Origin of the sequence: Calothrix anomala FACHB-343 (genome assembly GCF_014696435.1) — a bacterium.
In the GTDB taxonomy this organism is placed as follows: Bacteria; Cyanobacteriota; Cyanobacteriia; order Cyanobacteriales; family Nostocaceae; genus Aulosira; species Aulosira anomala_A.
In genome coordinates this window covers 1-57671 of record NZ_JACJQG010000045.1, presented here as the reverse complement: position 1 = coordinate 57671, position 57671 = coordinate 1, and the positions used below count along the sequence as shown (strand labels likewise).

37 protein-coding genes and 2 pseudogenes (1 of these 39 running past the window's edge) are annotated in these 57671 nt (G+C 39.5%); 20 read left to right on the top strand and 19 right to left on the bottom strand.

The features are described from left to right. The 4 genes from H6G08_RS23365 to H6G08_RS23350 all read right to left on the bottom strand — a co-directional run. A protein-coding gene (locus H6G08_RS23365; RefSeq protein ID WP_190547244.1) for a DUF928 domain-containing protein crosses the window boundary here: on the bottom strand, positions 1-565 show its 5' portion. 236 nt of this gene lie to the left of the window's left edge; the window shows 565 of its 801 coding nt (coding positions 1-565); the start codon lies at positions 563-565; the stop codon falls past the left edge of the window. Positions 566-632: 67 nt separating this feature from the next. Further along, a complete protein-coding gene (locus H6G08_RS23360) occupies positions 633-3068 on the bottom strand; it encodes a CHASE2 domain-containing protein (RefSeq protein WP_190547242.1) in 2436 nt (811 codons plus the stop codon). 125 nt (positions 3069-3193) lie between these two features. Continuing rightward, the gene (locus H6G08_RS23355) at positions 3194-5812 is read right to left on the bottom strand and encodes an MASE1 domain-containing protein (RefSeq protein WP_190547240.1); all 2619 of its coding nucleotides are present in this window, start codon (positions 5810-5812) and stop codon (positions 3194-3196) included. A 27-nt stretch (positions 5813-5839) separates the two neighbouring features. After that, positions 5840-6961 (bottom strand): DNA polymerase III subunit delta, encoded by a 1122-nt coding sequence (locus H6G08_RS23350; RefSeq protein ID WP_190547238.1) that lies wholly within the window; start codon positions 6959-6961, stop codon positions 5840-5842. Between the two features lie 183 nt (positions 6962-7144). On the opposite strand from H6G08_RS23350, the gene H6G08_RS23345 reads away from it, so the two are divergent. Then, the gene (locus tag H6G08_RS23345; RefSeq protein ID WP_190547237.1) at positions 7145-9892 is read left to right on the top strand and encodes an HAD-IC family P-type ATPase; all 2748 of its coding nucleotides are present in this window, start codon (positions 7145-7147) and stop codon (positions 9890-9892) included. Positions 9893-10081: 189 nt separating this feature from the next. Here H6G08_RS23345 and H6G08_RS23340 read toward each other — a convergent pair whose 3' ends face one another. Next, positions 10082-10810, bottom strand: coding sequence for a hypothetical protein (locus H6G08_RS23340; protein ID WP_190547235.1), 729 nt, complete (start codon positions 10808-10810; stop codon positions 10082-10084). 1 nt (position 10811) lies between these two features. Then, the gene (locus tag H6G08_RS23335) at positions 10812-11987 is read right to left on the bottom strand and encodes an AAA family ATPase (RefSeq protein ID WP_242046250.1); all 1176 of its coding nucleotides are present in this window, start codon (positions 11985-11987) and stop codon (positions 10812-10814) included. A 240-nt stretch (positions 11988-12227) separates the two neighbouring features. On the opposite strand from H6G08_RS23335, the gene H6G08_RS23330 reads away from it, so the two are divergent. Beyond that, positions 12228-13160: a hypothetical protein gene (locus tag H6G08_RS23330; protein WP_190547231.1), complete on the top strand. Its 933-nt coding sequence runs from the start codon at positions 12228-12230 to the stop codon at positions 13158-13160. Positions 13161-13298: 138 nt separating this feature from the next. On the opposite strand, the gene H6G08_RS23325 is transcribed toward H6G08_RS23330, so the two are convergent. Beyond that, on the bottom strand, positions 13299-13703 hold the full coding sequence (locus H6G08_RS23325; protein ID WP_190547228.1) for a hypothetical protein: 405 nt from the start codon (positions 13701-13703) through the stop codon (positions 13299-13301). A gap of 313 nt (positions 13704-14016) precedes the next feature. Here H6G08_RS23325 and ppsA point away from each other — a divergent pair, with 313 nt between their 5' ends. From ppsA to H6G08_RS38265, 11 genes are all read left to right on the top strand, one after another. Beyond that, positions 14017-16470, top strand: coding sequence for a phosphoenolpyruvate synthase (gene ppsA / locus H6G08_RS23320; protein WP_190547226.1), 2454 nt, complete (start codon positions 14017-14019; stop codon positions 16468-16470). A gap of 363 nt (positions 16471-16833) precedes the next feature. Then, entirely contained in the window at positions 16834-20688 is a 3855-nt protein-coding gene (locus tag H6G08_RS23315) for an ATP-binding protein (protein ID WP_190547224.1), read from the top strand. A gap of 24 nt (positions 20689-20712) precedes the next feature. After that, on the top strand, positions 20713-22179 hold the full coding sequence (locus H6G08_RS23310) for a dolichyl-phosphate-mannose--protein mannosyltransferase (protein WP_190547222.1): 1467 nt from the start codon (positions 20713-20715) through the stop codon (positions 22177-22179). A gap of 524 nt (positions 22180-22703) precedes the next feature. After that, entirely contained in the window at positions 22704-23186 is a 483-nt protein-coding gene (locus H6G08_RS23305) for a DUF6803 family protein (protein ID WP_190547219.1), read from the top strand. 1155 nt (positions 23187-24341) lie between these two features. Next, positions 24342-26645: a sensor histidine kinase gene (locus H6G08_RS23300; RefSeq protein WP_190547217.1), complete on the top strand. Its 2304-nt coding sequence runs from the start codon at positions 24342-24344 to the stop codon at positions 26643-26645. Next, positions 26593-27039, top strand: coding sequence for a response regulator (locus H6G08_RS23295; RefSeq protein ID WP_190547215.1), 447 nt, complete (start codon positions 26593-26595; stop codon positions 27037-27039). The genes H6G08_RS23300 and H6G08_RS23295 overlap by 53 nt, the downstream gene beginning before the upstream one ends. Positions 27040-27140: 101 nt before the next feature. After that, a complete protein-coding gene (locus H6G08_RS38270; RefSeq protein ID WP_277877817.1) occupies positions 27141-27275 on the top strand; it encodes a hypothetical protein in 135 nt (44 codons plus the stop codon). Further along, the gene (locus H6G08_RS23290) at positions 27241-28413 is read left to right on the top strand and encodes a hybrid sensor histidine kinase/response regulator (RefSeq protein ID WP_190547270.1); all 1173 of its coding nucleotides are present in this window, start codon (positions 27241-27243) and stop codon (positions 28411-28413) included. Before H6G08_RS38270 ends, H6G08_RS23290 begins: the two co-directional genes overlap by 35 nt. Before the next feature lie 460 nt (positions 28414-28873). Next, complete coding sequence (locus H6G08_RS23285; RefSeq protein ID WP_190547213.1) at positions 28874-32254, top strand: GAF domain-containing protein; 3381 nt, start codon at positions 28874-28876, stop codon at positions 32252-32254. Positions 32255-32260: 6 nt separating this feature from the next. Beyond that, complete coding sequence (locus tag H6G08_RS23280; protein WP_190547211.1) at positions 32261-33409, top strand: hybrid sensor histidine kinase/response regulator; 1149 nt, start codon at positions 32261-32263, stop codon at positions 33407-33409. A gap of 187 nt (positions 33410-33596) precedes the next feature. Further along, entirely contained in the window at positions 33597-33719 is a 123-nt protein-coding gene (locus H6G08_RS38265; protein ID WP_277877816.1) for a hypothetical protein, read from the top strand. Here the strand turns inward: H6G08_RS38265 and H6G08_RS23275 are convergent. From H6G08_RS23275 to H6G08_RS23265, 3 genes are all read right to left on the bottom strand, one after another. After that, positions 33689-35899: a sensor histidine kinase gene (locus H6G08_RS23275; RefSeq protein ID WP_242046249.1), complete on the bottom strand. Its 2211-nt coding sequence runs from the start codon at positions 35897-35899 to the stop codon at positions 33689-33691. The two genes, H6G08_RS38265 and H6G08_RS23275, sit on opposite strands and share 31 nt — an antisense overlap. Positions 35900-35987: 88 nt before the next feature. Beyond that, complete coding sequence (locus H6G08_RS23270) at positions 35988-36938, bottom strand: methylated-DNA--[protein]-cysteine S-methyltransferase (protein ID WP_242046248.1); 951 nt, start codon at positions 36936-36938, stop codon at positions 35988-35990. Positions 36939-37261: 323 nt separating this feature from the next. Further along, a complete protein-coding gene (locus tag H6G08_RS23265; protein WP_190547207.1) occupies positions 37262-37414 on the bottom strand; it encodes a DUF6717 family protein in 153 nt (50 codons plus the stop codon). Positions 37415-37597: 183 nt separating this feature from the next. Here H6G08_RS23265 and H6G08_RS23260 point away from each other — a divergent pair. After that, positions 37598-38371, top strand: a pseudogene (locus H6G08_RS23260) (RNA-guided endonuclease InsQ/TnpB family protein); the annotation flags it as partial. A gap of 43 nt (positions 38372-38414) precedes the next feature. Then, positions 38415-39002: pseudogene (locus tag H6G08_RS23255) on the top strand (RNA-guided endonuclease InsQ/TnpB family protein); the annotation flags it as partial. Positions 39003-39016: 14 nt separating this feature from the next. Here the strand turns inward: H6G08_RS23255 and H6G08_RS23250 are convergent. Continuing rightward, the gene (locus tag H6G08_RS23250) at positions 39017-39700 is read right to left on the bottom strand and encodes a response regulator transcription factor (RefSeq protein ID WP_190547206.1); all 684 of its coding nucleotides are present in this window, start codon (positions 39698-39700) and stop codon (positions 39017-39019) included. A gap of 477 nt (positions 39701-40177) precedes the next feature. On the opposite strand from H6G08_RS23250, the gene smpB reads away from it, so the two are divergent. Further along, a complete protein-coding gene (smpB, locus tag H6G08_RS23245; RefSeq protein WP_096646403.1) occupies positions 40178-40645 on the top strand; it encodes an SsrA-binding protein SmpB in 468 nt (155 codons plus the stop codon). 22 nt (positions 40646-40667) lie between these two features. On the opposite strand, the gene H6G08_RS23240 is transcribed toward smpB, so the two are convergent. Then, positions 40668-40805, bottom strand: a complete 138-nt coding sequence (locus H6G08_RS23240; RefSeq protein ID WP_190547204.1) for a hypothetical protein — start codon at positions 40803-40805, stop codon at positions 40668-40670. Here H6G08_RS23240 and H6G08_RS23235 point away from each other — a divergent pair. Together H6G08_RS23235 and H6G08_RS23230 are read left to right on the top strand one after the other, a co-directional pair. Continuing rightward, on the top strand, positions 40804-41085 hold the full coding sequence (locus H6G08_RS23235; protein ID WP_190547202.1) for a WGxxGxxG family protein: 282 nt from the start codon (positions 40804-40806) through the stop codon (positions 41083-41085). The two genes, H6G08_RS23240 and H6G08_RS23235, sit on opposite strands and share 2 nt — an antisense overlap. Positions 41086-41369: 284 nt before the next feature. After that, entirely contained in the window at positions 41370-42671 is a 1302-nt protein-coding gene (locus H6G08_RS23230) for an RNA-guided endonuclease InsQ/TnpB family protein (protein ID WP_190547200.1), read from the top strand. A gap of 60 nt (positions 42672-42731) precedes the next feature. Here H6G08_RS23230 and H6G08_RS23225 read toward each other — a convergent pair whose 3' ends face one another. Together H6G08_RS23225 and H6G08_RS23220 are read right to left on the bottom strand one after the other, a co-directional pair. Beyond that, entirely contained in the window at positions 42732-44159 is a 1428-nt protein-coding gene (locus H6G08_RS23225; RefSeq protein ID WP_190547198.1) for an IctB family putative bicarbonate transporter, read from the bottom strand. 380 nt (positions 44160-44539) lie between these two features. After that, positions 44540-46093, bottom strand: a complete 1554-nt coding sequence (locus tag H6G08_RS23220) for a GAF domain-containing sensor histidine kinase (protein WP_190547196.1) — start codon at positions 46091-46093, stop codon at positions 44540-44542. A gap of 864 nt (positions 46094-46957) precedes the next feature. Here H6G08_RS23220 and H6G08_RS23215 point away from each other — a divergent pair. Together H6G08_RS23215 and crtB are read left to right on the top strand one after the other, a co-directional pair. After that, positions 46958-48121 carry a DegT/DnrJ/EryC1/StrS family aminotransferase gene (locus H6G08_RS23215; protein WP_190547194.1) on the top strand — a complete coding sequence of 388 codons (1164 nt, stop codon included), beginning with the start codon at positions 46958-46960 and terminating at the stop codon, positions 48119-48121. A gap of 178 nt (positions 48122-48299) precedes the next feature. Beyond that, entirely contained in the window at positions 48300-49205 is a 906-nt protein-coding gene (gene crtB / locus H6G08_RS23210; RefSeq protein WP_190547192.1) for a cyanoexosortase B, read from the top strand. A 600-nt stretch (positions 49206-49805) separates the two neighbouring features. Here the strand turns inward: crtB and H6G08_RS23205 are convergent. The 5 genes from H6G08_RS23205 to H6G08_RS23185 are packed head-to-tail and all read right to left on the bottom strand — an operon-like array spanning position 49806 to position 57563. Then, positions 49806-52190 (bottom strand): hypothetical protein, encoded by a 2385-nt coding sequence (locus H6G08_RS23205; protein WP_190547190.1) that lies wholly within the window; start codon positions 52188-52190, stop codon positions 49806-49808. A 3-nt stretch (positions 52191-52193) separates the two neighbouring features. Beyond that, positions 52194-53912, bottom strand: a complete 1719-nt coding sequence (locus H6G08_RS23200; RefSeq protein ID WP_190547187.1) for a phospholipase D-like domain-containing protein — start codon at positions 53910-53912, stop codon at positions 52194-52196. Continuing rightward, positions 53909-55489, bottom strand: a complete 1581-nt coding sequence (locus H6G08_RS23195) for a hypothetical protein (RefSeq protein WP_190547186.1) — start codon at positions 55487-55489, stop codon at positions 53909-53911. The genes H6G08_RS23200 and H6G08_RS23195 overlap by 4 nt, the downstream gene beginning before the upstream one ends. Further along, the gene (locus H6G08_RS23190; protein ID WP_190547184.1) at positions 55486-57060 is read right to left on the bottom strand and encodes a DUF2357 domain-containing protein; all 1575 of its coding nucleotides are present in this window, start codon (positions 57058-57060) and stop codon (positions 55486-55488) included. Before H6G08_RS23190 ends, H6G08_RS23195 begins: the two co-directional genes overlap by 4 nt. After that, on the bottom strand, positions 57057-57563 hold the full coding sequence (locus tag H6G08_RS23185; protein WP_190547181.1) for a DUF8727 domain-containing protein: 507 nt from the start codon (positions 57561-57563) through the stop codon (positions 57057-57059). Before H6G08_RS23185 ends, H6G08_RS23190 begins: the two co-directional genes overlap by 4 nt. Positions 57564-57671: the final 108 nt, after the last annotated feature.

Genomic DNA, 57671 nt, shown 5'->3' with positions numbered 1-57671 from the left:
CATAAACAGGTGGTTGTTGGCGATCGCAGTATACATCTAAATACCAATGATAACGCTTGCCAATTTCTAAGGAGAAATCTGTTGATGGCACAGACAGCTTGATAATTCCGGGTTTTCCTGAGAGTGACACTGGTTTTTTATATACAGTTTCTCCAGCTTCATTCTGCAAACTGAACTCTGCGTTAGCTGTGGTGACATAAGGAACGTAAAACCAGAAGGTAGGATGGGAAAGAGTTGTTAATCCAAAGACGACTTGGGGATTTGCAGAACCATAAACCGGAACTAAAGCTGTAAGCTGCTTTTCGTTACTTGTATCCCCCTGTTCTGTCATCACAGAACAACCACGTTTTCCGCCGGCTGTGCGATTACCGGGTGCGCCAAGCCCTGGTGGTGGTGGGGGTGCATTAAATATTTCTGTTGCGGGGATTTGCGAGTTTACGGGTAGGGTGCAGCACAGCGATAATAAAGCGATCGCACAAGCTAGTTTACCTGTTTTGGAAAGAGCGTTGACGGTTGACTGTTGACTGTTGACTGTTGACTGTTGATTCTTAAGAGAGATTTTCATGGCAAGATTTGTGTGATTTTCTCGTGAATCGCTGATTTGTCAAGATTCTTAATTAAGAGAGTCAGATTTAATCTGTGTTTTCTTTTAAATAATCAACATCATGAGATATATTTGTGCAATTATTTCTGTCTTCGTATTCGGCTAGTTTACGCATTACTACTAATACGCTAGTGCCTGTAAATACAAAATTTATAGCAGCAGGAATTAGGGGTATCCAAATTCCTTTTAATAGCAGAATCATGCTGGTTGCTGAGATGACGACAATTACAGCAACTCCGACTAATCCTAAAACTAGGTAATTACGAATACGCAACGCGATAATTGCGCCGAAAATAGACCAGAAAAATATCCATACAATTTCGCCCCAAATCGGCCAAACCCCTAACAAACTGCGCCCATCTAAGACTGCACTGAGAATTTGACTCGCCATTTGTGCATGAATAATTACACCAGGAATTTCTTGCTTTTGCTGTGTGGTGTAAGGTGTGGGGAAATAATCGCCAGCACTTTGAGCAGTAATACCGATAAGGATGATGCGATTTTTGACTTTATCGGGAGCGATCGCACCTTGAAGCGCATCTTTCAGGGTAATTTGCTCTATCGCCTTTAAGGGAGAGCCAGAGGAACGGTAATTGAGTAAGATTTGATAGCCTTGATCGTCTAATTGCTGATAACCACCCATGCGCGATCGCAAACGTTGAAATATCACTTTACCAATCTGCAATTCCTGATTTTTGGTGTACTGTGCAGATATACCCTCAGCTTTTAAGTAACGAAATACTAATTGCATACTAATACTGTAGGGTGTAGTACAAGGGGATGATTTGCTCGGTTGTATTACAATTAACTGGCGGCGGAGGATACTATCTGTGTCTTGGGTAAAATCGCTAAAGCCTTGACGTTGTACGGGAATTTCTGGCGCTGCTGCAATACCTGGTTCGTTAATTTCTGGTTCACTGGCTCGACAAATCGTAAAAAATTTATCGCTGCGTCGCATCCAATCGCCTAGCGGTGCTTGTTGGGAATTAACGGGGAAATCTCGGTAAATATCTAAACCAATGGCGCGTGGTTGCAATTTTTCGAGTTTTTCCACCAATAAAGCCAATGCGCGATCTGATAGAGAGCCTTTTCTATCTTGCTGTTCTGGTAGCTTAAAATCATTTTCTGCGATCGCTATGACTAACAATCGAGAATCTACCGGTTCTTGAGGACGCAAGCGCATAATTCTATCGAAAGCTTTTAATTCCGCACCTTGTAATAATCCTAGATGACGCACGCCTAATACTAAAGCGGTGACAATCGCAGGTAAAATTAACAAAGTTTGCAGTTGGCGCTTGCTGGATAAGGTTTGCAGTGGTTTATCGCCTAATTCTAGACTAAATAAAGCTTTATCCAGCCAATTTTGATGAAAAATAGCAGCATAAATCCGGTTATAAATCCTTAAACAACCTTGCTGCTTGACTACCAATCCTGATAACCTTAATTCCATTTGCTCAAGGCTGTTATTGGCTGCGATTTGTCCTCTGCGTAAAATTTGCTGATAAAGTTTGAGTAACTTGTGAATGCGCTGTTCGTTTCTCAAGCTATGATCGCTGCAACGATAAATTAAGCGATCGCGAATTGTTCTTAAATGCTGCGGTTCATCTTGAGATTCCCAGTTGTCAATGATTTGCGATCGCACAAGTTTCGCAACATAATCTGCTTCATTATCTGGGGGAATCATCCCAGAAGATGCAATCGCTAACTGACACAGCTTTTGCGTCAAAAAAGGTTGACCGCCAGTCCAAGCTAAAATTTCTTGTAAAATCCTCTCAGGACGAGCAAATTTACCCGCTAATCCCTTAACTAATGGTTGCGCTTCCGAAAATTGAAACCCGTTGAGTTCAATTGCGCGTCCAATATTAAACGGTGTGCGCTGTTTATCTTGAATTAAATCGTAGGGAGTAGTTACCCCTAACAAAGCAAAAGTCAGACGTTGGTAAGCGGGATTATCGGCGCGTTTGTTATAACAAGCGCGAATCAAAGCTAAAAAGTCATCTTTAAAGCTGATTTGGAGAATGCTATCGATTTCGTCTACAAAAATCACGATATTTTGCGAAACTTCTACCAATAGTACCGACTCAATAAATTCACTCAAACATTCTACAGGTGAAAGTCCAGTGCGATCGCTCCACCAATTTAATACTTTAAATTTAGGAATAAAACTCCGCGCCAGTCGCCGCAATACTCCCAAATACCACTCAGATTGAGTAATATCCTGACTGCCGATAGCTGTAATATCTATCACACCACAAGCCACATCTTCTGCTTGCAACTTGCGCATAGTTTGCACCCGCAGACTAGACTTACCCATCTGGCGCGAATTAAACACATAACAAAATTCCCCAGCCTTCAGCGCCGCATAAAAATCTCGATCCGCTTGACGCTGCACATAACTGGGAGCATCAATTTGTAAGCTCCCGCCAACTTGATATTTATAAGCTGAATGTTCTGGATTAGTCAATGGTCAATAGTCAATAGTCAATAGTCAATAGTCAATAGTCAATAGTCATTTGTCCCCCTTATCCTTCTCCCCTGCTCCCTGCTCCCTGCTCCCTGCTCCCTGCTCCCTGCTCCCTTCCCCCTTCCCTAACTCCTATCCTTTAATTCTAAAATTTTTGTGGTTGCTGTTAATAATTTTTCTAATTCAACTGGCTTAGATAGGTGCATTTGAAAGCCGGCTGCAATTGCTTGTTTTTGGTTCATTTCCCCGGCAAAAGCTGTCAGTGCGATCGCGGGAATTTTCCCTCCTTGTTCTGGTGGCATAGCGCGAATTAAACGGATTAACATATAGCCATCAATTCCCGGCATACTAATATCGCTTAACAGTAAATCTGGGCGAGATTTGGCAATGATTTCTAAAGCTTCGCCAGCAGAAGTGACAGCCGTGACTGATGCGCCTAAATTTTCCAGCATAATCGTGATAAATTCACCTGTATCGCGATCGTCATCTACTACTAAAATCCGTAAACCTGCCAAATTTTCATGATTATTTAATGTCCGCTCGTTGGCTGATATTTGTGATTGTTTGGGCATTAATGGTAAATTTACAGTAAATGTTGCCCCTGTACCTTCTCCTTGGCTTTCTACTTGCACTGTTCCGCCATGCAATTCTGTGAGATGGCGCACAATTGCTAGTCCTAATCCTAAGCCACCAAATTCTCTGGTAATTGTGCCATCAGCTTGACGGAAATATTCAAATACATGGGGGAGAAAATCTAAGCTAATGCCTTTACCATTATCTTTAACTTGAATTACAGCATGGCTATCTACTTGTTCTAGCCTTACTTCTATTTGTCCTCCTGATGGTGTAAATTTTACGGCGTTAGATAGGAGATTCCAAAATATTTGTTGCAAGCGAGCGATATCACCAGCTACTAAGCCAATATGACTATCTAAACTAGTTTTTATTTGAATATTTTTCGCTTCTAGTGCTAAGTGCATTGTCTCCAAAGCTGTTGTAATTGTCTTCGCTAAATTCACTGGCTGGATATTTAATACCATTTTGCCTTGTTGAATGCGAGAAACATCTAACAAGTCTTCAATTAGTTGAATTTGTAACTTAGCATTGCGCTCGATAATTTCTAAGCCGCGAAATAACTTTTCTCCCTCATATTTATACATTTTAATTAATGATACCCAACCTAAAATCGGGTTGAGGGGAGTACGTAATTCATGGGAAAGTACGGCTAAAAATTCATCTTTGAGGCGGTTGGCTTTTTCCGCTTCCGCCCTTGCAGCTTGCTCTCTAGTCAATAATTGTTCCCGTTCTACTTCTGCTTGCTTGCGTCTAGTAATATTTCTAAAAAAGATACCCAAACCATCTTCTCCAGGGTAAGCATGGGCTTCAAACCATTTACAATCACGTTCGCAAAAAGCCTCAAAATGTACGGGTATTCCTTCAGTTAATGCGTGACGATATTCGCGCTCAAATGGTGTACCATGACTGTCTGGCCATTGTTCCCAAAAGTTATTTCCTAATATTCTATCTGCGTCTACGCCGATAATGTTCACTGCTTGTTGATTAATATAAGTAATTTGCCAATCTTGATTGACTGCGATAAAAGCATCAGTCATGCTTTCAAGAATATTGGCTAGACGTTGCCGCAAAGATTTTTCGCGCTGGAGTAATTCATCTTTTTCTCGGTTAGATTCCTCTAGGCGAATATTAGTAGCAACTAAAGAATCATTCAGATAAATCAGTTTTTCAGAAAGTTTAGCACGGGCTTGATATTCACCAAGTTTGACTCTTTCTACGGCTAATGTTACTTGGGTTTTGGCTCTTTCTGTAATTGCCGTTCCTACCAGTAAACTTACAGCACATTGTACTAATAAACTTAGTTTATGAACGTGTAAAACTTCACCAGGAAGCGTAAACTTGTCTATGGAAATAGTATCAGGGTAGACAATGAGATAACAAAATAAAGTTACTAATACGCAGAATGTAGAGATTAACATTCCACTGGTAACACCAAAGCGACTGGCAGCCCATAAAACGGGAACAAAGCTTAAAAAAGATAATTGTTGGAAGCGAAAATGTGTTTGCTGAGTTTGGGTAACAGTTAAAATAGCGATCGCAATACACAAGAAAATAATCGTGCTAATTTCCAGAATATATCGCCGCGATCGCTGAAAGTTAACAGCATTTAAGCTAGAATCTGCGCCTTCGTCACGATCTATCCAGCCCATAGACTGAAAAAATGGCGTGAATACTAATAAAGCAGTTGGTGTAATTGCCATCACTCCCATAGCATTACCTAACCACCAATTAGGGATACTTTGCGTCAAGCTAGCCCAAGACATTTTTCCCACAGCTACCCAAGTTAAGCTACCAATCGCAGCTAAAGTAGCGGAGGCTGCTATGGGTACGGTTAAGGTAAAAATTGCGGCATCTCTGAGATTATTTAATCGCAGCGAACCTTGTTTGACACGACGATAGAGTAACCAAGCAATCAAAGGCTCTATACCATCAGTAAAACCAATGAGTTGTTCCCAACCTTGCAAGCCCCAAAACGGTGCCATCAAAAACGATGCCAATCCTGTCAGCAGGATACCATCAGTCCCTAACCAAAAAGTGAGCGCGATCGCTACTCCTGATGGCGGAAACCATAAAGAGATTCCTGGCTGAATTTGGTAGATGAGAGCCATTTGATGAGCCAGAACTAAGGCTAATAACCCTAAAACTGTAATTACAAGCCTTCTACGCATAGGCTTAAGCAGCAAATCTCCTAATTTTTAGCTCAAACGTTGTTGCAACCACAAACCTAATAATGGCAAAGCTAGTTTATAACCCTGCTCTGCATTGTAAATTAAACCCTTATGCTGTAATCCAGTCAATGCACCTTGTAGGCTGCCGCCTCTTGATAGTCCATGTTTTTGAATATACTCTTTACTTTGCGGTTTTGCTGTGGGATCTAAAGCTAAACATTCCAGCAAGTGTACCTGATTTGCAGGTAATAGCATCAGTAATGATTCAAAAGTAATCGATAAATCTTTGAGTAATCCGGCAATTGCTTGTTGTACATGTTCTTCTGTAATTAATTCATCAGCAGGACACAAAGTTTGCAAGCGGCGAATCAACGCCATTGCATCGCCTATATGTCCTTGTACTGCATCTAAGAAGAGTTGTAAAGCACAAGAACGAGAATCAAATTTTAAGCCTTGTGTATGTAACATCTCCCTTGCCCACAATCCTAAAACATCTTTAGCTAAGGGAGGTAACTGTATAGTTTCTAGAGGATAGTTAGCCTCATCTGTGTGCTGATTTGTCTCGGCAATAGTCGCAATTAAAACATAACTAACTTCCGTTTGCGCCTTAATTTCTCTGCGGAATGTTGCTTCCCACAAATTATTTCGATCCCAAGAGCGAATGTGGGGAAAACTATGTAAAATTAATACTACTCGTTGCTGTAAATCTACGGCGATAATTTGTGTCAATTGCAACAATAATTCAAATGCTTGCCATACCTGTTTTTGGTTAAGGGAAGGTAATATTTTTAGTTTTCCTTCAGAATTGTAGACAAAAAACTCCCTAGCATTCTCAGCCACCCAACTTTGGATTTTTTCTAGTTGCCAATTTTGGCTAATCGCCTCCGCCAACAATTGCACAAATCGCTGCCCATCGATAGCGCGGATACAATCGATTTCTAAAGCGATCGCACCTACTTCTTGAGCTGCACCTCGCACTAAAGTACGCCTCCCACTCCCCGGTACTCCCGTAATTAGCAAATCACCATCTCGCGCCAGCACTTCGACAACATGCTGAAATTCCACCGAGCGCCCAATTAGTTGTAAAGGAGTAGCCAAGTCCAAAATATACCCGCCTGCTGAATGCAGCCCTATCTGTAACGTCAGCATACTAAGTTGTGGGAGTAGTGGGCAACCGTGGAATAGGTTGATGGTTGACGGTTGACTGTTGACGGTTGTTCCATGCTGAATAACTATGATTATTATTTAAATATTTTAGTGTTCTTAAGTATTTGGCACTAAGGTTTCGTGTTATACAAAATATAACACTTTAAAAAAAGGGAATAAAGAGTTATGGCTCCAGCTGTATCTACCATCGCTCCAGAAGATAAGCAGCTGACTGTTTGGCATGGCTTGGATATTGGGGAAGCGATCGCGCGGTTGCAAAGTGATGCTGAATATGGGTTGAATGATGCAACAGCAGTTATGCTGTTGAATACATTGGGCGCAAATGAATTGGCGGCGAAGCCGGGTAAACCTTGGTGGTTGAAGTTTCTGCTGCAATTTAACCAACCGCTACTAATTATTTTGTTGTGTGCGGGGTTGGTGAAGGCGGTAACAGGTAGTTTTGTCAACGCTGGGGTGATTTGGGGTGTGACGACTACTAACGCCATCATTGGCTTTATTCAAGAGTCAAAAGCCGAAAGTGCGATCGCGGCTTTAGCCAAAGCAATTACTACGGAAGCCACAATTATCCGTGACGGTCAAAAAATTCGCATCCCTTCCCGCGAGTTAGTCCCTGGAGATATTGTATTACTCACTTCTGGCGATAAAGTCCCAGCAGATTTACGGTTAATTAAAGTAAAAAATTTGCAAATTGATGAATCTGCGTTAACTGGGGAATCAATAGCCATAGAAAAACATACCGCAACCTTAAACCCAGACACCGCCCTAGCCGAACGAAAAAACATGGCTTACGCAGGAGGTTTTGTTACCTTTGGACAAGGTACGGGAATTGTCGTAGCTACAGGGAATGAGACGGAAACCGGGCGCATTTCCCAGCTAATGGAGCAGCATACCAACCTTTCAACGCCTTTAACTAGAAAATTTGATAAATTCAGTCAAAATTGGTTGTACATGGTGCTAGGGCTAGCTACCCTGTGCTTTTTCGTCGGCTTAAGTTCCCGCAGTTTTCAAGATGCCTTAGAAGCGGCGGTAGCGTTAACAGTCAGCGCCATTCCCGAAGGTTTACCAGCAGTTGTCACAGTTACCCTCGCCATTGGCGTTTCCCGGATGGCTCGACGCAATGCAATTATCCGCAAATTACCGGCGGTAGAAACCTTGGGTAGTGCAACTGTGATTTGTTCCGATAAAACCGGAACTTTGACAGAAAACCAAATGACAGTACAAGCCATCTATGCAGGAGGACATCAATATACTGTTACAGGTGTAGGTTATGCACCAGACGGGGAAATTCTCAACGATGAGAAACCTGTAGATTTGAATAGCGATAAGGGTTTGCAAGAATGCTTAATCGCTGGCTTACTCTGCAATGATTCCCACCTAGAGACGAAAAATGGTAGATGGGTAGTCATGGGAGATCCCACCGAAGGCGCATTAATTACAGCTGCAAACAAAGCCGGTTTTAGCCAGCCGACTTTAATCAAGCAAATGCCTAAATTAGATGGGATACCCTTTGAATCAGACTATCAATACATGGCGACTTTGCACGCCACACCCAAAGGTAAAACCATCTATATCAAGGGTTCTGTCGAGGCGATTTTACAACGCTGCACCTTGATGTTAAATACAAATGGACAACCTCGTCCCCTTGATTGTGTGGAGACATTAAAACAAACTTCCATCGAACGGGAAGTGAATATTATGGCGCGACAAGGCTTGCGGGTGTTGGCGTTAGCGAAAAAGCCTGTGAGCGATGGGCAAAATACAGTAGATCGTGCAGATATTGAGGATGGCTTGATATTCTTAGGCTTACAGGGAATGATCGATCCGCCGCGCGAGAGTGCAATTAAAGCCGTTCAAGCCTGTCAATCAGCCGGAATTCAAGTCAAGATGATTACCGGAGATCATGCTATCACAGCTGGGGCGATCGCTCGTCGTATGGGCATTAACAAAAACGGTTCAGTTCTCGCCTTCACAGGTGCAGAATTAGCCAAGATGGAACCAGTAGAACTCGCCCAAGTAGCCGAAGAAGGCGTAGTCTTTGCCCGTGTCGCCCCCGAACAAAAGCTGCGTTTAGTCGAAGCCTTACAATCAAAAGGCGAAATCGTCGCCATGACAGGAGATGGTGTCAACGACGCACCCGCCTTAAAACAAGCAGATATCGGGATTGCGATGGGTGGCGCAGGTACAGAAGTCGCCAAAGAAGCTGCAGATATGCTGCTTACCGACGATAACTTTGCTTCTATAGAAGCAGCTGTAGAAGAAGGAAGGGCGGTTTATAAAAACCTGATCAAAGCGATTTGCTTTATTTTGCCTGTCAACGGTGGCGAATCAATGACAATTTTGATTAGCACCTTATTAGCCAGAGATTTACCGATTTTATCCTTACAAGTACTCTGGCTCAATATGCTCAACTCCATCACCATGACAGTACCCTTAGCTTTTGAACCCAAAGGACAAAACGTCATGGAACAAGCACCGCGCCATCCCAACGAACCCTTATTATCGGCAAGTCGGTTAAAGCGGATTTTAGCAATTTCATTGTTTAACTGGATTGTGATATTTGGCGTATTTGAATATATCCGCCAAACCACAGGCGATTTAAATTTAGCGCGAACAATGGCGATTAATTCCTTAATTGCTGGGCGAATATTTTACCTGTTGAGTATTAGCCAATTAATTCCCAATTTAATTGCCAAAATGGACGGCACAATTCAAGAGAATGTGGATATTCCTGCCATTGCTTTTGGGATTATAGGGGCGATTATTTTGCAGATTATCTTTGCCCATGTGCCGTTTATTAATTACGTGTTTGAAACAGCGCCTTTAAGTTGGCAACAGTGGTTATTCTGTTTAGGTGTTGGTTCACCGATGATTCTTTGGGCAGCCGTTGTCAATCGTATCGATCCGCCCAATTAATAGTAGGGTGGGCAATGCCCACCTGATTTTTTAATTGAACCACAGAGACGCAGAGAGCGCAGAGAAAAAGATTAAATTTTCAATTTATTATACCAATTGGAAAAAAGAATGCGACAGATTGTAGGGGCACTGGCACTGCCATGCCCTCTAGAATATTTTGATGTGTCGCAAAGATTATTTGAATTGGTATTAGTTACTATCTGCATTTACAGATTTATCTTCAGCTAATTGCTTTAAAGACTGGGCAAATTCTGCTAAAGAATCGTTTCTCCTAATTGTTTGATTTGTAATTTCTATCACTTTAGCGATTTCTGGAGATTGTTTTTCATCATATTGCAGTTCTTTTAAATTTCGGGGTTTATCTCTGAGGTTAGGATTTTTCTTAATTAATATCTCCTTAGACAGCTCTTCAAGATATTCTTTGGCATTTTTACCATCTGGTGTAGCTTCTGCTATTAAATTAGTTTTACCCAATTGTTTGCGATTAGCAAAATCTATCCATTGTCGGTTAGCTCTATTCTCAATATTTTTGGTAAAGTAGCAGCATATACCAAGGCAATCAACTAAAAGCCAAGCCTCGACTTCTTGCAGGATGAGAATTAATTTAGCTCTACCTCCAGATGACTGAACTACTTCTAAAATTCTGTTAAATAGAGAATTTCTTTCCTTCAACCTTTGCGTTTGAGATTGTATACCATCAGCATCTATGAGAAAAATGACTAAATCGTCTCTTTTCAGATAAATATCAACTGCTTTCTTCAAACCATTGGGTTTACGTGCTGCATCATTGTAGCCTTGCTTGGTTGCATATTCAATTTTTAATTCACATTCATAATATTCGACTATTTTTTTAGCAATACAGCAGACTGCATCTCTATCATAGTCAGACTCTGGAGTCCAAATCCGAACACTAGGCATATTAAGCAGCTAAAATTTCTTCAATTAAGTGACTATGATAAATTGCGCTACCTAGTCCAAAATCAGTCATCCAATCTAAAAGATCATCTCGATTTTCAGCTAGTTTATCTAATAAACAAGCTTTAGTTCCTAAATCTCCTTTTTTATTTAAAAGTATGACTGAAATATCCCCAGATATTTCCTCTGGTGAAAAGCAATCAAGTAGTTGCGAACTATGAGTAGTAAAAACAACTTGAGTTTTTTTAGATAGTCTTTTCATGATCGAAGCAACATCTTTAAGAATTCCTGGATGAAAATTGCGTTCGGGTTCTTCAATACCAATCAAGGTAGGCATATCTGAATCTGATTGATAAAGTAGGATTAAATAAGCAATTAATCTCAAAGTCCCATCTGACATACTAGACAAAGGCATTGTTTGACTATCGCCTTCTTGTACTTTGACAATAGGCTCTTTCGTGCCAACTACAGTTAAACTTATATTTAAACTAGCTTGAAGTTCTTTACTAATTGCATCCAGTTTTTCTTTTTCATATTTAGCCCAATAGTTTAAAACTTCCTGCACCTCACTAGCTTCATTATCCAAGCTTGGTGTAGTTTCTTCTTCTGGTGTTTTCACAAATTTGACTACTTCTAGAAGCACAACATTTTTCCTGATATCATCAGGATCTATATTGTAAAATTTCCAATTTCTGATATAGTTTGCTAATTTTTTAGTAAAGGGTTTATTCCCAAAGTTACCCGATGAACGTAATGCAAGATTTTCGATAATCTCTGGTTCTGATTTATATTTTTGAATATTTTGTCCATCTTCATCATAGACTTCGCCTTCACCATTGATAATATTAATTACTTCATTGCCATTAATTAACAGTCTTTCTTGAGTAATCTGCACATTTTTTTTGTTGGCAGCAATGGATACAGTATACTCAGATTTATGTTCATCATCTTCTACAGCAATATTTGTATAAATATTTTGATTGCCAAATCTTACCAATCTCTGCATAGATTCTACTGGTAACCCATCAGAAACTAACAGATTTTTGATAAAATTAAGTGACTCTAGGCAATTTGATTTACCGCTAGAATTTGAGCCTACTATGATAGTCAAATTTCTCAAGTTTAATTCAACATCTACTAAGCTTTTAAAGTTTTGAATTTTTGCTGTTGTGAGTTTCATTGTCATAAATTAACTCGCTTGGCTGATAGTTTCTCGTTTAAGATATCAATTAACTATAGGTAATAAAGCTATAATTTACATTATAAAGCTTAACTAATTTCTTACAGAACTTAATGAATAGGGTAATACAAAGCCGTTTCCCTAGCATGGCACGTTCGTCGAAGACGTTGCCGAAGGCATCGCGTGAATTTGATATGATTGAGCATCAATTAACACCTCTACTCTTATAGATGCTCAATTATGCGCCTGTCAGCAAGATTTAATCTATCTCGGTTCCTCAAGTTAATCATCAGTTTAGTAGTCTTATCAACACTGTTATTCCTCTGTCAGCGAGTTTGGGCGCAAGATTGGCTACCTGTGCGCGGTGGTATCCCGTTTGGTATAAGTGGAATAGCACTGATTGAACAACAAAGCGATTCCCTAAGTTTTCTCATTGTCCATGATAATAAAAAACCAAATCAAGGTCGTCTAGCAATTATTAATATTAAAGGTAAGCAGCAACCTGAATATTTAGAGTTAAACTGGCCAAGTAACGCAAAATTACCGGAAGATTTAGAAGCTTTAACATCTATTCCTGGGACAAATAATACTGCTTTTATAGGTTTAACTAGTTTAGGAAAAGCTTATTATTTAAAATTAAATTCTGATAAGAAAACTATTTCTTTAGTTAAAGAGTTTAATTTACCGACATATCCAAAAGGTAGTAATTTTGAAGCATTTGCTCTACAAGATATACATGAAAAATTAGTTGCAGTTTGGGCGCATCGCGGCGAAGCAGAACAACCAGCAACTCTTTATTGGGGATTGCTAGATTTGAATAAATATCAAATTGTTCCCGCAGGTTATAACAATTTAGTAGTACCCTTTCCCGCTGAGAATGTGCGCCATATTTCCGATTTAAAAATAGATTCAGCAGGAGTTGTATATATTAGCGCAGCTAGCGATCCTGGTGATAATGGGCCATTTCAATCGGCTGTATATGTTGCAGGTTCTTTGGGATATCGTAATAACAAAATAGTCTTCAAGCAAAGTTTTCATTTTGTACCAATTTACCGGACTAATTATCACAAAATTGAAGCTTTAGAGCTTGTTGCTGGTGCTAAAGGTGGTATTGTTGTTGGTACTGATGATGAGAATTTTGGTTCTGCTGTGTATATTGTGGGCGGAGAATGAAAAATATCCAAATTATTAACTTACCAAGCCGGCAACTCGTAGGGGCGGGGTTACCCCGCCCCTACAATTTGGAAAAATTTATTTTTGGAGTTCCCTTATTCTGAAGGGTACAACGTCCATTATTTGAGTAAATTCTGATTATTTATTCGGTTGAGCAATCCGGGCTTCGATATCTTCTAATGTTTGCAATAATAGACGCTTCGCTTGTAATTGCCAACCCCATTTTTGAACTCTAAAAGCAGCTACAGAACCAGCGATGGCTGCTAATAATCCGATGGGTTGATTTAGAGAAATTCCTAATAATAAACCTAAGCCGGCAATTCCCCAAAAGGGTAAGGCTACTACTTGTCTTTGTTCTTCGACAATTTGGGCTATTTGATTGGGTTGCATTATCGCTAATAATTCTGACTTGATTTGCCGTTGCTCGGCTAAAGATACTGATAAACCAATTTTGCGCCGCAGCTTTTCAATTTTACGAGCGTCAGTACTGTACTCTGTTAGCTCGTCTTCCGCCATTCTTAGGAGTTTTTCTAATTGCGCCATCTTCAATTATATCTTTAATTTCCAATTTGTCTCAATAAGGTGATTATCTCAAATTATTGTTAATCTTTCTTGACTATATCTTGGTATTTTCATTACACAATCCCAAATTTAATCTCTAAAATTGAACATAGGCAAAAGAAACTAGCACGCCAAGGCGCAAATAAAAGTTATCGACAAACTTAGGAGAATTTCTGTGATGCTTGTTGTTCTCCTTGATCCCTGATGATTGGTGCTTGACTCTTATCCCCGGATGCTTAGGAGTACTAGCAATTTTGCACTTATAACCAGAGCATTTACTTGTGAGGTAATTCTGATGGTAACAGTAGCGAAGAATACTTTATCTGTGGATACCAAAGAGCGATCGCTGATTCTTTGGTTTGATGAGGTGGGGATTGCGGATATTCCCTTAGTTGGTGGGAAAAATGCGTCACTAGGTGAGATGATTCGGCAGTTGACACCTAAAGGTGTGAATGTTCCTACAGGGTTTGCAACTACGGCTTATGCTTATCGTTATTTCATCGAGTCTGCAGGGTTAGACGCCGAGCTACGAGAACTGTTTGCAGACTTGGATGTGGAGGATATGAAAAATTTACAAGAACGGGGTAAAAAAGCACGCGCCCTATTAATGCATACGCCATTTCCCCCAGAACTACGTCAGGCGATCGCATCTGCTTACGAAACTCTCTGCGAACCTTACAATGCAGATACAGATGTCGCCGTCCGTTCTAGCGCTACAGCTGAAGATTTACCCGATGCTAGTTTTGCAGGACAACAAGAAACTTACCTGAATGTTGTTAGCGTTTCTGGGGTGTTAGCAGCTTGTCATCGTTGCTTTGCTTCTTTATTTACCGATCGCGCTATTTCTTACCGTCATACCAAAGGCTTTGACCATTTTAGCGTTGCTTTAGCTGTGGGCGTGCAAAAAATGGTGCGTTCTGATTTAGCCTCTGCTGGGGTGATGTTCTCTATTGAAACAGAAACGGGTTTTAAAGATGCAGCCTTAATTACCGCCGCCTATGGTTTAGGTGAAAATGTCGTGCAAGGTAATATTAATCCCGATGAATATTATGTATTTAAACCGACTTTAAAAGCTGGGTTTCGCCCAATTATTGATAAAAAATTGGGTAGTAAAGAACTAAAAATGGTTTATGATGATGGCTCTAAATTTACGAAAAATATTTTAGTTCCTCAAGGAGAAAGAGGCAAATTTGTTTTAAGCGATGACGAGATATTACAGTTAGCAAATTGGGCTTGTGTAATTGAAGATCATTATTCACGAGTCAATGGTTATTACACCCCAATGGACATTGAATGGGCAAAAGATGGGATTACTAATCAACTATTTATAGTCCAAGCTAGACCGGAAACAGTACAGTCGCAGAAGCGGGGAAATGTACTGCGGAATTATCGCCTTGTAAAAACAGATGAAGTTGCAAAATCGCCCCAGCCTCTTGTTACTGGACGCGCTATTGGCGAAGCTATTAGTCAGGGAAAAGTTCGTTTAATTTTAGATGTAAATAAAATTGACCAATTCCAACCAGGGGAAGTATTAGTTACAGATAGAACTGACCCCGATTGGGAACCAATTATGAAACGGGCGAGTGCAATTATTACTAACTCTGGCGGACGCACTTGTCATGCGGCGATTATTGCCAGAGAATTAGGCGTACCGGCAATTGTTGGTTGTAATAAAGCCACAGAAATTTTAACAACTGGTCAAGAGGTAACAGTCTCTTGTGCAGAAGGCGATGAAGGACTAGTTTACCCCGGTTTATTACCTTTTGAAGTCCAAGAAGTTCTGTTAGAAAATCTACCCCGCACCCGCACGCAGATTTTAATGAATGTGGGTAATCCTCAAGAAGCATTTAGTTTATCTGCTATCCCTAATGATGGCGTTGGTTTGGCGAGAACAGAATTTATTATCGCTAATCAAATTCAAATTCATCCAATGGCGTTAGTTCACTATGATGACTTAAAAGATGAATTTGTCAAAGAGAAAATTAACGAAATCACCGCACTTTATGACGATAAACCTCAATATTTTGTCGATAAATTAGCCCAAGGTATCGGCAGAATTGCCGCAGCATTTTATCCCAAACCTGTGATTGTGCGGATGTCTGATTTCAAAAGTAATGAATATGCCAATCTTTTAGGCGGTAAACAATTTGAACCTGATGAAGAAAACCCGATGCTAGGCTGGCGCGGTGCTGGACGTTACTACGATCCAGGTTATCGGGAAGCATTTGCTTTAGAATGTCATGCGATTAAGCGAGTGCGGGAAGAAATGGGTTTAACTAATGTAATTCCCATGATTCCTTTCTGTCGTACTCCCGATGAGGGACGGTTAGTATTAGCAGAAATGGCAAAGAATGGTTTACACCAAGGCGCGAACGGTTTACAAGTTTATGTGATGTGCGAATTGCCTAATAATGTGATTATGGCGGAGGAATTTGCAGAAGTATTTGATGGCTTTTCTATCGGTTCTAATGACCTGACACAGTTAACATTAGGACTAGATAGAGATTCTGCATTGGTGGCGCGATTATTTGATGAACGCAGCCAAGGCGTTAAACGTATGGTAAAAATGGCTATCCAGACGGCGAAAAAATGCGATCGCAAAATTGGTATTTGTGGACAAGCACCCAGCGATTACCCAGAATTCGCCCAATTTTTAGTAGAAGAGGGTATCGACTCCATTAGTTTAAATCCCGATTCCGTTCTCAAAACAATGTTAGAAATCGCCAAAGTTGAGGATAATCAGTTTTAAATAGGCAAGGAGACAAGGAAGACAACTTGTAGAGACGCGATTCATCGCGTCTCCCCCATGCCCCATGCCCATTTTCACCCTAGCCAATCATTGCATTCTTTCTGGAGATATATAGACACAATAAGTAATTTGACGCAAATATGATTATGGAAATTATTTTATTTGCACAATGACAAATAAAAATTAATATTCCCCGAAATTAACCTGGGGGGAAAATGTGCTGGCAACCAGTTCCCTGTTGCAATGAAGCAAATTGACGCGAACAAACACCCTGATTCATCGTCTGACTGTTCGGAAGTTCAGTCAAGATTACGGGTAATGAGCAAAAATTGATGAGCAGAGATTCTGGTGGGCGGAGGTGATATGAGACAGCTGATGCGATCGCTTGATTGGTCAACTACCCCAATTGGTGATGTGGATACTTGGCCTCAAAGCTTAAAAACGGCGGTTCAAATTATCTTAGGTTCCCGTTACCCGATGTTTGTTTGGTGGGGGCCGCAAATGATTAATTTTTATAACGATGCTTACGCCCCTATCCTTGGTCAGCGTCACCCAAAAGCTTTAGGTAAACCAGCTTATGAAGTCTGGGCGGATGTTTGGGATGTTGTCGGGCCGCAAGCTGAAGCCGTTTTGCATTCCGGACAGTCTTCTTGGAATGAAGATTTACTGTTAATTATGGAGCGGAACGGCTACCCAGAGGAAACCTACTTTACATTTTCTTACAGTCCAGTACCCGATGATGAAGGTCACCGGGGTGGTATATTTTGTGCGGTAACAGAAGAAACACAACGGGTAATTGGCGATCGCCGTTTGCGCGTTTTACGAGAACTAGCTGCCAATACCGCAGAGGCGAAAACCGTTGAAGATGCTTGCGAAATCGCTGCCCAAACTTTAGATAATAATCCCTATGATGTCCCCTTTGCCTTGCTGTATTTGTTAGATGACAGCCAAACTAAAGCAAAGCTAATGGGTACAGCCAGATTAGCCCCAGGAACCCCAGCCAGTCCCCCAGAAATTGAAATCGGATCGCCAATTTGCGATCGCTGGTTGCTGTCATCTGTTCTAAATGAGGGGAAAAGTCAGTTAATCCAGGATTTACAAGCTAAATTTGGCGATTTACCTGGTGGTGCTTGGCCGGAGTCGCCAAACACGGCTATAGTCTTACCTCTCAGCAACCCAGCACAAGACAGCAAAAGCGGATTTTTAATTGCAGGTATCAGCCCCCGTCGCCAGTTTGACGATGATTATCAAGGATTTTGGGATTTAGTCGCCGGACAAATTACTACTGCGATCGCTAATACCCGCGCCTACGAAGCCGAACGCCTCCGCGCCGAAGCACTTGCAGAAATAGATCGCGCCAAAACAGAGTTTTTTAGTAACGTTTCTCACGAATTTCGTACCCCGTTAACTTTAATGTTAGGGCCGATAGAAGATGCCTTAACCGATACCGTCACCCCGCTACCAGAAGTACAACGCCAACGTATTGAAATTGTCCAACGCAATGGACTGCGCTTATTAAAATTAGTCAACACCTTACTAGATTTTTCGCGTATTGAAGCCGGACGCATTCAAGCAGTATATGAGCCGACAGATTTAGCTGCCTTTACAGCTGAACTAGCTAGCGTATTTCGCTCCACCATTGAACAAGCGGGAATGCAGCTAATTGTTGATTGTCCCCCATTACCCACAGAAATTTATGTAGACCGGGAAATGTGGGAAAAAATCATATTTAATCTGTTATCTAATGCTTTTAAATTTACATTTTCTGGCACAATTACAGTTAAATTACAATATTTTCCCAATTACGTTGAGTTAATTATTCAAGATACAGGTATTGGCATTCCTACAGCAGAAATTCCCCATTTATTTCAACGATTTCATCGGGTAAAAGGTGCGAAAGGGCGGAGCTTTGAAGGTTCGGGTATCGGTTTATCGCTGGTGCAAGAATTTGTTAAACTGCATAGCGGTACAGTGAGCGTCAGCAGTGTTCTTGGTGCAGGCAGTTGCTTTACTGTCACCATTCCCACAGGTTACGAGCATTTACCACAGGCAGCTATAAATAAAAATAATACAGAAAAATCTATTATTTTACGTGTAAATACTTATATAGAAGAGTCTCAGCGATGGTTACCAACATCAGGAAACGAGGAAGAATCTGCACCTGTAAGTCATTATTTATTACCTCCCACTACTCGGATTCTCGTAGCTGATGATAACGCTGATATGCGCGATTATCTCCAGCGATTGTTGAGTGCGGCTTATCAGGTAGAAACCGTAGCAGATGGTAATGTAGCTTTAAATACAGCGCGACAAAATCCCCCAGATTTGCTGTTAACTGATGTAATGATGCCGGGAATGGATGGCTTTGAATTATTGCGATCGCTACGTAGCGATCCACAAACCCAAGATATCCCGATTATTTTATTATCAGCTAGGGCGGGGGAAGAATCGCGGATTGAAGGTTTAACAGCCGGAGCCGATGATTATGTCGTCAAGCCATTTTCTGCTAGAGAATTACTCGCCCGTATAGAAGCCAGTCTCAAATTAGCTCAACTGCGGCAAGCGGCACAAGTGCGGGAACAAAGCTTACGCCAGCAAGCAGAAGCCGCATTACGCGATCGCCAGAAAATTGAAGTATCTCTGCGTGCTAGCGAGGAACGCTTTCGGCAAATGGCGGAAACAATTGAAAGCGTTTTTTGGTTATATGACCCAATTTTACAAGAACTACTATATGTTAACCCTGCCTACGAGCAAATTTGGGGGCGTTCCTGCGATAGCCTTTATCAAGATTTTAGCAATTGGCTAGAGACGATTCACCCTGATGACCAAGATATCGTTAAAAATAATACTCAAGAATGCATAGATACAGGTAATAATACGGTAGAATATCGGATTATTCGCCCTGATGGCACTATACGCTGGATACGCGATCGCGGTTTTTTAGTTCGGGATGGTAACGGGCAACCATACCGCATTGCTGGCGTGGCTGAAGATATTAGCGATATTAAACAAGCCGAACAAGAGCGAGAACAATTACTCATGGGCGAACGTGCCGCCAGAGAAGCAGCAGAACGAGCCAGCCGCATCAAAGATGAATTTCTCGCCGTTCTTTCCCATGAATTACGCTCGCCCCTCAATCCGATTTTGGGTTGGTCAAAATTATTACAAAGTGGTAAGCTTAATCCCAGCAAAACAGCAGAAGGATTAGCAACCATCGAGCGTAACGCCAAGTTACAAGTACAGCTAATTGACGATTTGCTGGATATCTCCCGGATTATCAGGGGGAAATTAGTTTTAAATGCCGTACCTCTCGATTTAGGTAAGGTTGTGTTATCAGCCTTAGAGACAGTGCGATTAGCGGTTGAGGCTAAGTCATTAAAAATTCACACCCATATTACCCCAATGGTAAGCGTCATCGGTGACGCCACACGATTACAGCAAATAGTTTGGAATCTGTTAACCAACGCCGTCAAATTTACCCCATCCGGGGGAAAAATAACAGTTAATTTAACCTGTGTTGGTAATCAGGCGCAAATTCAAGTGCAAGATACAGGTAAAGGTATTAGTGCTGAGTTTCTACCCTTCGTCTTTGAACATTTTCAGCAACAAGACGGCTCAACCACTCGTCAATTTGGGGGATTAGGTTTAGGATTAGCGATCGCTCGTCAACTTGTAGAATTACATGGTGGTACTGTAGCAGTAGATAGTCCTGGTGAAGGACAAGGTGCAACATTTACCGTACAAATTCCCCTATGCTTGGATATGTTACCCCCACCAACTTTATCACCAACAGTTGAGCCAGCCTTAAATCTTCAGGGTATGCATATTTTTGTCGTCGATGACGCTCAAGACTCCCGCGACTTAATCGCCTTTATCCTCAAACAACACCAAGCAAAAGTTACCACCTTAGCATCAGCCAAAGCCGCACTAGAGGCTTTAGCACAAACAGTTCCAGACTTAATCATTAGTGATATTGGTATGCCAGAAATCGATGGCTACATGCTCATGGAACAAATTCGCCGCCTACCCCAAGCCAAATCTATTCCCGCGATCGCCTTAACTGCTTATGCTGGAGAAGTGAACCAGCAAAAAGCGATCGCAGTCGGTTTCCAAAGACATATCGTCAAACCCATCGATCCTCACGCTGTCGTCGCTTTAGTTATCGAATTAGTTCACCAAAACGAAAAATTGTACAGACGCGATTCATCGCGTCTCTGACAACTGACTAATGACAATTAACAAATGACTAAAAATTGGTTTCGTATTGGACTTTTAGCTATATTTATTTTCTCATTTACCTTGCGTTTTTGGGGTTTGGATCGATTCAACACCCTAGTATTTGATGAGGTTTACTTTGCTAAATTTGGGAATAACTATCTCACTAATACTCCCTTTTTTAACGCTCATCCTCCCTTAAGTCAATATATTATTGGTATTGGTATTTGGATAGGGAAACATGTTCCTTTTTGGCAACAACAAGTTAATGGTTTAGCAGGTTCTTTATTATCGCCCTGGAATTATCGCTGGGTAAATGCGCTCACTGGTTCATTTATTCCCGTAGTTGTAGCTGCAATTGCTTATCAAATTAGTCATCGTCGGAGTTTTGCTTTACTTGCAGGATTTTTTACCGCTTGTGATGGCTTATTCTTGGTTGAATCTCGCTATGCTTTGAATAATATTTATATTGTTATTTTTGGTTTATTAGGGCAGTGGTTTTTATTATTAGCTTTAGAAAACCAAAAACGACAGCGTGCTTTATGGTTAATTGCATCCGGTATTGGTTTTGGTGCTTCAATTGGCACAAAATGGAATGGTTTATGGTTTCTGTTAGGAACTTATTTAATATGGGTTACTGCTTGGTTATTGCGATTGTTACATGCTTATTTAAATAAGCAACCAATTAATAAACCAATTAATAAAATAGATACAAAACCACTCACACCCCTAGAAAAGTTAACAGAGATAAATATTTTGCAGATGGGGTTTTATTTAGGAATTATTCCCGCCTTAATCTATAGCTTAATTTGGATTCCCCACCTGCGATTAGATACAAGTTATGGTTTTATCGAAGTACATCGACAAATTTTAAACTTTCACCTACACATGGGTGGTAATACCCCCGATGTGCATCCTTATTGTGCAGCTTGGTACAAATGGCCGTTGATGACTCGACCAATGGCTTATTATTATCAAACCACTCGTCATTTTAGCGATCCTTTACCTGTAATGGGGCCGAATTTACCTGCTGCTGATGGTATGGTAATTTATGATGTTCATGCAATGGGTAATCCGTTTTTGTGGTGGTCGGGAATGGGTGCTATGTTATTTTTAGCAGGATGGCTATTATCTAAAATAGTCATACCTTTATGGAAAAATCAGCCCTTATCTGTACCTGCAACTCTTTCCATTGACACTTGGATTGCTATATTTATCGTCTTCAATTATGCCGCTAACTTATTACCTTGGGTAAAAGTAACTAGGTGCGTATTTATTTACCATTATATGTGTGCTGTCGTGTATGTCTTTTTAGCGATCGCTTGGTTTGTCGATCAATCTCTGCGCAGCTATCATCGAGAATTACGCGCTGTCGGCGTGACTGTAAGTTTTTTGATTTTAGTTGGCTTTATTTTCTGGATGCCAATTTATTTAGGTTTACCCCTCACTTCTGAAGGTTATAAATTGCGAATGTGGTTTAATACTTGGATTTAGGGAACTCCAAAAAATAAATTATGCCAAATTGTAGGGGCGGGGTTACCCATTGGTGTCAACTTAAAGCAAAACCTTTCTCTATCTCGTTTCCAGCCTCCGGCTGGAAATGCGTATTGCGAGGCTCTGCCTCGGAAGCTGATAAATTGAGGCGGAGCCTTACGATAATAGCTCCCACGCAGAGCATGGGAGCTAGATGGAATCGGGGTTTCACGTTAAGTTGCACCAATGGGGGTTACCCCGCCCCTACGAGTTGCGAATTTGGTAAGTTAATGATTGGAATATTTTTTTATTTGGAAGTCCCTTAAACTTAACACATATCCACAGTAGTAACAGATCCCCGACTTCTCGAAGAAGTCGGGGATATAAACATCTGTGTTGCGTTTAGAAATCAAATATGAATTTTATATTCCACTATTGCTCACAAGTTCCTCACAGTTGTCTCTTATCTTGGTACAAAATCCACCTCAACACTTAACTAAAGCAGACTGAGGTGCAAAATGTAGTATCCAATGACATGTAAATTTATGACACATTATATGGAACTTTTAGCCACCAATCAGCCCTGGAACCTGCTGATATTTATGGCTTTACCTGTAATTTTAGCCGAGACAATTGCCGTATCTGAACTTTATATTTTGTTTACTCGCGACTTACAAGGAAGAGTCAGAAAGATTAATAAATTTGCAGGTGTGATTGTCGGTTGTTATTTTTTAGGAATATTTTTCTATCTGTTTTTTAAAGCTGTGATTCCCATTACCATAGCTGGAGAGTGGCGAACCATTATTGATGTTATAGCCGTTGGTTTTTATTTACTGGGCGTAATTCCTTTATTTGGTATTAGCCTGTTAGAATTTGGGGCTATTGGCAAATATAAAGGCGAAGAATGGAAATTAAAACTTCATGCTAAATTTGTCGCCTTGTTTTTGATTGTGGCGCATATTGCTATGATATTTGGGATGCTGAGTCCTTCCCTTTTAGATGCAAGTATGCAAATGCATCAAATGTAAATATATTGGTATCTTAGCTTGACTTTATCTAGGGTGACAAAACCTTATATCTGAACTTGAAATTGCAATAATGGGAGCATCCCAAATGTGAAAAAACGCCCTCACCCTATAAGGGTGGGGCTAGAAATACGAAGCCTGCCTTCGCAGGCTAAAAGTTTGATAGCCTGCGAAGGCAGGCTTTGTTGGTATAGCAATACCCTTCTAGGGTATTGCGTCAAAATTGGGATGCTCCCGCAATAATCGTGACACATGCCCACCATATCTTAGTTTTGGCGGGCATTTTTGCGTTTAGATGTATTTCTACCTATATTTATTGGTAAATTGGTATTTATCGGATTTATTTTGCCGCAAAATCTTTACATAAATTATGCATGAATTTAGTTAGCGATCGCTCAATTCACAACTGTTGTTAAAAATCATGTACTTTTCCCTTACCTGAGCGCTTATCTGTTGAGCAATTAATCCAACGGACTCAGCAATTATTAGCCAGATTAGCTTTACATTGTTGCTGATTAAATTTGATTTAATTTACTAACTGGAAACTTAATTTAATACAACTACATATTTACCAATTGATTTAATCACTCGGTTTTGATATATCTTATCCCTCGATGATGTAGCTGCCTGTTAAACTGTAAATTGCCAAGCAGAAAAGGGAGATACTGCGTATTGCTACTGAAAATTGTTAATTTTCAACATCAGAAATCATCAAGCTAGCGCAGTCAATAGGGCAAGAATTAGCAACTAACCCTCGATAAATCGTAATTGCTAAATTTGTCACTTTCATCCCTTAAGTTAAGTCAAAATAACCCAAGCAATATGACGCAACTTTAGGAACTTTTGACAAATGACCAATGACAGCCCTAACTAGTTATCTGAAAACTCCCGCCAAGTACTTATACCAATTCAAAATTCAAAATTCAAAATTCAAAATTAAGAAATCTATATATAACAAGGGTTTGTGAGTTTGTTTCTGAATTTTAGCGAATTGGTATTAACTATCTTAAAATTAAGGAAAAAATTTCCACTCAGGTATTTATCTCACTCCCTGCAAATGAATTGTTAACATCATCAGTAATGTGGAAATTTTAGTAAGTAATCTACACTGATTGCTACTTTACTTTTGATGCTCCCGCCCTATAGAGGAGAAGTCTCATGGTAGCCGAATTTGAAGTTCAAGGTATTAATGTTAGCAGCTTGAAAGAAGCCGCAATACATAATTCTAGCCGCATTCAGCCTCATGGGGTGCTGTTTGTGCTGCAAGAACCAGAGTTAAAAATTATCCAAGTTAGTAATAATACATGGAGCGTTTTCGGCATTGCGGCTGAAGATGTTCTGCAAAAAAAATTAGAAGAATTACTCGACCCTTTCCAAATTGAAAGAATTAAATCAGGGCTATTACAAGGTAATCTCGATTATATCAACCCTACTAAAGTATGGGTGAGAAAAAAAGGCGATGATTATGTGGTATTTGACGCAGTTTTTCATCGCAACCCCGAAGGAATTTTAATTTTAGAATTAGAACCAGCTATTTCTCAAGAAAGTATTCCTTTTTTGAGTTTTTATCATTTAGCGAGAGCTTCTATTAACCAGTTAGAAAAAACCACAAATCTGCACGATTTCTGTCAAATCATTGTCCAAGAAGTCAGGAAAGTGACGGGATTTGACAGAGTCATGCTGTATAAATTTGATGATGACGGACATGGCTCTGTCATTGCAGAAGAAAAATTAGACAGCATGGAACCTTACTTAGGGTTACATTATCCAGAGTCAGATATTCCTAAACCAGCGCGAAAATTATTTGCTTCTAATTTTATCCGCTTAATTCCTGATGCTTATTCGGAACCTATCCAAATTATTCCGGGAGAAAACCCAGTTAGTAAACGTCCGATTGATTTAACTAATTCGATTCTCAGAAGTGCAGCCTCATGTCATTTAGAGTATTTACATAACATGGGTGTAGGTGCTTCTTTGACAATTTCTTTAATCAAAGACGGTAAACTCTGGGGTTTAATTGCTTGTCACCATCAATCGCCAAAATATGTTTCCTATGAATTGCGCAAAGCCTGCGAATTTTTAGGAAGAGTGATATTTACAGAAATTTCTGCAAGAGAAGAAACAGAAGATTACGATTACCGCATGAGTTTGGCATATATTCAATCAGTTTTGATGGAATATATGTCTCAAGAAGAAAACTTTATTGATGGATTAGTTAAACATCAACCAAATCTTTTAGACTTAACTAGCGCTCAAGGTGCAGCTGTATGTTTTGGCGAGCATTGCACAGTAATTGGCGAAACTCCCAATGAAGAAGACTTGAGTTTTTTAGTCCAATGGCTCAAGAATAATGTCCAGGAAGAAGTATTTTATACAGATTCCTTACCACAAATTTATCCAGATGCCGAAAAGTTTAAAAATGTAGCTAGCGGTTTATTAGCTATTCCCATTTCTAAACGCAATTATGTGTTGTGGTTTAGACCAGAAGTCATTCAAACTGTCAACTGGGGCGGTAACCCTAATGAAGCTTTTGCAGTCAACCAATCAGAAGGAAATTTGCGCTTAGTTCCCCGCAAATCTTTTGAATTGTGGAAAGAAACGGTGCAATTAACTTCTTTACCTTGGCAATTTGCAGAAATCAAAGCTGCATTAGAACTGCGCAAAGCGATTATTAATATTGTTTTACGCCAAGCCGATGAACTAGCGCAATTAGCCCATGATTTAGAACGTTCTAACGCGGAATTGAAAAAGTTTGCCTATGTTGCTTCCCATGATTTACAAGAACCGTTAAATCAAGTAGCAAACTATGTACAGCTATTAGAGATGCGCTACGAAGCCGAACTCGACGAAGACGCCAAGGAATTTATTAACTTTGCCGTTGAAGGCGTAAGTTTAATGCAAACGCTAATCGATGATGTATTAGCGTACTCCAAAGTAGACATGCAAGCGATCGCATTTGGGCTAACTGAGGTAGAAACCCCCCTAAATCGTGCCCTCAGTAATTTACGTGGACGCATCCATGAAACTGGAGCCATAATTAAACACGATCCTTTACCAACAGTGATGGCTGATAGTACACAACTAATGCAGCTATTTCAAAACCTCATCGGTAACGCCATCAAATTCCGCAGCAACAACACACCACAAATCCACATCGGCGCAGAACGTTTAGATGATGAGTGGTTGTTCTCTGTGCGGGATAACGGTATTGGTATCGATCCCAGATTTAGCGATCGCATTTTCGTCATCTTTCAACGCCTACACACCAGAGAAGAATATCCCGGTACAGGCATGGGCCTAGCAATCTGTAAGAAAATTATAGAATGTCATCGGGGACGAATCTGGGTAGAGTCGCAGCTAGGTGCGGGTGCAAGCTTCTACTTTACGATTCCAGTCGGAGGCCGCGAGCGTGAGCGTAGAAACGGAAGAAAAACACAAAACAATCTTTTTGGTCGAGGATAATAAAGCCGATATCCGCTTAATCCAAGAAGCGCTAAAAAATAGCACCGTACCACACCAAGTGGTAACCGTCAGGGATGGTATGGACGCAATGGCTTATTTACGCCAAGAAGGTGAATATGCTGATGCTCCCAGACCTGACTTGATTCTCTTGGATTTAAACCTACCCAAAAAAGACGGACGGGAGGTACTAGCAGAAATCAAAACCGATCCCATACTCAAACGGATACCAGTAGTCGTGCTGACGACATCCCACAACGAGGATGATATCTTTCATAGTTACGATTTGCATGTAAATTGCTACATCACTAAATCTCGTAACCTGAGCCAGCTATTTCAAATCGTCAAAGGTATTGAAGAGTTTTGGCTCTCTACTGCCACATTGCCGACGGAGTAAGCGTGAGGCAGGGGAGCAGGGAGCAGGGGGACAAGGAGGACAAGGAGGACAAGGAGGACAATTGTAGAGACGCGATTCATCGCGTCTTTGCCCAATGCCCCATGCCCAATGCCCCATGCCCCATGCCCAATGCCCCATGCCCAATGCCCCATGCCCAATGCCCAATGCCCATTTTCAAAGAGGAGGTAGAACCAGAAAATGATGGCGACAGACTCAGTAAAAATCTTGTTAATTGAAGATAACTTAGCAGAAGCGAGATTGTTACAAGAGTTTCTGAAGCAAGCTCAATCTCAAGACTTTATTGTAGTTCACGTACAACGCTTACAGAATGCGCTCCAGGAATTAACTCAAGACCACGGATTATACTCCTATAATGCCATTTTGTTAGATTTAACTCTCCCGGATAGCGAAGGATTATCATCTTTACCTAAGTTAATTGATTCTGCCCCTAGTGTACCGATTGTTGTCTTAACTAACACCAATGACGAAGCCCTGGCAATTGAAGCAGTAAGACAAGGGGCACAAGATTACTTAGTGAAACGACAGGTAAATGTTGATGTGTTGGTGCGCTCTCTACATTATGCGATCGCCCGCAAGCAAGTTTTAGAATCATTACGGACAACTAATAAAACTTTAGAAACTCGCGTTGAAGAACGCACGGCTGAACTGGTGAAAGCTAAAGAAATTAACCAGTTCAAATCAGAATTTGTTTCCATGATTTCCCATGATATCCGCAATCCTTTAAATACAATTCTCCTAGCGGCTGGGTTACTTCAAGATAGCGGTGATAAATTAACCAAAGAGAAAAAAAGCTCTCATTTTCAAATGATTCGCTCGGCAATTAAAAACATGGCACAGCTATTGGATGAAGTGTCGTTAATCGGTCAAGCAGATTCAGGTAAATTGCAATGCGAACTCATCTCCCTAGATTTACAGAGCTTTTGCCGACAACTTATTGATGAAGCACAACTGAATCTCAAAGATAAGCAAATCAATTTGGTGTTTACCAGTGTCGGAGAATTTAGAAATGCTCTGTGGGATGAAAGTTTACTGCGGCATATTTTAGGCAATTTGCTCACAAATGCCATTAAATATTCACAACCAGGTGGTACAGTTAAATTTGAACTTATTGGTCAAGAACAAGCGATCGCATTTCGGATTGCAGATGAAGGCATAGGTATACCCGCAGCAGACCAACAGCGCTTATTTCAACCATTTCAGCGTGCAGAAAATGTTGGTTCTATTCCTGGTACAGGTTTAGGTTTAGCAATTGTGAAAAAATGTGTTGACGCACATGGCGGTGAAATATTCGTCAATAGCCAAGTGGGAGTAGGTACAACCTTTACGGTGATTTTACCATTGCTGGAGTTGTAATTGCTGCGCGATCGCTTCCAGTTTAGGGATTTCCAAATAAAAAAATATTGCGATCGTTAACTTACTAAACCCGCAACTCGTAGGGGCGGGGTTACCCCGCCCCTACAATTTGGCATAATTTATTTTTTGGAGTTCGTTCATTGAATTGGGGTAGTCGTTCATTGAATTAGGGTAGGCGTTTATTGAATTAGGGTTGTCGTTTATTGAATTAGGGTTGTCGTTCATTGAATTAGGGTAGGCGTTTATTGAATTAGGGTAGGCGTTTATTGAATTAGGGTTGTCGTTTATTGAATTGGGGTTGTCGTTCATTGAAAGCGGCGGAAAATTTCATCCCCTCATAGGTAGAGAGAGACAGCCGCCCCGCCGCTTGGGGCATTGGGCAGTGATAGTATATTTTTTGGTTAGAAGTCCCTAACATCAAAACATATTTATTCGTTCAACCCAGTGGAAGCGGAAGTTCATGCGCCGAGAGCAGTTGTTACAAAAAATTCTGCTAATTGATGTTAACTCTGTCGATCGCGCTCTCACCATCCAAGCACTGACTCACGCCTTCCCAGAAGTTGATATTGCAGAAATTGTCAATGGTGATGAGTTAGCTCAGGCGATCGCATCTGCTAACTTTGATTTAGTAATTACCGATTATCAATTACCTTGGACAACCGGACTGGATATTTTGCGGACTCTCAAAGCTCAGATGAGCGATTGTCCGGTGATTATGTTCACAAATTCCGGTAGTGAAGAAATTGCTGTGACGGCGATGAAAGCAGGGTTAGATGATTATGTCATCAAGTCACCCGCAAATCTGAATAAATTAGTGCAAGCTGTTATTACTGTTTGGCAAACTACGCCAACTCATTATCAAACCGCTCAAGCTTTAAAAAAAAGCGAACGGCGTTTATCTACTTTAATTAGCAATCTTCCTGGTTATGTTTACCGGGTAGCCAACGATCGCAATTATACCCCAGAATTCATCAGCGAAGGAGTAGTGAAAGTTACTGGTTATTCCTGGGAAGAATACTTAATTGAACGCACAATTTACTGTGGTCGAGAAATTCACCCCGATGACCGCGATCGCGTCTGGAAATCGGTTCAAAAAGCCGTCGCCCGACAGCAACCCTATGAATTTGAGTTCCGCATTATCACCAAATCGGGAACGGAAAAATGGGTTTGGGAACGGGGAAGAGGTATATTTTCTGACCGTGGTGAACTGCTATATTTAGAAGGTTTTGTCACAGATATTTCGGCACGCAAAGCTGCGGAAACTGCGCTGCAAGAATCGCAACAGCTTTATCAAACCTTGGTGGAAAATTCCCCGGATATTATTGAACGCTTCGATACGCAATTGCGGCATCTTTATACTAGTCCAGCCTTGACAAAAATCACCGGCATTCCTGCAGAAGTGTTTTTAGGTCGCACCTGTCGCGAAATTGGAATGCCAGAAACAATGGTTAATACCTGGGAAGCTGCTGTACACATATTATTAACCACAGGGCAAAAGCAGATAATTGAATTTGCAACGCCCACACTTAATGGCATACGTTATTTTGAAATGGCGATCGCGCCGGAGCTAACTCACGAAAATGTCATTAAGTCAATACTGTGTATTTCGCGGGATGTTACGGAACGCAAAGCCGCTCAAATTGCCTTACAGCAAAAAGCACAGCAAGCGCAAACTTTAAATCGCGTAGTCCAAAGTATTCGCAGTTCTCTAGATTTAACTACAATCTTTTCCACGACCATCGCGGAAGTCACCGAATTATTGGGACTGAATCGGACTACAATTGTCCAGTACTTTCCAGAACGTGAATGTTGGCAAGTTCTGGCGACTCACCGCCAAGATACATCCCTTGTAGATACGACAGGTTTAGAAATTCCCGATATTGGGAATCCCTATGCTGCACAACTCAAACAACTCCAGGTAGTGCAGGTAAATACTGTTGAGAGCATTACAGATCCAATTAACCAGAAAATTTCCCAGTCTCTTCCCCCGGCTTGGTTGTTAACACCTATCGTTGTTAACGGAACAATTTGGGGTAGCTTATCGCTGTCAAAAGCCATTGCGGAAGCTCCTTGGAAGCAGGAAGAGATAGAATTAGCAACTAAAGTAGCCGATCAATTAGCGATCGCTATTCAGCAAGCACAACTTTATCAACAAGCACAGCAAGAACTACGCGATCGCCAACGCGCTGATGCAGCTTTACAACAACTCAACCAAGAACTAGAACAGCGCGTACAAGAACGCAGTTCCCAATTGCAAATGGCTCTCTCAGCCGCCAAAATGGGCACTTGGGAATTAAACCCACAAACAAAAGTCGTCCGTTGGTCGCCGGAAGAATATGAGCTATTTGGCTTTAAAAGCGATGCTCAAGGACGGGTTCTTGATGAAAATGGTAGCGAAATCAGTCCTTATCCTAACTTTGAGTTGTTTTTAAGTTGCGTCCATCCCGACGATCGCGACTATGTAGTACAAAAAACCCAGCAAGCGATTCAACAAGGTGCGACCTTTGAAGTAGAATATCGACTGCTACGGCGAGCAGGCTGTTGGTTATACGCCAGAGGTGCTTGTGTTCTCAACGCCGAGGGAAAAGCGATCCGCTTAGTGGGAGTTGCGATGGATATCACTAATCGCAAACGCTCAGAAGAAATCTTCCGCCACCAAGCCAGACAAGAGCAGGTACTAAGGCTGATTACCCAAGAAATCCGCCAATCTTTAAATTTAGATGCTATCCTCACCACCGCAGTTACAGAAGTTAGGCAGACATTACAAGCTGACAGGGTAGCGGTTTATAAATTTAATCCCGATTGGAGTGGACATTTTATCGTTGAATCAGTTACCCCCGGTTGGCTGGAACTAGTGCAACCCAATGTCCAAAAAGTCTGGGTAGATACTTATCTGCAAGAAACTCAAGGAGGACGGTATAAAAATCACGAAAGCTTTGCGGTGGCAGATATTTATACAATTGGGCATCAAGATTGTCATATAGCCCTTTTAGAACAGTTTCAAGCCAGAGCTTACGCGATCGCGCCGATTTTTTCGGGAGACGATCTTTGGGGTTTGTTAGCAGTTTATCAAAATTCCGCGCCCCGCCATTGGCTACCTTGGGAGATGGAACTATTGCAACATATAGCCAACCAATTAGCGATCGCCATCCAGCAATCGGGGCTGTATCAACAACTACAAATTGAACTCCAAGAACGTCAGCAAATAGAAGAACAAATCCGCGCATCTCTCAAAGAAAAGGAAGTTTTATTGCGCGAGGTGTATCACCGGGTAAAAAACAATATGCAAATGGTTTCTAGTTTGTTAAACCTGCAAGCCAGTACCATTGACGATCCTACCGTCCTCAAATTATTAACTGAAAGCCAACGGCGAGTCAAAACAATGGCACTAATTCACGAACGGCTCTATCGTTCGGAAAACCTAGCCCGGCTTAACTTCGCTTCCTATGTGGAAAAACTCGTTCAAGATATAGTTCGTTCTTATACTTATAGTAAATCATCTATCCGTATTTTCCTAGATGTAGCCGATGTGGAACTTGACCTAGATACAGCTGTTACCTGCGGCTTAATCATCAATGAGTTAGTATCTAACGCCTTGAAATATGCCTTTCCCCAACAAGCCGGCGAAATCACTTTGCAATTTTGGCTCACCGATCCTGAGTATTATTGTCTAGTTGTCAAAGATAATGGAATTGGAGTACCTGCGCATATCGATCCAGCAAGTACAACTTCGCTAGGAATGCAACTTATATATGGGTTAACAGAACAGCTAGGAGGTAAAGTACAACTAGATAGACAAGGAGGTAGTCAGTTTAAAATTATCTTGCACAAAAGGGTTTAAGGTATCATGGCGCAAGTTTCTTCTTTGCCAACTATTTTGATTGTCGAAGATGAGTGGGTGATTGCTTTAGATATCAAACAACATCTTCACAAGTTAGGCTATAGCGTTTGTGGTACTGCTAATTCTGCCGCCCAAGCTTTAGAACTGGTTGCAACCACAAAACCCAATTTAGTGTTGATGGATATTTACCTGCAAGGCGATAAAAGCGGTATTGAAGCAGCAGATCAAATTCGCCAACAGTTTCACATACCCGTGATTTTTTTGACTGCCCATGCTGATGAAGCTACATTAACACAAGCGATCGCCACCCATCCCTATGGTTACATTGTTAAACCCTTTGAAGAACAAGATTTAATTATTGCAATTCAAGTAGCCTTAGCTAATCATCTCGCCGAACAAGCTACTAGACAAGCATTAAAGAAAGAAAAACAGCTTAACGAGCTAAAATCTCAATTTGTTTCCATCGTTTCCCATGAATTCCGCAATCCCTTAAGTTCTCTCCTCCTCACATTGGAACTCTTGGAACAACCAGATATACTCACCCCCGAAAAGCGACAAGCACATATCGAACGGGGAAAAATAACCATTAAGCACATGGCGCAACTGATTACAGATGTGTTAGTTCTCGGACAAGTAGAACAAGAACAATTTCACTGTCAACCAACACCACTGAATATTTATCATTTTTGCTCCTACTTGGTAGAAGATTTACAATCTCGTTCTCCAACCCAAGAGAGATTAGTGTTTACCGTTTCTGGATGCGACACCACAGCCAATCTTTTTTATGAGCTTGATGCCAGCTTATTGCAGCATATCCTGACAAATTTGTTAGAAAATGCCCTGAAATATTCTCCAGAAGCCAGCAAAGTCACCTTTACGTTACACTGTGAGCCAGATTGTATTGAATTCCAGATTCACGATCAAGGTATTGGACTGACAGAGCAAGATCAAGCTAAATTATTTACTCCCTTTCATCGCGGAGTCAACGTCAACAAAATTCCTGGAACGGGATTAGGGTTATCAATCACCAAAAAATGTGTTGATGCACATGGCGGACAAATTTCCGTTAATAGTACTGTGGGCGTCGGTACAACTTTTACCGTCATCATCCCCGCACAAAGAATTTTTACCTCTAACTCAGCCTCCACTGTGTAGGCAGAGGGGCAGGGGGCAGGGAGCAGGGGGAAAAAATAAGAATATCTTCTCTCGGAAATTGGATAATTTATTTTCTGGCAGTCCTTAAATAAAATTCCCCGTGTATAGTACAATTGTATTGTATATTGATCTCAATACGCGTTCCTGGTAAATCCCTCAGTCCTCCTCTGAGGGATTTTATTTGGCGATGAGTCGGTCAACAGTCAACCGTCAACCGTCAACAGTCAACCGTCAACAGTCAACAGTCAACCGTCAACCGTCAACCGTCAACAGCTATATCTACAGATCCATCTGTCGCAAAGGTATCTGAATCAGTAATTCTGTACCGACATTGGGGGTAGAATAACAGTCTAATTTACCGTGATGGGTTTGGGTGATGATTTGATAGCTGATTGACATCCCCATACCTGTACCTTTTCCTACTGGTTTGGTGGTAAAGAAAGGGTCAAAAATGCGTTGGCGGATGTCTTCTGTCATTCCTATGCCATTATCTGCGATCGCAATTTGCACAAACTGAGTATTAATAACTGTGGTGCGGATAGTGATTTGTCGGGAACGATGGTGAATATCTTCTAGTGCATCGATGGCGTTGGCAAAAATATTCAGTAAAGCTTGGTTGAGTTGTCCGGGATAGCACTCGACTATGGGTAAGTTACCATATTCGCGAATAATAGCGATCGCAGCAGCATCGGTTGTAGGGTTGAGACGATGTTGCAAAATTAACAAGGTACTCTCAATGCCTTCATGGATATCTACTTCCTTAATTTCGGCTTCGTCTAAGCGGGAGAAATTGCGCAGTGATTTGACAATTTCGCGAATGCGTTCGGTGCCGATTTGCATGGATGCGAGTAATTTCCGCAAATCTTCGCTGACAAAGTCTAAATCAATATCGCTAATTTTCTCTTGAATTGCGGCTGTAGCATCGGGATATTCTATTTGATATAGTTGCACTAACTCTAATAACTCTTGTGTATATTCACTGACAAAATTCACATTGCCATGAATAAAATTAACCGAATTATTGATTTCATGGGCAACTCCCGCCACCATTTGTCCCAAACTAGACATTTTTTCTGATTGAATCATCCGCGCTTGGGTTTGCTGCAATTCTTGGAGAGTATTTTTGAGTTCGGCGGTGCGTTCTTCTACTCGTTGTTCTAATTGTTCATTAGTTTGAGCTAATTTCAGAAATGATTCGTACAATTGCTGCGCCATGTGATTGAATGTCTGCGCCAAATTATTCAATTCTTGGACGTTGGAACCAGGGACAGCTTGATCGAGTTTACCATTGGCGATCGCTCTAGCGGCTTGACTCAAGCGTAAAATTGGCTGGGTAATCCACTGGGAAGTATACATTCCTAAAACAATGGCTAGCATCAAAGCCACAATACACAGCAACATAGTAGTGTGATTGTTAGCATTGATTTGTGACATAAAATCAGATTCCGGTACTACTACCACCACTAGCCAATCTAAACCGTACTTATCTCGCCAAGGTTTGATTTGCACAAACTGCTTTTGTTTATTGAAGAAGATATTAAAATCCTGCTCTTTCTGGATTGCTTGTAATGTGGGAAACTGTATTTGTAAATCTTTGCCGACAATTTGAATCAGGCGATCGGGAGCATCAAAAATACTATAGCGATCGATTTGCTCTTGTTTCCTATATAAGATGGGACGCTGACCAGAACTGCCGACTAATTTACCATTGCGTTCTATAATAAATACTTGCCCAGAAGGACTAACTTGGATTTGGCGGAGAAAATCGCTAATACTCGTCAATGTGAGATCGATACTCATCACGCCCAGTAACTTCCGGTTAGCGTCGTAAAATGGAGCCGCAGCCGAAACCGCAATGTAATATTCAATTCCCCCATCCAGAGGATTATCCGGCAATTTCAAAGTTTTTCCCTTGTCACTCACAGCAACTTTAGTAATGGGTGCGGCTTTGATTTGACTCCAGATTTGTTTTCCGGCGGCGATTGTCTCTTGATACCAAGGCTCGGTTAAGGGATTATAGTCATAGCTTTGTAAAAGTTGCGCGCGCTTACCTTGACGATCTGCAAGGTAGTCTGAGGCTCTACCTTTTCCCTGATTTTCATACAATAATAAATCAATGCCTTTCACCCAGTGCCCTGCACCGGCTTCTCTCCCATCCGTTAAAGCATAGCCAATATAGTTAAGATTTCTAAATTCTTTGGCTTGTCGCCAAAAATAACGCTCGCTACTGATGGCATCGTTGAGATTTATTTCTTGATTGGCGATCGCATCAATATTAATATTATTTAGTTGTACTGGTAAGGCTAAATAGGTATTCAACCGTTCATCAACTTGCTGTCCTGCTTTATCAATCAACTGATTTGCTAGCTCATTCACAGCTTTTTGACCATTTTTGAACGACAAATAGCCAACTAACCCCACCGCCGCAAAAATTTGTAGCACAAAGGGAACAACAAGAATCAAGCGGAGTGTTACTCGATCAGTTAACATGGGAAAGCGCAAAGGCATGGTTTCAGCAAGATGCGGGAGAATATGGCAACTTATAGTAGCTTTATAATTCCCAAATCCTCAATGGTTCTCAAATTCTCTGGCTAGCTTCCCAACCTAAAATTGCCGCTTTCCGCGCCAAACCCCAGTGATAACCGCCTAGTTCTCCCGATTCGCGAATTACACGATGACAGGGAATAATATAAGAGATGGGATTTTTCCCCACAGCATTACCCACGGCTCTCACAGCAGTTGGATGCTGGATTAATTGCGCAATATTTTGATAAGTTGTCATTCCCCCAAAGGGCACTTGTAATAATGCCCGCCAAACTTGAATCTGAAAATTAGTACCCTTGACTAATAGGGTTAATGGTTGACGCAGATTCACAGTTGAAGGATGAAAAATTTGTGCATGTAAAGGTTGAGTAGTTTGGGAATCGGGGATAATTTCGGCATTTTTCCAAGATGTGCGCAGTATTTCTGCGGGATTTTGCTCGTCTGTATCATCACAGAAAAATAGGTTACAAATCCCGCGAGGAGTTGTAGCTAATAGGGATTTACCAAATAATGTCTCATGAATGCCATAACGAATTTGTAAACCTGCTCGCCCAGTTTTAAATTCACCAGGAGACACGGCTTCTAATTTGACAAACAAATCGTGTAATCTTCCCGGACTGGATAGCCCTACATCTAAGGTTAAATCTAAAAGGCTTTTAGTTTCGCTAATTTTTGCCTTAGCATATTCCACAGTCAGATATTGTAAAAATCGTTTAGGGCTGATACCCGCCCATTGACTAAATAACCTTTGAAAATGAGATTCACTCAAACCGATTTGCTGGGCTACAGTTGCCAAATCTGGCTGCTTGAGGTGATTTTTTTGGATAAATGCGATCGCCTTAGCTATACGGCTGTAGTCTTTGCTGTCCTCAGCATTTACAATATTGGGATGTATCATATCGACTGCATCTATAAAATCTGGCGCATTTTTTACTTTACAGATGGAGTCACGGAAAAACCACCCGTTTCTTGCGCTGTCAAACATGTAACGCCGCTAGCCTATTGCAGTTAAGCGGCATTGCAAATTTTGCTGAAAACATTGATTAATCAAGTAAAATTAGCCTAAATATCGGAAAAATCTTTACAGCATCAAGTTATTTACTGAAAACATTGATTTACGAATTGTGAAGTTAATGCACGAATTGAAAACTTGATTTACAACTTGTATACTTGATTTACGAATTAGAAAACTTGATTTACAACTTGTATACTTGATTTACGAATTAGAAAACTTGATTTACAACTTGTATACTTGATTTACAAATTAGAAAACTTAATTTACAACTTGTATACTTGATTCACGAGTTTTTAAAGAGCGATCGCTTTACATTGAGCGTAAAATTCTTGTGGTGCTTCTGGAAAATATTTTAATAAAGCTGGACAAAGCCACCCTTCCATTTCCAAAGCTGCGTTATAGTACCAATTACCGCCATATTCCTCCCGTCGCCAATCAAATTTCACCTATTCCCGCAAGGAGGCTCACACTGAACCTGTACTCAGGTCAGTGTCGAGACGGCAGTTGCTACAAGTCGGGAAACCCGCCCAACGCACTGCCTCAGGAATTGCGGGTTAAAAACGAAACGTTAAGCGACTAATAACAACCGCTCTTTGTTGAGGGAGTGGGAACAGTTGAGTTTTAAACAAATAACGTCAGCACAGTTATGTAAACATCGTGATGGTAACTACTACATCCACATTCAAATTAAAGACGAAGCACCAGAACCAATCAAATCAACTAATGTAATTGGTGTTGACTTCGGAAGGCGAGACATTGCTGTAACTAGCAATGGTGATAAGTGGGATGGAAAACAAATTAACGATGTTAGAGATAAATTTTCTAGAGTAAGAAGTTCTCTCCAGCATATTGCCACGAAAGGCACAAGGTCTACTCGCCGCAGGGCAAGGCAGATTTTGAAACGGTTGTCGGGCAGGGAGAGAAGATTTCAACAGTGGCTAAACCACAACATTAGCAAGTCCATTATTCAGAACGCATTAAAAAATAATGCAGCAGTAGCAATTGAGGACTTAACAGGTATTCGTGAAAGGACTAATCAAAAACCAAGAAATCAGACAGAGCGTAGGCGTTCTAATTCTTGGTCTTTTTATCAGTTGCGTTCTTTCTTGGAATACAAAGCCATCCAATTTGGAGTAGAGATAATTGCTGTTCCTCCAGCTTGGACAAGTCAAACTTGCCATCAATGCCTGCACATTGGACTGCGTTCTGACAAGCGTTTCAAATGTACTAATGAAGCTTGTTCTTGGAGTGGTGACGCTGATTTAAACGGGGCAAAAAATATTGCTGCTATTGGGGTGAATTTTGTAAACTCGCCCAGAGGCTCGAACTGTTTGTGCTGTACTTTGTGTACGGATAGTTCAGGGCTACTAAAAGCCTACACTGACGCTTCGCGTACAGTGTAGGTAGTTTACTTGGTAACCGGGAAATGGGCGAGCGGAAAAAAGCAAGAAAGTAAAAGGTTCCAAGAATCGCGCCAAAGCTGTTAAGAAGCCGGCTAAACTACAGGCTAAAGTTGCAAACATCCGTAAGGACTCAATTCATAAATTGTCTCACTATCTAGCTAAAAACCACAGCGTTATTAAGATAGAAGATTTGCTTCTTTTAGCTTTCTTAAAGAACCATAAATTAGCTCTGGCAATTGCTGATTGCGGTATGCATGAATTTCAGCGTCAATTAGAGTACAAAACTAAGAAATTTTCCAGTAAATTGATTCTGGTTGCTCGGATGTTTCCTAGTTCTCAGATTTGCTCTAATTGCGGACAGCATCGCCATAAGATGCCATTAAAAAACCGCGTTTATGTCTGTCCTGACTGCGGTCACATTGAAGACAGAGATTTAAACGCAGCTAAAAACATAGACCGATGGTTTGAGAATATTTTTATTCCTGAAAGGTCAGAAACGGTAAGCTCTACCGGGATAGCCTGCGGAGTGGACAAACCTCTTAGGAGTCATCCTAAGATCACGATGAAACAGGAAGTTAACACCAAAATAACCAGTGTCCAGTTAAGTCTAGACTTGGGTAATTTTGGGTAGGTTTATCAAAGCGGCTATTCGACTAAACCATGCTTAATGGCAAAACGAACCAGTTCGGCTCGGTTACTGGTTGCGGTTTTTCTCAATAAGCTACTGACGTACTTTTCGACTGTACGGGCACTCAGGTGTAGCTGTTGACCCATATCGGCATTAGAAAGACCATGCGTCAACAGTTCTAGAACTTCTTGTTCTCTGGCAGTTAAAGCTGAGAGCATTTCCGATTTTTGAGTTTGAGTAATTTCTCCAGAATGAGCATCTACAGCTTTTATTTGCGGGGAATTGCTCAAATTTTCTGTATGAGAAAAGCGATACTCAGATTGAATGATTTGCGATCGCTCCAGTAAATTCCGAATAGCGGCTGCTAACTCTTCTAATTCAAAAGGTTTGGGTAAATAGAGATCGCAGCCTGACTGATAGCCCAGAATCCGTTCCTGAGTCTTGGTACGCGCTGTTAATAAAATTACAGGTAACAACCGGAACTCTGCTTTTTGCCGCACTCGCCGCACCAACTCATAACCATTCATTCTTGGCATGACAATATCGGTGACAATCAAATCAGGATGGTACTCCTCAACCATGAGTAAAGCCTCTTGACCATCATTAGCCGTAATCACTGAATAGCCAGACAGTTCAAGATAATCACTAATCGACAACCGAGTGCCCAAATCATCATCCACTACAAGGATCGTCAAGGGCATGGAAAGTACACCCCTAGCATTTTTTTTACTAACAAATTGGCTTGTTTGAGCACTATGAGCGAACACAGGCAAGAATGATGTGCTCTTATGTTTCATACTATGACAGGATTACCAGCTAATTACTGCTGTAGCACTGATTTATAAAGAAAATCTTAATTCTTTAGAAATTGTTAATAAATTTTAACGCAACTGACCATTCTACTGCTGGGCAAAGATAAATAATGTAGCACTTCATAACAAATAACCAATAAGATAGAGTAATCTTTTACCCTACTGTAAATTAAATTTACTAGATCAACAGTCTGGTGGAGAAAAAATTTGCCGGAAAATTTTTCATTGCGAGGTTGAAAAAGTTAAATTAGTAAGATAAGTCTTATCTCTAGACTAAGCATTTATATTGATTTAACACAGACTAAATCAATTTTTCTACCAACTCAAACAATTTTTTAGACACATTTTCAGTACGCACGATTTTCCATGAGCGATAAAAGTGACGGTTACAAAGTAGTTAGCGACAATCGACAAGCTCGTTATTTGTATGAAATCCTGGAGACCTACGAAGCCGGAATTCAGCTGACAGGCACAGAGGTCAAGTCAATTCGGGCTGGAAAAGTCAATCTTCAAGACGGGTACGCCTTGATTCGCAATGGCGAAGCCTGGTTAATCAACGCGCATATTTCACCGTACACTGCTAGCGGTCAATATTTTAATCACGAACCACGACGGACGCGGAAGCTTTTACTACACCGTCAGGAAATCCGCAAGCTAATTGGCAAAGTGGAACAGCAGGGTTTAACTTTAGTACCTTTAAAGATGTATTTCAAGCGCGGTCGAGTTAAGGTCAGTATTGCCCTTGGTAAAGGTAAAAAGCTCCACGATAAGCGCGAAGACCTGAAAAAACGTCAGGATAAGCGAGATATGGAACGAGCAATGAAAAATTATTAGCTGTACTTCACTATCCAAATTGTCAGTAGTAAAAAGCTACTTTTATATCTTCAGCCAGAGTGAAGTACAAGCTGAGTTTATCGCCAGAGATTGATTTTGTTCTTTCTCGAACTCGATAAAGTGGTGAGTAACTTTGGATGGGATGAGGAACTTTTACCATGACAAGCAAACTTACTAAACTGATGAGCGCTGGTGTTCTCTCGTTGAGTATGGCGGTTTTATCTTTAACTTTGCCCGTACAAGCCCAAACTACCACTACCGATCCCGGAACCGGCACTACTACCACCACTACAATTGACGATCGCAATGATTTTGATTGGGGTTGGTTGGGATTACTTGGTCTGTTAGGTCTAGCTGGTTTAACAGGTAAAAAACGTGACGATGAACCAACCCGTTATCGCGATCCCAGCACCCCAGGGACTTCAACCTACAGAGACTAAGCAATTAAGAATTTGTTGAGAGTTGATCGAGAGTTAGTTGTCAGTTTTTGATTAATAATGCTGATTTTGGATTGGCGATTCGGTAAAATTCACACATCTGTTTGGGGAAACCAATCCAAAATTATTTGACCAAAAGAGGCAAGGCTAAATTTTTTTATGGGGTTCTCCCCCGCCCCCTGCCCCTTTTCCTCTTCTTTGACCAAAAAAATGGGATACAAGCCCCGTCCTTATAGGACGGCTTGGTGTTATTATAGTATTTGATACCAGCCATTCCAGTATCAAACGTGTTGAGCTACGAGTTTAAAGTCAATCCAAAATCACAACAACTAACCGCCATTGATGAAGCAATTAGGACATCTCAGTTTGTCCGAAATAAAGTGCTGCGTTATTGGATGGATAATCGTGGTGTTGGGAAGACAGAAATGTTTAGATATAACACGTTGTTAAGGAAGGAATTTAAGTTTGTGGAGGACTTAAACTCTCATGCTTGTCAAACTGCTGTTGAGCGAGTTTTAAAAGCAGTTAACCGCTTTTACGATAACTGCAAGAAGCAAATTCCAGGCAAGAAAACGCCACTTGCTTCAAGCCGGGAAACCCGTCCAACGCAGTGGCTCGGCTATCCAAAGTTCAAGAAAAATACTCGCTCTGTTGAATATAAAGTCTCTGGATGGAAACTGTCAGAAAATAGGAAGCATATTACTTTCACAGACAACAAAGGAATAGGTACTCTGAAGCTGATAGGCACTAGAGACTTAAACTTTTATCAACTAGAGCAAATCAAGCGAGTCAGAATTGTACGCCGTGCCGATGGGTACTATGTGCAATTCTCGGTGCAATTAGACCCCAGAGATACGGTTAAGCCAATAACTCCTAGCCAAAAAGCGGTGGGTGTTGATGTGGGCATCAAGTATTTCTTGGCAGACAGTCAAGGCAATACTGAACCCAATCCACAATTCTACCGCAAGGGAGAAAAGCAACTTAATCGCTTAAATCGGCAAAAATCTAACAAGTGCAAAAAAGGCAATCCACAGTCCCGAAATTATTACAAAGCTAGGCAGCGATATGCCCGTAAACATTTAAGGGTAAGTAGGCAGCGAGAAGAGTTTGTCAAGAGAGTGGCACTCCGCTTAATCAAGTCTAACGACTTAGTAGCCTATGAAGATTTAAATGTTAAAAGCATGGTTAAAAATCGACATCTGGCTAAGTCGATAAGTGATGCAGGATGGTCAAAGTTTCGCTCTTGGCTAGATTATTTTGGTTATAAATACGGGAAGATAACCATTGCTGTTGCTCCCCATCATACCAGCCAAAATTGTTCTAACTGTGGTGAAAAAGTGCAGAAGTCTCTATCAACCAGAACTCATATTTGCAATCATTGTGGATTTGTTGCGGATAGGGACATTAATGCTGCTATCAATATCTTGCAAAAGGGATTAGGTGAGTCACTTGCGGTGGACGGGTTTCCCGGCATAAGCAAAGTGAAGAACCCGAAGGGTACCGTGGGGCACACGGGAGCTTATAAGCTTGGGGAGTTTGATCCTCTAGCTTCGTTGGAGCAATCCTGCGAAGGTAAGATTGGACTGTGAACCAAGAATCCCCGCCCTTATAGGGCGGTGGAGTGTTAAAACTAACCTATTTGAGTAATTTTAGTTTGCTGCGGCTTCGGGACTAGCTGAACTGCGGTCTAAACTCTGGTTTTGGCTTAAAGGTGTCCAATAACTAGCAATTATAGCCACTACTAACCACCAGAGACTATTTACCTCTGGACGAAACCAGACAGTATCAACAGTTCCATGGGCCAACATACCTACCATCGAAGCGATCGCACCAATTAACCATAATCCTTCTCTGTTTCCCAATTGGCGCAAGCGGCGTAATTGCATGTAACCAGTATTAAAAGTTACAACCAACAGCCATAGGAAACAGCCTAAACCAATAAAGCCAGTTTCTACAGCAATTTCTAGCAAAATCGAATAAGCACTTAAAGCACTGTAACGGGGACGCTGGTAAAGGGGATAGATTTTATTAAACGCATTGTGACCTGGCCCGATACCTAAAATCGGGCGATCGCGAATCATCTCAAATACCGCATCCCAAACATTGCGGCGAAAATTATTACTGCTGTCTTGGCGATCGGCAAAAATACTAAAAACTCGCAATCGCACAGGCTCAATAAAAATTACAGCTAGCACCAAGACCCCAATTAAACCTCCTAAAATAATTGGCAGCGACCAAGTACGCCAAAACGGAGGCATTTGCACGCTCCACCAATAAATGAGCAATGCCATTACCGTTAATATTGATACTACTAAGCCAATCCAGCCACCACGACTAAAAGTAAGGACGAGACAGGCACTATTAACTATCAATGCTGTTAATCCTAGTGCTTTCTTATACCAGCTTTGCCAAGCAACAATTGCTACTAAACTAAACACAACTGCTGGGATTAAATACCCTGCCAATAAATTGGGATTACCTAAATAACTGTAAACTCTTGTAGTTTTAGACAAAGGCGAAGTAGGGTCAACCCAAGTGGCTAAAGCATCTGCGCCAAAAAACCATTGTCGTAATCCATACACGCTGACAATGAGCGATACATGTAGATAGAGAACTATTAGCCAAGACCGCAAGCGGGAAGACCTCAACACCCTAGCACATAGAGCAAATAACAGCAAATATAGCGTTAAAGTCACTAAATCGTTCAACGCCGCCTTTTTTACAGGAGAGAATGCTGTAGCGATTGCAGCAATTGCCCAATAGGCTAATACCAGCAAGTGAATTGGGGTAAAAGATGAGCTATTGGTTGATGTGCCATCATCGGATAAAGTCAGCAACAACCAAAATCCAAAACAAGCTACCAGTAACAACCCTAATAAAGTGGTCGAAACAAACGGTGCTAGAAGATAAATTAAGCTGAGTAAAGCAGCCGCTATTGTATCTCCCCACTGGAGCAAGATACTACTTTGTCGCCAAGACGATAACAGCCCCACCAAAGCACGGTGGATGTAGCTGGTAGCAAAATAATCTTGGACTCGGAAATAAGATAACGTAAATCTTTGCCAGACTAAATTCATAAAACACGCTGTGACTGATTAGCAAGCCCTCAAAGAACTTGGACTCGATCATAATCTATGTCACCGTGTCTACAACTTTTGTTTTTTCTTGCAGATGTGAAGCAATTCTCTAGCAAAAATCACTGGGAATGGTGTAAACTAAACGATTATGGCAAATTTCGCCAACAACGAGCTAAATAGCGGGAATAACTATTTAGAGTTAATATTCTCCGCGTCTTTGCGTCTATTGATAGACGCGGAGCGATGAGTTCAAGTCTGCGAGTTGGACGATATACAAAACTTTGCGCAGATTGCGCTGCTTGTTAAAGGTGAAAGTTGGATTTACGGGAAGGTGAAAAGAAAAATTTTGGATAACTGTTTAGCAGGCTGGAATGTACTGCTTAAACATCACTAACTACTTCTGAAGAAGCTGCTATTTGCAATGGTAAAGACAACACATAACGATATCCTGATTCTGGAGAACCTTGAATAGCGATTTGTCCACCATGTAATTCAGCTAGCTGACAGCTAAGTAATAAACCTAAGCTTTCGCGAGACAAATTATTACGTGGTTGCGCCACATCCATTGCTGCATTCATCGTCATGACATCTGAGTGAGAATCGCTCAAGTGGTTGGCTGTTTCCACCACTAGAGGTAAATTGCTGACAGATTCGTGATTGTCTAAATGGAGATTATAATTTCCTGTCTCGCCGGTTAATTCCAGCAAAGACAAGGGACTGAGACGAAAATAAGGATCGACCTCAGTAATACCGTCTCCTAGCCAAGGATGTGAAACCCATACTGTAATATTGAGCATGTTTTCTTTGTAAGAAACATGAATTCGCACCACACTACCAGTAGCAGAGAGTTGAATCACGCTAAAAATTAGGTGATACAGCATTTGTCTGACTTTATCTTTATCTAAAGGACAAATGCGGCTGTGTCCTGGTTCAATAGATAGACGAATATCTTGCTCGCGACGATTGGCTGCTTCTTCTAGAGTATTGATCGCTTGTTGGCAAACCATTTCAATATCTACAGGAGCAATATTCAATTCGTTGGAACCATCATCCATTGCGCCTAGTTCAGTAATTTCATTGACTAAGGATAGTAAATATCGACCACTGTGTTGGATGATATCGAGATATTCTCTTTGCTTAGTTGTCAATGGCCCGTATATCTCTCTCCCTAAGACGCTAGCCATACCTAGTACAGAAGTTAAGGGTGTGCGTAACTCCTGAGTTAGCTGTGCTAATAGTTCCAGCTTGAGTTGTTTAGTAGAAACAGAATCTGGTTCTAAAGCAGGTGAAGTAATTTTGATTTCCGTGTTAGGGCGATCGCTAAATGGTAAACTCAGGGTGTTTTGCCCAACACTGACTTCTGACTTAGCTTTGAGCAATCGATTCCGCTCAAATTCGCTCATGCTCCAACGAGCGATGATTTGTAAAAATTCAATATCACGAGTAGTAAAATTACGGGGTACTAAATCCATTACCGCTAATGCACCTAGACAATGGCCAGAAGCATCAATTAATGGCGCTCCCAAGTAAGCACGGATGCCATAATCCTGAATTAACTTACTAGAGGCGAGTACGGGATCTGTAATTTTATGTGTATCATTTATGACTAAAACTTGAAAGCTGTCTACTACTTGGGTACAAAAAGATTCCCGGCGTAATAATTGACGGCTTTGTGCTAAATGATTCATTAGTCCCAGTCTCGATAAACCGACTGCGGACTTAAACCAATGACGTTCTTGATCGACAAATCCTAAAATGGAAATTGGTGCTTCCAAAAAATGAGCTGCAGTTTGAGTTGCTTCTTCAAAGACAGGAATTGTTTCTGATTGCCGCAAACCTAATTCGGATAAGGCTTCTAGGCGTTGTTTCTCTCTTGTTTCTTGGGAAGTCCAACCATCTTTTAGAGCAGATAATTTGTTTTCAGGCTCTACCATTGCCACCATGACCTTGATAATTGTTTGATACAGGAGTTTATATAACCACTTCTTGTGGGTTATTATTTGCTATTTTTAAGCATTCCCCAAATTCACCTCAGATAAACAAACTTCGAGCAAAATTTTTTATTTTCTTCTGTGAGTTTGTAAAGAGTATCAGTAAATATTCGAGTAAGCACTCAAAGAATCACTATTAATTTAGCTTTTACTACTAGACAGCGTTAGTTTTGGTTTTCACTTGGGTAACATAACAGCAAGGATGGAAAATAAAGTTTACCATGCTGATGTCTATTCAGACTTTTACTTTGTATATATTCAGCGCTCGTTACTGAAAATAGTTATCTATTGAGTTTCCGATGAGCATAATTGGAAATATGAATAATATTGTCGATAAAATTGTCCAAAAACTTTAAATTATTTATTTTGGCTGGGATTTTCTGCATATAAAACATAGTATTTGGCTAAAAAATTCTACAATAGCCTATCTAAAATTAGAGATTTAAGGATTTTGCACAACAAATTATCATTTCAGTACATATCTTAAATAAGAAAAATTTATTAATTTATTTCATCGTTTCTACTGAAGGAAAATCAATAGATTATGAATAAAGTAAATAAATATTTACAAGTATTTTTCTAAGGTGAGGACAAATATCCTGGCTAGAAGAATCATTATATAAATATTTAGTTAAATAGCATAATTAGTATGCTGTCAAATATAACTGATATCTCTAATGGGTAGTTTTGTCAAATAATTAAATATTTTTATAAAATATTTTAATTAATAAAAGTAAAAATTAACAATTCCTCCACAGCAGCAAGATTTTCCCGATTTAAAGATTGAAATTCCCCGGATATATAGTGATGAATAAAAGCAGTATTAAAATTCCTTTTGTTAATCTAAATTTGCAACACCAACCGATACAAATTCAGTTAGAGCAAGCAATCCAGGCTGTAGTATCTCAAGGAAATTTTATTTTAGGACAAGCAGTCGCAGATTTTGAGCGAGAATTTGCAGCTGCTTCTGGTGCAAAATATGGTATCGGCGTGGCGTCAGGAACCGATGCGATCGCACTCGGTTTACAGGCTTGTAATATTGGTAGTGGTGATGAGGTTTTATTACCCGTTAATACCTTTGTCGCCACCTTAATTGGCGTACTACAAGCTGGTGCTAAACCAATTTTTGTAGATTGCGATCGCCAAACAGCTTTAATTGATTTAGCAGCAGCAGCAAAATTAGTGACACCAAAGACTAAAGCAATTATTCCTGTACATCTATATGGTCAAATGGTATCACCCATAAAGTTGCTAGATTTTGCTCAGACATATAACCTACTAATTTTTGAAGATGCAGCACAAGCACATTTAGCAGCAAGAGAAGGATATTTTGTAGGTTCGGTGGGAATAGCAGCCGCTTTTAGTTTTTATCCCAGCAAAAATTTAGGAGGATTTGGCGATGGGGGAATGTTATTAACGCGAGATCCAGATGTAGCTCAAAAAATGGTGCGTTTGCGGAATTATGGCGCAGCGCAAAAGTATTTTCATGTTGAAGTGGGGACAAATAGTCGCTTAGATACTTTACAAGCAGCAGTATTACTAGAGAAACTACCATATTTAGCCAAATGGAATTGCGATCGCAATCATATTGCTCAACAATACGATCGAGAATTATTACCCTTAGCATCTTTTGGGATTACTCCTATAGAAAATCACAGCGATGTCGGGCATGTATATCATCTTTATGTGATTAAAATTGATGATTCTTGTACTTTCGCACGCCAGCAAATTCAAGACAAACTCGCAGAATTAGGAATTCAGACAGGAATTCATTACCCCATTCCCTGTCATCTCCAACCAGCATTTACTCATTTAGGCTATCAACCGGGAGATTTTCCCCAAGCAGAAGCATTAGCCAAGCAAATATTATCCTTACCCATGTATCCAGGTTTAAGCAGTAGTGAAATTACAGAAGTTGTAAGTGCGATCGCATCAATACTTAGTAATTCACAACAATTATTATGCCTTTAATTATTTCCTAGACACCTAAAAACCACCCACTCTTGGGTTCGGGTATTAGACTCCTTCCAAAAACAACTGTAAGGGCGGGTTCACAGATATCTTCGCTGCTTAAGGATGATTTCGCATCAACCCGCCCCTACTAACAACTGACACGCGAAGCGCAATAAATTTTGCATTGCTGAAAATTATGGCAATACAACAATATCTCAAAATTAGGAATACAGAGCAATTACTTAATCTAGCAATTTTAGGCGTTTTAATCTTACTTTATGCGCCGATATTACTACATTGGGTTGATGGTTGGTTGCATAAAAATATTAGTACAGAACACGAATATTTTAGCCACGGTTTAATCGGGCTACCTTTCGCTAGTTATCTAGTATGGCTACAACGCAAACAATGGCAAAGGCTACCAAATATCATTCATCCTCTTGGCGCTGTTTTACTATTAATTGGGGGAGTATTTTATTTAAGCGGTGTAACTGAGTGGGTTAACCTTTCCTTACCCGCTATTTTAGCCGGATTGTGTTTATGGTTCAAAGGTATCCCAGGTTTAAAATTGCAAAGATTTCCGCTATTACTAATATTTTTAGCAACCCCAACGTCATTACCTTATCTGATTGCGCCTTACACTTTACCATTGCAAAGTTTCATAGCTGGTACGGCTGGGTTTATACTCAATCAGTTTGGTATGGAAGTAAATGTTGAAGGCATAAATTTATTTGTAGGAGGAAGAATTGTAGAAGTTGCACCTTATTGTGCAGGGCTAAAAATGTTATTTACTACTCTATATGTCAGCTTAATGTTGCTTTATTGGACAGGTGCTTTATCTTCACGCCGCACAACCCAGTGGTTTTTAATCATTGCTGTTGTGATTAGTATTAGTGCCAATATTATTCGCAACACTGCATTGACATTTTTTCATGGTACAGGTCAAGAAGCCGCTTTTAAATGGTTACATGATAGTTGGGGTGGTGATTTATATTCTGCTTGTATGTTGGTTTTATTAGTGCCTTTGTTGAATAAAATTAATAGTTATTTTGCTACAGTTTCAGATATAGACTTAGAAGCAGAGACTGAAACAGAAATATAGATAAAATTTCCTCTTTTTTACTTAGTTAAGGAAATTTCAAAAAATAAATTATCCCAAATTGTAGGGGCGGGGTGATACCCATTGGTGTCAACTTAGCGTGAAATCCCCATTTCATCTAGCTCCCATGCTCTGCGTGGGAGCGAAAATCGTGAGGCTCTGCCTCAATTTATCAGCTTTCGAGGCAGAGTCTCACAATATGCATTTCCAGCCTCCGGCTGGAAACGAGATAGATAAAGGTTTTGAGCGTAAGTTAACACAGGTGGGTGATACCGCCCCTATGAGTTGCAGGGGACTTACAAAAAATAAATTATCCATATTTCGCAGTGCGAGCATCTTGCTCGCTGGTGTTCAAAAGCGAGCAAGATGCTCGCACTACAAATTTATTCGGTATTTAAAAAATTGTATGTCCCCAGGTTTAGTAAGTTAATGATTGGGATATTGTTTTTCTTTGGAAGTTACTAACTGATTTTGTAATTTTCAATTATTTCTAAGAGATACCCAACTTCTTAAAAAAGTAGGTTATCAGAGAACTATAAATTAAATAAATCAACTATAACTTATGTAAAATGACAGCCAGCGACCTACTTATTCATGCAAAATTTAAGCTTGCACAATATTATTTAAATCATCTTCAGTTGCAGTTCCCTGTATCATTTCATAGAAATATTGATTGAGTGGTTTTTCAGTGCTTACTTGTTTAAGGATAATTCTATCCTGTTTGAAATGTTCAATAACTCTTTTAGCTGTTAAATTCTCTATTGAACCATCTTGGCAAAATATTTTATCATGCTCACGGAATGATAATAAATACAACAAAGACAAAAATGCATTTTGTTTATAAGTATAATCAAAACCTGTATGTGGTTTACTAAGTAAATATTCCATAATTAAGCTAAAATGTTCTTGATAATTCAGAGAATTAACTGAAAAATCAAACTTATAATACCAAAGTAAAATACGACTATACCCCCATAAGTATTTATTTTTTTCTAGTTTATAAAAAGAATGAAACCAATTAAAATACTCATTTTGCTGTCTTAAATTTATTGCCACTTTAGCAAGCAATTGCAAATATTCATTGCCTGAAGTAAGATATTGAATTTTATTAATATTATTAAAGATTTTTATATCAAATAAATTTTCTTTTAAAATATTTTCTGAGAAATAATAAAATTTACCGATGAAAATAACTGCTGTATTTAGACAATTTTTTTGTATGGTATTCAATTGTGTATAATTGGACAAATTTATCAATTCAATTATTAAATCAACTATTCTATGAAGTTTAGTATTTTTTATATCTTCTTTCAGTTCACTAACAACTGACTGATTGGATACAGTATTAATTAATTGCAGTGCATATAATCCAGCACTATTCTTATTAATTATTCTAGATGCTTTGCTAAGTAGATCATTTAAATTTATAAAACTTGCTCTCTCAAAGCGTACTCTTGAAAGAGTATCTAACTCTTTTGAGAGATTTAGTAAAGCCATTTTAAATTCTATAAAATCTTGATATTTTTGTAATCTATCAATTTGATTTAAAGATTCTTGCTGACGAGTGCTAGTGATTTTTGCAAGTGGAATATAGCTATAGGATGTTTGTATTCTATCTGCCAGAAAAGTATTGATATTATTATATTTACCATCTATATCTGTAACTTTAAGTTCAGGAAAAGAACCAGGTTGCAGATGAAACTCTATACCTATGCGGACATCCTCAGTACCTTCATAGTCTTTAATTTCAATTTTATAGTCTTGTGGTATCCTATATTTACAGTAATCCTCACCATTTACCTTAATAGGTAAATTAGCTATTTTATTTTTGATGCGGAAAAAATTCTGATCTAAACTGGGAATATTACCGATTAAAACTTTGCGATCGCCTTCATAAGAAATAGCATCTTCTGGATTAGATAATTGAATCCATTGTCTTGATACTCTCCCTTGATCATCTGGAATACCGATGGCGAATTCTATTTGATCGAGATAAATCCCAAAAAGCGGGAAATTATACTGAATTTTTTCTTCCCATATTTGATGAAACTGTAGAGATAGGGGGTTAAGACAGATAAATTCTGGTAGTAGTTGCTGGATATGTGCAAAAATATTGTATTGTGTGACTAATGCAAATTGATATTGCGGATGCTGACTAGCAAGTTGTCTGAGATATTGAATATTGATTGTATTGGATACAATATTTGCGATCGCACCTATTGATAAAGTTACATTTTTATAAAAAATATGTTGATTATATAAAATCTCTGTAACAAAATTTATAGTTTTTTCATTTATATAAAGCTGGATAATCTTAAAAATAGAAATTTTCTGTAAATAATTATTTAGGTGATTAACCGTATCAATATTATCAGCTAATACAGGAAAGTTATCTTTTAGAATTTTTACTGCTAAACTTATACAAATGCTTTGATATGTTTCTTGACCATTGTAGGCTGAATCAAGAATTATGGCGTTTTGAGTTTGAAGAATTGGAACTTGATAAGGGCTATTATCGGGACAAAATAAATCAACGGGAATTAGTTTAAGGATACCAAAATTATCTAGCTCAACAAAAATTAAAGATTTATTTATTTGCTGATGGCTAATTTGAGAATAATAATTCCAGTAATGATAAGCGCTACTGTATAAATAACCGTCTCGATGTTCTAAAAAATTACTCATACTCAGCGTCATCAAATCCACTGTATCTCGGATAATGAATAAGCGCTGTTTTTCTGCTTGAGTTAGTTCTGTACCTACCAAGAAGTAATCTATGTTATTGCGGTTGATTGTCAACTCTTGGGGATAATTTGCATTGATTATTTCTTCTTGAATATAGGGATGATTGAAATATTTTTGTAATAATTTTTTGTATTCTCTGGGTAAATCTTCAGGTGAGGGAACTAATGGCTGAAGTGGCTCATCAAATAGTTGAGAATATTGGCAACATTCAATGTAAGATTCTAAATTTAATAATCTAGTCATAAATTAAATATTTAATGAGTTAAGATTTTTAATTAGTTGATCAATTTCTTGTTTATTATTAGTCTTATACATCAAATCATGTAGTGACAATGCCCTACTACTAAAATTAAAATTAACTCCGCCAATATAAGCGACTTGATTACCTAAAAGAGTAATTTTGGCATGAAGTCTATTGGTTCTGCGTACATTAAATCCTGGTTGATTAACGGGAATTTGCGAATCAACAAATATGTGTGTGTCTAATAAATTTAGATATGCTGCTATTTCTGGAGATGGTTGGAAGCTGCGACTGTAAATTTTTACCTTTCCCTGAAAATGGCTCAGTTGTTGTATTAAATCTTTTTGGTATTGGCGTGGTGTTAATAAATTAGGATCATGCTCATATCTGTCATCAGCATAACGATTTATAGAACGGAGACGAAAACCATCATAGCTCGTATCTGGTATGACTTCATCTCGGCTACGTTTGTACCAAAATTTGCGAAATAAATTAATTAATTGTTCGTGATTAGCATAATTACGAGTGACTACACCTGCTTCAATATTAAAATCTAAGCTTCCTCTCGTGATATTTGCAGAACCTAAATAAGCATATTGTTCAGAAATATAGGTTTTTAAATGAAACGCGCCACTACGAATGCGAACATTATCACGTAATAGTTTTCTTAAACACCTCTTTTTTAGCTCATCAGAATATTGATAAATTTCTGGTACAGATACATTAATTGATGTTTCAGTATCAATTCTATCAAGGACTTCATTCCTCAAGTCAGTTAAAATCCAAACTCCTAAAGGTAACTCGCGTGATTTTTTGCAAATTAATTCTGTTAAATTTTCATCTTCAATGATGTAACTGGAAATTAATAAGAATTGACGGGCGGTAGAAATAATTGTGTTTAACGCAGAACGACTATTATCTCTACCAATTATCAATCTAAATCCTGGAGATAAAGATGGATCGTGACTAATTTCATCGGATAGGTTGACAATTGGTACTTGATTATATTGATGTTGATAATTTTGAATAAGTAATTGGACAGGTTGTGATAAATCCGTGGATTCGCTTACATATAATCGCAGATATGTAATTGCTTCTCTTAACTCTAAAGATAAATCCTCTTGTGTAATCCATATTTTTAGCTCAGGATATTCAGGATGGAGAATAGAAAAGTTATTGAAATCTAGAGACTGTAAAGCTAAATGTATTTTATTAATATCTGGTAAATCATGCCAAAAATTTACAGCAGATTGCCAAATAGTTTCAATAAAAGTATCAGATAAGTCTGGATAATAAGGGTTTTCTAAGGTAAAAGTATAAATTCCTGTTTGCACTGAATTGTTACCTATCCAGACAGGAATTTGTGGATTGTCTGGGGTAAGATTTAATTTGGCTATGGGGGAAATAAATTGATAACGGTATGTGTTTGCAACCTGTGTTTCTAATTGAGATTTTATTGGGTGAAGAAGTTGCAAGGATGATACTTGATATAGTTGATTTTCTGTTGCTACTCCCTGCGCTTGTTTTAACAAGTTAATTAAAACAGGTTCTGGAATAAAATTTAATCCAAAAGATTGACGTAAGATTTGCGGGGTGCGCGTGCGGTTTTGTGTTGCTACTGCTTGTATTTCTCGGATGATATCGACTAGTGAAACAGGAATTGAGTCTGTACCAGTCAACTGAATGCGATGAAATTCACCTTGGAGTTGGTACTGAAGTTTCATGATAAAACCACTCCGCGTTCTTTGTATAGTTCTGGTTGCGATAATAAAGTTCTTAGTGGTGAACCGAGTTGTCTCCAGAAATCGAAATCACCAAATAAAATTAGATAGTCTTGTCCTCTGGATAAAGCTATATTGATATCAGATGAAGTCAAATTTTCGAGACTTTCTGGAAAATTTATAATCACGATCGCACGTTCTATTCCTGCCCATTCTCCTACTGTACCAATAAATAGTTCTGTAAAGTCTGTGGGAGAGTTAGCTGTTAGCCAATCTCGCGCTTGAGTGCAAAATGTAACGATACCAATTTGAGAACTGAGTTGCGAATTTAAGGTTTGGATAAATTGAATAATTTTCTCACCTGCTTTTTGATTGGGAACATCTTGCCAAATTAATCTATTTGTTAATTGTGGAATATGATAATATTGGCGGGAATATTTTGTGTGAATCCAGCGATCGCAGATGACTGGCTCAACAATTTTAAATATTTCTGGATGAATTCGATATTGTTCTGTTAACTGATAGCGGTAGCTTGGAAGCAAGTGCTGATTTAGGTAGTGAAAACTTTGGGTAAATCTGCTAAAAAATGATTTACCTGCATTAGATGAACGATGATTTTTGGTTTTTATATTGCCAAACAAAATGAGTTTATTAGCTAAACCAGATAGTAAAATTAATTCTATCCTACTTAGATATTCTGCTTCCTCCACAATTACTAAATCAAAGTTATTGTGCCATAAGGATTGATGTTGAATTTGCATAAATTCAGCAACAGTACCTACAATTGGTATCTGGGGACTTTCACTGATTTGTGAAACAAGTTCTGTAACTCCCTGTAAAGATAAATTTGCATAAAGTTGACTTAGTTTTAATTGCTGTTGTAATAATGGTTCTAATTGTTTGAGGCGATAAGCTAGCAGTTTAACTCTGTCATTTGTTAAATCAGGAAATTCTGGCTGTAACTGTTCAGTCAGTTGTGCTTGTGGAGTATTTTTAATAATGGGTAACCAATTTTCTAATTTTGCTGTTGTTCTGAGTTTTACTAATTCTCTATCTGGTAACAGATGTAATGGTAAGTAATCCATCTGTGGCTGAGATAAATGTTGAGAATATAGTTGTTCAATTACCCAACTCTGATAATCTTGCTGCTGATTTAGCCAGAAAGGATAACCTGGTAAATTGCGATAGGCGTTAAGAGTAGAATGGTGATGAGTTAAAAGTAAAATTCGTTTTGAAAAGTTAATTGCAGTATGGGCTAGAGTTTGAGCAATGCGAGTTTTACCTGTAGCTGGGGAACCAACAATTAATGCGATCGCACTATTTGATAAAGCCATTTCTAAGGCTAAAGTTTGATTAGCACTTAGAGGAATATTGGAGTTAATCGCTGGAAAATTTAACTGCGATCGCTCTTTTAAATAAACCGCACCATGACAAATTGTCTGGATAATTAATTGCGTTGGTAAAGTGGGGTAATTATGTAGCTGTACTAATCTCTCCCATTGTGCTTGTGCAATTTCTGGTGTTTGATTAGATTGATAAATTAGTTGCTGTAATTCTCCCCAAAATTCTCGCTCATTCATACCGGAAACTCTAGCGCTCTTTGAATTAGATGTGTTATTAGCACAAAAATTTGTGAAAACCCATGTGTTGTGATGATATCTGGTAATTGAACTACTGTCAGCTTGCTGTTAGTATATGACTGTATAATTCCGTTTGGAGAAAATTGATTTGGCGGTACTTGTAAATAAAATATCCAGGCTTTTTTAATACTATGGACATTCATTAAATTGTTTAAATATTGATTGATTTGAGTGAGTGCGTTATTACTTGGGCGATACCAAAATACCCAAATTGGAAAAACTAATTGCTGAAATTCTAATTGCGCTGAGTCTAATTGATGAATGTCTACAGTGAGTAGTAAATCACTTGAAAATTCCTCAGATGTTTTTTTCAAACTAAAGACGTAAACTTGATTTTTCAGAAATACTTTAACGGCTAGATTTTCTCGTTTATCAATATAGCGCCCTTGTTCAGGAACACTAGTACCAGTAATCTTAAGGTTAGCAGCGAAACCTATGTTTTGAAAACGTAATAGGGCTGCGGTTAATAAAACATAGATAGAATCAGCAAGTAAATAATTACGAAATGACCATAAACGCTCTTTTTCGTACTTTTTTTGAATGTATTCTAAGTAAGCTTGATAAAAGCTTCTATATATAGGGTTTTGTTGTAAGACATAGTTAGGTTTAGTAAATTGATATCGCCTATCTTGTATATCTTGAACTACTGGCTGTTGTTTGAATAAATCAATTGTTAAACTAAATTTGCGGATTTCTTCGAGATATTGACTTGCACCACTCCGTTGATATTGGTAACAATTAAAATATAAAATTTGGCTAAAATAAACCAAAAATTTATTTTCTGCCGTGTTAAAATCTTGATATCTTTGAATGCCCATTAACTGTTGTTTGGCTCCCGCCTTTTCTGCTGGAGTTGAACCAGGACGGCGGATATAGTCTCTCAAACAATAGCTATCCATTTCTTGAATTCTACCCAAAGGTATGAGTTCTGCTTGTCTTCTGAGTTGGTGACGAAGATGAGAGGCGATCGCTTCTAATTTGCGCCGGAGTTGATAACGGCGTTCTAAGCTAATTACTATAGGTATATTCGCCTCATCAACATTAAATTGATTTAACTTTTGTTGTAATTGGCTAACGAGAATTGTCGGCTGTCTACTTTGATGATTATCAAATATATTGGTAAAATTTCCCACTAAAATTCGGATGAGAAAAGACGTTGTATTGTCTAAACGTTGTTCTAAGATATTTTCCCATTCTGTAATTTCTTGTGTATCTTTGATAGTCTCAATATCTAGAACTTCATCAGTGATATGTAGATGATATATGTGTCCAGAAATTTTTACAGGAAAAACATACTCTAACTGCTGCGGATGTTGACTGATATCTGTTGGTTTTAGATAGGGGAAAGCAATTTCATAGACTCTATCAGCAATCGGAATTAAAAAAGATGATGCGGATAATTCCTCTTTTGGATCTAGTGCAATTATTGGGCGATCGCGTGGGTGTAATAGAGTCCCTATAGGTACAGGAGACTCATTTAAATAAGCAAATAAGCTAGGATAGAGTCTCATTTTACTGCTTCATCTTGATACACTAAACCCTGCCATTGAAATTGTCCGTAACGCCCTGCACGGGCTTTTTCAAATGCTACAATCAACGGTTGATCGTTAATTTCTGCAATAATGTTTTTTAATTGATCCAATTCCTCTGCAAACTCATCAATCATCACTCCTCGTAGTTTTGGTAGCAGTTTTTGTCCAAACTGATCTGCAATAGCAAACTTAAAAGCTGCTGAATTAGTGTTGTCAACTCCTGGATAGTTCACCACATACTGAGTAATTGCTTGATAAACACGATGAGCAAAAGGATGTCCCATTTTTTCCATTACTTGATTTGCTCGATCGAGATAAGATTTTACTTTCTCTACAACTTGAGAATGAGGATCTGGTGTTTTCACCCAAGCCCTAAAATCAGAGTAAGCTAAATATCCTGAAGGTCTAGGGACTTCCAGAGAATAAAATATACAACTTATAAGAATGATAATCATTCTGGTGGGGAAGGAAGAGGTTGCCAACGGCAACCTCTTCCTTCCCTTTTTGTAGTAAATTCAATGATGATTCGATTTTTGAATGTACATAGGTGTCAATGGAATTAACAGATTCATTGAAAAACTTGTTGAAGG

Coding starts and splice junctions, on each gene's coding strand:
- H6G08_RS23355 (WP_190547240.1), bottom strand. CDS start 5,812: ATGCGTAGAAGGCTTGTAATTACAGTTTTAGGGTTATTAGCCTTAGTT.
- H6G08_RS23350 (WP_190547238.1), bottom strand. CDS start 6,961: ATGCTGACGTTACAGATAGGGCTGCATTCAGCAGGCGGGTATATTTTG.
- H6G08_RS23345 (WP_190547237.1), top strand. CDS start 7,145: ATGGCTCCAGCTGTATCTACCATCGCTCCAGAAGATAAGCAGCTGACT.
- H6G08_RS23340 (WP_190547235.1), bottom strand. CDS start 10,810: ATGCCTAGTGTTCGGATTTGGACTCCAGAGTCTGACTATGATAGAGAT.
- H6G08_RS23335 (WP_242046250.1), bottom strand. CDS start 11,987: ATGAAACTCACAACAGCAAAAATTCAAAACTTTAAAAGCTTAGTAGAT.
- H6G08_RS23330 (WP_190547231.1), top strand. CDS start 12,228: ATGCGCCTGTCAGCAAGATTTAATCTATCTCGGTTCCTCAAGTTAATC.
- H6G08_RS23325 (WP_190547228.1), bottom strand. CDS start 13,703: ATGGCGCAATTAGAAAAACTCCTAAGAATGGCGGAAGACGAGCTAACA.
- ppsA (WP_190547226.1), top strand. CDS start 14,017: ATGGTAACAGTAGCGAAGAATACTTTATCTGTGGATACCAAAGAGCGA.
- H6G08_RS23315 (WP_190547224.1), top strand. CDS start 16,834: ATGAGACAGCTGATGCGATCGCTTGATTGGTCAACTACCCCAATTGGT.
- H6G08_RS23310 (WP_190547222.1), top strand. CDS start 20,713: ATGACTAAAAATTGGTTTCGTATTGGACTTTTAGCTATATTTATTTTC.
- H6G08_RS23305 (WP_190547219.1), top strand. CDS start 22,704: ATGACACATTATATGGAACTTTTAGCCACCAATCAGCCCTGGAACCTG.
- H6G08_RS23300 (WP_190547217.1), top strand. CDS start 24,342: ATGGTAGCCGAATTTGAAGTTCAAGGTATTAATGTTAGCAGCTTGAAA.
- H6G08_RS38270 (WP_277877817.1), top strand. CDS start 27,141: ATGCCCAATGCCCCATGCCCCATGCCCAATGCCCCATGCCCAATGCCC.
- H6G08_RS23290 (WP_190547270.1), top strand. CDS start 27,241: ATGGCGACAGACTCAGTAAAAATCTTGTTAATTGAAGATAACTTAGCA.
- H6G08_RS23285 (WP_190547213.1), top strand. CDS start 28,874: ATGCGCCGAGAGCAGTTGTTACAAAAAATTCTGCTAATTGATGTTAAC.
- H6G08_RS23280 (WP_190547211.1), top strand. CDS start 32,261: ATGGCGCAAGTTTCTTCTTTGCCAACTATTTTGATTGTCGAAGATGAG.
- H6G08_RS38265 (WP_277877816.1), top strand. CDS start 33,597: ATGAGTCGGTCAACAGTCAACCGTCAACCGTCAACAGTCAACCGTCAA.
- H6G08_RS23275 (WP_242046249.1), bottom strand. CDS start 35,899: ATGTTAACTGATCGAGTAACACTCCGCTTGATTCTTGTTGTTCCCTTT.
- H6G08_RS23270 (WP_242046248.1), bottom strand. CDS start 36,938: ATGTTTGACAGCGCAAGAAACGGGTGGTTTTTCCGTGACTCCATCTGT.
- H6G08_RS23250 (WP_190547206.1), bottom strand. CDS start 39,700: ATGCCCTTGACGATCCTTGTAGTGGATGATGATTTGGGCACTCGGTTG.
- smpB (WP_096646403.1), top strand. CDS start 40,178: ATGAGCGATAAAAGTGACGGTTACAAAGTAGTTAGCGACAATCGACAA.
- H6G08_RS23235 (WP_190547202.1), top strand. CDS start 40,804: ATGACAAGCAAACTTACTAAACTGATGAGCGCTGGTGTTCTCTCGTTG.
- H6G08_RS23240 (WP_190547204.1), bottom strand. CDS start 40,805: ATGGTAAAAGTTCCTCATCCCATCCAAAGTTACTCACCACTTTATCGA.
- H6G08_RS23225 (WP_190547198.1), bottom strand. CDS start 44,159: ATGAATTTAGTCTGGCAAAGATTTACGTTATCTTATTTCCGAGTCCAA.
- H6G08_RS23220 (WP_190547196.1), bottom strand. CDS start 46,093: ATGGTAGAGCCTGAAAACAAATTATCTGCTCTAAAAGATGGTTGGACT.
- H6G08_RS23215 (WP_190547194.1), top strand. CDS start 46,958: ATGAATAAAAGCAGTATTAAAATTCCTTTTGTTAATCTAAATTTGCAA.
- crtB (WP_190547192.1), top strand. CDS start 48,300: ATGGCAATACAACAATATCTCAAAATTAGGAATACAGAGCAATTACTT.
- H6G08_RS23205 (WP_190547190.1), bottom strand. CDS start 52,190: ATGACTAGATTATTAAATTTAGAATCTTACATTGAATGTTGCCAATAT.
- H6G08_RS23200 (WP_190547187.1), bottom strand. CDS start 53,912: ATGAAACTTCAGTACCAACTCCAAGGTGAATTTCATCGCATTCAGTTG.
- H6G08_RS23195 (WP_190547186.1), bottom strand. CDS start 55,489: ATGAATGAGCGAGAATTTTGGGGAGAATTACAGCAACTAATTTATCAA.
- H6G08_RS23190 (WP_190547184.1), bottom strand. CDS start 57,060: ATGAGACTCTATCCTAGCTTATTTGCTTATTTAAATGAGTCTCCTGTA.